Below are 57,671 nucleotides of genomic sequence, written 5' to 3'. Positions count from 1 at the left end.
CCGCGGCGTTCGGGTTCCAACTCGGCGATGATCTGGCAGGCGCGGACTTTTGGTGCGCCGCTGACCGTCCCGGCCGGGAAGCCGGCGAACAGCGCGTCGAGCGCGTCCTTGTCGGGGGACAGCGTGCCGACGACGTTCGAGACGATGTGCATGACGTGGCTGTAGAATTCCACGCCGTAGCTGGCGGTTACCTTCACCGACCCCGGCGCCGCGGCACGGCCGACGTCGTTACGTCCCAGATCGAGCAGCATCAGGTGTTCGGCGCGCTCCTTGGGGTCGGCGAGCAGGCTGACGCGGTTTGCCTCGTCCTCGGCGGCGGACTTGCCGCGGGGGCGCGTGCCGGCGATCGGGCGGATCGTTACTTCGTCGTCGCGGACGCGGACAAGAATCTCGGGGCTCGAGCCGATCAGCGCGAAGCCGGGCAGGTCGAGATGATAGAGGAACGGCGAAGGGTTGATGCGCCTTAGCGAACGGTAGAGCTCGAACGGAGGGAGCGCGAACGGCGTGCTGAAACGCTGCGCGAGCACGACCTGGAAGATGTCGCCGGCGAGGATATAGTCCTTTGCGGTGGCGACCATCTCGCCGTAGCGGCCTTCGGGTAGCGCAGGCGTGTAGACAGGCTCGGCGACGTCGGCGCGGATCGGGGCGGGGACGGGCGTGCTGGCCAGCTTCGCGGCAACCGCATCTAGTCGCTCTTCGGCCTCGGTCACGATCACTTCGGCATTGCGCGACGGATCGGGCCAGGCGGGTGCGACGAGGTACAGCGCGTCGGTCAGGCGATCGAATACGAGCACCACGGTCGGCCGCACGAAGATCATGTCGGGCAGGCCGAGCGGGTCGACCGGCGGTTGCGGTAGCGTCTCGACCAGGCCGATCGTCTCATAGCCGAAATAGCCGACGAGGCAGGCGAGCGCGCGGGGCAGTTCGGCGGGAACCTCTGCGCGGCATTCGGCGACCAGTGCGCGAAACGCATCGAGGGTCGGCACCGGGCACGGCTCGAACGTCTCGCGATCGGTCGCCCAATGACGGTTGATCTCGGCGCTGTGGCCATGCGCGCGGAACAGCAGGTCGGGCGCGAGGCCGATCAGGCTGTGACGGCCGCGGATCTCGCCGCCCTCGACCGATTCGAGCAGGAAGTCGCCACGCCCCGGCTCGATCAGCTTCAGCGCGGCTGCGACCGGGGTTTCGGTATCGGCGACCTGACGACGCCAGACGAGCGCGGGGCGCCCTTCGGCCAAGGCTTCCCGCGCGCTCATGGCGATCAGTTCCCGGTGGCGCCGTTGCCGAGCAGGTCGGCGCGGACGCGGGCGAGCGATGCCGCGTTGGTCTTCACGCCGACATCGGCGCGGACCGCCTTGGCGAACTGCTCGACATATTCGCGACCGACCGAGCGGCCGATATTGGCGCGCGCGGCCTTGATCGCGGCGTCGTTGCCCGCCGCATTGCCACTGGCGATGCTGTCGAGCTTGATGATGAACCAACCGCTGTCGTCGGGCGCGGCGAGCGTCTTGGCGGTGTTCGGCGCCATGCTGAACATCAGCGCGAGCGCGGGCGGCGCACCGCGCGGATCGGCGGCGATCTGCGCACGCGAGGCGGTCAGCGGACGCGCGGCGGGCAGCTTCAAACCGGTCTGCGAAAGCGACTGCTGGATCGGCATGCCCTTGTTGATCCGTGCGAGCACGTCGGCGGCGACTTTCCGCGCAGCCTGACGCGAACGATCGGCGGTCACGTCTTGCAGCACGGCGGCGCGAACCTGTGCCAGCGGGCGCGGCGTCGCGGGGACGACGCGGCCGAGCGCGACGACGGCGAACCCGCCATCGGTGCCGAGCTGGACGAGCTGCGGGCCATCGCCTTCAGTCGCCTGGAATGCGGCGGCCACGAGCGGCGCGATCGCGGGATCGGGCTTGCTGGCCGCGTCATCCGGATTGACGCCGCTCGCGATCAGCGCCGGCGTGGTGACGGCCGCGAGCTTCTGGTCGGCGATCACTTCGTCGAAGGTCGCGTTCTTCGAGAGCGAGTCGTCGATCTTGTCGTGGACGTCGGACAGTGCGGCCGCCGCCTTCTGGATGCCGAGTGCAGCGGCGATCTCACCGCGGACCTGGTCGAGCGAGCGACCGGCGACGTTCTCGATCTTGTCGACCTTGGCGACGGTCCAGCCGAGCTGCGTGCGGACCGGGCCGATCACGGCGCCATTCGCGGCGGCGAACACGGCATCAGCGACCTGTGCGGACGCGGTGTTGGCATAGGCGGCCTTCTCGACGCCCGTCTGCGTGGACGCTTCGAGACCGGCAGCGCGCGCGGCGTCGGCGAGGCTGGTACCGGCCTTCACCTTGGCGGCGAGCGCGGTCGCGCCGGCCTGATCGGCGACGACGACCTGCGTGATCGTGCGCTTCTCGGTCGCGGCGTAGCGTGCGCGGTCCTGCTGATAGGCCTTGGCGATCTCGGCGTCGGTCGGGACGGCCTGCGCCTTGACCCGATCGGGCGAGACGATCGCGTAGCGGACGATCCGGCGCTCAGCGACGGTGTAGCGTGCGATGTTGCGCTTGTAGAAAGTGTTAAGGTCGGCGTCGCTCGGCGCCGGGCCGGCGGGGACGATTGCGGCGGGGATAAAGCCGATCGTGCCTGTGCGCTTTTCGAGCAGCAGCGAAGCGTAGGGAAGCGCGAGCTGGCTCGACACCTGCGTCGCACCGGTGCTGGGGATCGTCAATTGCTGCGCGAACGTATCACGAACGATGTCGGTGCGGATCTGCGCGTCGGTCAGCTTCCGCTGGGCGAGCACCTGACGGTAGAGATTCTCGTCGAACTTGCCGGTCGGGCCCTGCAACGCCGGGATGCTGGCGATCTGGCCGTCGACGGCGCGCTTGCTGACGACCATGCCCTGCGCACGGCCGAACTGCTCGAGCGCCATGCTGGAGATGATCCGGTCGAGCGTGCCGTCGAGCCCGCCCTGGTTGACGAACGTCGCCATGTCGAGTGTCGGCTGTTCCTGGCGGAACCCCTCCAGCTGCGTCTGCGCCTGCGTCTTGACTTCGTTCGCGGTGACCTCGGCCTTGCCGACCTTGGCGACGTCGCCGCCGGTGATCCCGGCGCCGCCCGTCATCGAACTCAGGCCGGTCACGTCACCCGCGGCGAACGCGAGCGCGATCACGCCGAGCACGAGGAAGGTGATGATCACGCCGACCCTGGAGTGGGTAAGACGGCGGAAGAAAGCGAGCATGGACAGCCGATCGACAGGGATAGAACAGGGTTGCTTTACGGGCGCGCGGGCGGCTCTTCAAGTCGGGCGCGTCACGCGGTGATCAGGTCGTGCGGGGTTGTGTGGTGCGGGTGTGGCGCTATCGCTGGGCAAAATATCTGGGAGATGACGATGCGGCGTAAGCTTGTAGCCGGAAACTGGAAGATGAACGGGTCGCGGGCGATGCTCGTCGAACTCGACGCGATCGCTGCGGCAGCGAGTGCCGCGCCGGGGATCGACGTATCGATCGCGGTGCCATTCACGTTGATCGCCGCGGCTTCTGAGCGCGTGCCGAGCCTCGCGATCGGTGCGGAGGACGTCCACGAGGCGGATAGCGGCCCGCATACCGGGTGCGTGTCGGCGGGCATGGTCAAGGAGGTCGGCGCGTCGTTCACGATCGTCGGGCATTCGGAGCGGCGCGCAGATCAGCATGAGACCAGCCACGATGCATGGGCAAAGGCGGCGGCGGCGCGACGGCAGGGGCTGCACGTCATCCTGTGTTGCGGCGAGACCGAGGCGGAGCGCGACGCGGATCGCGCCGAGCGCGTGGTGCAGGCGCAGATCGAGAAATCGGTGCCCGACAATGCCGACGGCAGCTGGTTTACGCTGGCCTATGAGCCGCGCTGGGCGATCGGTACGGGGCGGACGCCTACGTTGGAAGAGATCGCGGCGATCCATGCGATTGCACGGGCGAAATTGCGGATGCTGATTGGCGATGCGGCGGCGGGGGTGCGGATCCTGTATGGCGGCTCGGTGACGGGGGCCAATGCGGCGTCGATTCTCGACACGCCGAACGTCGACGGGGCGCTGGTCGGCGGGGCGAGCCTGACGGCAGACAAGTTCGTGCCGATCATCGAGGCAGCGGCCTCCTTATAGTCGCGGGCGGCGATGGCTTGCGTTGAAAGTCGTTAAGTCCCGATAAACCCTAGCGTCTTATGATTAATTGGCGATTCGGAGGGCGGATCGCTGATCGGCGTGACGCTGCTTTGGTGCGAGGGTTGATATGGCCAGGTGGATTCCCGGGTGCATGAGCGCCTCGATTGCAGTCTGTGCGATTGTCACTGCGATCCCCGCTCGGGCGGAGACTCCGCGCGAACTGCTGACTCAGGCCGGGTTCGTCGATCGCGATCGGAATGTGGCGTTGGCGCGGATCGACAAGGCGGCGGCGGCGGCGGGGCAGGCGCTGAGCCGGTCGCCGAACGATCCGGAGGCGGCGATCATCCAGGCGATGGCGAACGGCTATCGCGCGAAACTGCTCGGCAATCGCGGGCAGGCGATCGCCGCACGGAAACAATATGAGGCGCTGGTGACGCGCTATCCGCGCAATGCCGAGGCGCAGGCGGCGCTGGGCGCGTGGCATGTCGGGGTGATCGCGAAGCTCGGGCGGTTCGTCGGGCGTGCGGTGGCGGGGGCGCAGAAGGCGACCGGATTGGAGGCGCTCGACAAGTCGGTGGCGTTGGGCGGCAACCGTGCGATGTTCGCCGGGCTGGCGGGGTTGTTGCGGCTGGAGCTGGATCCGAACGATGCTCGGGGACGGGCTTTGGTCGAGACCGCGAGCAAGGCGCCGACGCCGAGTGTGATCGACGGGTATGTGCGGAAAGCGGCGCTGGCGGTGTTGGTGCCGCTGCGGGCTGGCGATGCGAATGCGACGAAGGCTTTGGCGGACAAATTGCTGCCGTTCGGGCAGTTCGCGACGGGGTGACATCGCCTTCCGTCATGCAGGGCTCGTTCCGACATCCACGGTGCCGCACATCAGCGGATTGAGACCTTGCGGGACGGTGGCCCCCGGAACAAGTCCGGGGTGACTGGCTTAAAGACGGCCTTGTTGCTTTGCGGCCTCTTCGTTCCCCCGCGGAGGCGGGGGCCCAGGATCCTAAGGTAACTCTCGTAACCCTGGACCCCCGCCTCCGCCGGGGAACGGGTCAACTGTAACGCTTCGCCAACATCGCAAACGCGGCGCGTAGGGCGTAGGCCTCGCCACCCTTTGGTCGGCCCGGTTTCGCCGAGGGTCGCCATGCGAACACGTCCAGATGCGCCCAAGCAGTCCCGTTCGGGACGAACCGGCGGAGGAACAGCGCTGCGGTGACCGCGCCGGCAAAGCCGCCGTCGGGCGCGTTGACCATGTCCGCGACGTCGGACTTCAGCATCTCGTCATAGGCGTTCCAAAGCGGCAGGCGCCACATCTGATCATTTTCCGCTATTCCCGCCTCGAGCAGGTCCGAGGCGAGCGATTCGTCGTCGGTGAAGAGCGGCGGCAGATCCGGACCGAGCGCGACGCGCGCTGCGCCGGTCAGAGTGGCGAAGTCAAGGATCAGCTCCGGGTTGCTCTCGCCCGCCTTGGTCAGTGCGTCGCCGAGGACGAGGCGGCCTTCGGCGTCAGTGTTGGTGTTTTCGACGGTCAGGCCTTTCCGCGTCGCGAGCACGTCCCCGGGGCGGAAGGCGTTGCCGGCGATCGAGTTCTCGACCGCGGGGATCAGCAAATGGAGGCGGACCGGGAGTTTGGCGGCCATCACGAGGCTGGCGAGCGCCAGCGCGTGCGCTGCACCGCCCATGTCCTTCTTCATCAGCCGCATGCCGGCGGACGGCTTGATGTCGAGCCCGCCGGTATCGAAGGTGACGCCCTTGCCGACCAGCGCGACGCGGGAATGCGAGGGATCGCCCCATTCGAGTTCGATCAGGCGCGGCGCGCGGTCCTTGCTCGCCGCCTGCCCGACCGCGTGGATCATCGGGTAGCCGGTCGCGAGCGCATCGCCGCGCGTGGTCGTGACGGTCGCGCCGTGGCGTTTGGCGAGCGTCTCGGCGGCGGCTTCGAGATCGGCGGGGCCCATGTCGGACGCGCCGGTGTTGACGAGATCGCGGACGAGTGCGGTGGCTTCGGCGAGGCGGACCGTCTCGTCAATGTGCGCGGCGTCGGTGGTCAGGAGCACGCGAGGGCCGGTCGGGTCGGGCTTCACGTACCGCGTAAATTGGTGCTGGGCGAGCATCCAGCCGAGCCCGGCCGCGCCGACCGGCCCCTCTGCAAGGCGATACGTGCCCGCGGGCAGCGACGCGCCGAGCGAGGCGATCCGCCACGGCGAGGTCACCGCCTCGTTGCAGACCAGCAGCATCGACCAGTCGTCCGCGGTCTCGCCGGGCAGGACCGCGCGGTCGCCGGGCTTGCCGGTCAGACGGTGCGCGGCGACGGTCGTACGGATGCGCTGCGACTGCTTGGCGAGCCAGCCTTCATACGCATCGGGGTGAACGACGTGGATCGTCCGCGCGGGCTGGCCGCGGTCGGGTTGGAGCATCGAAGCGAAGTCGGTCATTGTGCGGGCGCCACCAGGAGTTGTTCGTATCGGCCGTTCGCGCCGGGCTCGGCATAGGTGCTGAGCGAGAGCGTGCGGTCGGGATAGGTGATGCGGTAGGTGCGGTTGACGAAGCCGCCGCGCAAGCGCGTCTTGCCGGTTTGTGCGAACGCGGTGGGCTCGCCGAGCGCGCTCAGACTCGTCTTGTAATCCGCGAGCGCGACCGGCTTGAAGTAGTAGTTCGCGTCTTCGGTCAGGCCTTTGCGGTCGAGCGTGCCGGTGCGGAGCTGGTCGTAGACGGTGTGAGCTCTGGAGAGGGCGGCGGTGTCTTCCGCATTGGCGGGGGCAGTGGGCAAGACGATCTTGGCGACGCCCGCGGCGATGCGGCTTGTTGCGTCGCTGAACCAGCTGTTGGTGAGGACGACGATCGCCGCCTTGTCATCGGGATAGACGGTGTTCTCGGACAGGAAGCCGACCGCTTCGCCGCTGTGCTCGACATAGCGGCGGCCGTTCGTGCTGCCGGTGAAGACGCCGAGGCCGTAGCCGTTGCTCGATCCGTCGGCGAGTTTCACCGGCGTTTCCTGCGCGGCCCAGTCGTCGGCGGGAAGCGTGGTGCGGTTGAGGCGCGCGACGTCCCATTTGGCGAGGTCTTCTGCGCTCATCGAGAGCTCACCGGCGGCGTAGAGCCAGCCGTCCGCGCTGGGTGTCTCGGGGCGGACCGGGCCAAGCGCGAAGCGGCCATAGCCTTGCGGGAAGGCCTTGCCGATCGCCTTGTCCTGGTCGAGCGCGCGGATGTCGAGTGGCTTGAAGATGCGCTGCTGGAGGAAGGCGAGCAGCGGTTGATGCGCGACCTTCTCCACAATGAGCCCGGCGACGACGTAGCCCGTGTTCGAATATTGCCACTGCGTGCCGGGCTGGAAATCGAGTGGCTTCTTGGCCCAGCGATCGACGATCTGCTGCGGCGTGACGGGCTTGGCCATCGCCGCGAAGCTGTAGTCCTGCGGCCAGTAATCCTGCAGGCCGGAGGTGTGGCTGAGCAGCTGGCGGATCGTGATGCGGTCGCCGCCGGTGATGCCGGGGATGTATTTGGCGACAGTGTCGTCGAGGCTGAGCTTGCCTTCGTCTTCGAGCAGCAAGATCGCGGCGGCGGTGAACTGCTTGGAGATCGAGGCGATCTGGTAGGGGAGCTTGGGGTCCGCGACGGCGATCGCCTCGGACGGTTTGCCGTACGCCTTCGCGAACACGATCCGGCCGCCGCGCACCACCGCGATCGAGGCTGAGGGCACGCCGGTATCGCCGAGCGCGCCGGTGACCAGCGTGTCGATCTGCGCGGTTTCGGCGGGGGTGAGCGATTGCGCGATGGCGGGGGCCGGGAGCAGCGCGGCGGCGGCGAGGAGGCGAAGGATCATGCGCGCAACGAAGCAGAACCGGCGTGCGCGCGCAACGCCGTGATTTTTATTCCGTGGCGGTTGAACGGGTTAGGATGTGACAGAAATGTTGACGGAACAGGGCGTGATAAACGCACGTTTCATCGCGGCGCCGGGAGCCTTTTACGCCTTAGGGGACACACTCATGCTGTACACCATCGCCGTCATCCTGCTGATCCTCTGGCTGGCAGGGTTCGCCTTTCATGTCGCAGGCGGGTTGATCCACATCCTGCTGGTGATCGCGGTCATCGTCGTTTTGGTGAAGCTGTTCACCGGGCGCAACGTGGTCTGACGGACTCGCGAACTTAGCCGTTCTCCCGCGGACGCGGGAGTCCAGGGTTACCAACGGTATCGTTCGAGATCCTGGACCCCCGCTTTCGCGGGGGAACAGCTAATTAGACGGGAACGCCGTAGAGGTCGTGATCGTCGGCATCCTCGATCGTGACCGGGACGATGTCGCCGACTGTCAGGTGTCCGGCATCGCGAAGGAAGACTTCGCCATCGATCTCCGGCGCGTCCGCCTGTGAGCGGCCGGTGGCGCCTTCTTCGTCGACCGCGTCGATGATCACGTCGAGCGTGCGACCGATCTTGGCCTGCAACTTGGCCGCGGAGATCGCCGCGGTCTTTTCCATGATGCGGGCGTAGCGCTCTTCCTTGAGCTCTTCGGGCACGTGGTCGGGGAGCAGGTTCGCCGCAGCACCCTCGACAGGCTCGAAGCGGAAGGCGCCGACGCGGTCAAGCTGGGCTTCGTCGAGCCAGTCGAGCAGATACTGAAAATCTTCCTCGGTCTCGCCGGGGAAGCCGACGACGAAGGTCGAGCGGATCGTGATGTCGGGCGCGATCGTTCGCCAGTTATGGATGCGCTGGAGCACTTTCGCGTCGTTGCCGGGACGCTTCATGCGGCGCAGCACCGACGGCGCGGCGTGCTGGAACGGGATGTCGAGATACGGCAGCACGAGGCCCTCCGCCATCAGCGGGATGACGTGGTCGACGTGCGGGTACGGGTAGACGTAGTGGAGGCGGACCCACGGCGCGATCTTGCCGAGTTCGCGCGAGAGGTCGGTCATGTGCGCGCGGACGTCTCGGGCTTCGTTCCGCGACATCGGGCCACCGGTCTTCACCGGCCAGCTGGCGTGGCGCAGGTCGACGCCGTACGCCGAGGTGTCCTGGCTGATGACCAGCAGTTCCTTGGTGCCGGCTTCGACCAGCTTCTCCGCCTCGCGCAGGATCGCGTCGGGGCGGCGGCTGACGAGGTCGCCGCGCAAGGACGGGATGATGCAGAACGAGCAGCGGTGGTTGCAGCCCTCCGAAATCTTCAGATAGCTGTAGTGACGCGGGGTCAGCTTGAGGCCGGCATCGGGGATCAGGTTGAGGAACGCGGACGGCGGCATCGGTGCGGCTTCATGAACCGCGCCGACGACCTGCTCGTATTCGTGCGCGCCGGTGATCGCGAGGACCTGCGGGAAGCGCGCGCGGATCGCGTCGGCTTCCTTGCCCATGCAGCCGGTGACGATCACGCGGCCGTTCTCGGCGATGGCCTCGCCGATCGCCTCGAGGCTTTCCTCCTTGGCGGAGTCGAGGAAGCCGCAGGTGTTGACCAAGACGATGTCGGCGCCGGCGTAGTCGGGCGACATCTGGTAGCCGTCGCCGCGGAGCTGGGTGAGAATCCGCTCGCTGTCGACGAGGTTTTTCGGACAGCCGAGCGAGACCATGCCGATCTTCGGCGGGGAGGGGAGTGTTGTTGCCATGAAGCCCGCGCACATAGGCGCAAAGTTCGGTTTTTTCTAGGCGGCGGAAAATGCATCATCCAAGAGGGGGCGCCATGGGTGGGCGGATTGCGCGGGAAGGAACCGATATGCTGGCGATTGGACTGATGTCGGGGACGTCGCTCGACGGGATCGACGCGGCGTTGATCGAGACCGACGGCGAGGCGTTCGTGCGGCCGATCGCGTTTCGCGGCGAGCCCTATTCGGATGCGGCGCGGGCGCAGCTGGCGGAAGCCACTCGCATGGCGCTGACGTTCGACAAGCCGCGAGCGAGTCCGCCGGTGGTCGCGGCGGGGGAGTTGATTACGCGGGCTCACGTGTTTGCGGTGCATAAGTTGCTGGCGGATGCGGGGGTTGCGGCGGCGGATGTCGATGTGATCGGCTTTCATGGGCAGACGATCGCGCATCGGCCGGATCGGCGCTGGACGTGGCAGATCGGCGACGGGGCGGCGGTCGCGCGGGCTACCGGGATCACGACGGTATCGGATTTTCGGTCTGCGGATGTGGCGGCTGGCGGGCAGGGGGCTCCGTTGCTGCCGGTGTATCATGCGGCGCTGGCGGCGGGGCTCGAGGGGCCGGTCGCGGTGCTGAACCTTGGTGGGGTGGGGAACATCACCTTCATTCCCGGCGGGCGGGAGATGCATGATTCGCGCGAGATGTCGCCGGAGCGGGCGCAGATGAGCGATCGCGATGGGCTGGTGGCGTTCGATACGGGACCGGCGAATGGGTTGATCGATAGTTGGGTCGAGGCGGAGACTGGTGCGCGGTATGATGCCGGGGGTGCGTTGGCGGCGTCCGGGCGCGTGGACGAGACGGTGTTGACGGCGATGCTCGATCATCCGTTTTTCGATGCACCTCCGCCAAAGTCTTTGGATCGGAATGATTTTACGATCCAGCCGGCTCGGGGGTTGTCGGCGGCTGATGGGGCGGCGACTTTGACGGCGTTTACCGCGGCGACGGTGGCAGAGGCTTTGCGGCACTTGCCGGCTCGGCCGGTTCGGTTGCTGGTGGCGGGGGGTGGTCGGCACAATCCGACGATGCTGGCGATGATTGCGGATCGGACCGGGTTGGTGGTGGAGCCTACCGATGTGCTCGGGTGGAACGGCGATGCGTTGGAGGCCGAGGGGTTCGCGTATATGGCGGTTCGGACGCTGAAGGGGCTGGCGATCAGTTTTCCGGGGACGACTGGGGTTCCGGTGGCGATGGCTGGTGGGGTTGTGGATCGGGTTTGAGTGCGTTTCGCCTGACGCTTGCCCCGTAAGAAGGAAGCTTGTTCTCCCACGAAGGCGGGACCCCAGTCTGGGCTCCCGCCTTCGCGGGAGAACAAGGGGGCGGGGGTGGCGCTCGCGTTACTCGCACCCACTCCACGGTAAACGCGCTTTATTGCTACCACCCCGGCGGAGGCCGGGGCCCAATTGGAAAGGTTGCGGTAACGGAGCGCGCGCTCAGTTAGCGACGTCCCCCAATTGGGCCCCGGCCTTCGTCGGGGTGGTGCACCGGACTAGGTGCACCAAGCTATCAGTGCGGCTTCTTCGCCTTTGCCGGCTTCTTCGGCTCGGGCTTTTTCGGCGGTGCCTTCTTCTCCGCCGCGTCCTTCGCACGCAACGCAGGCGCCGCGATCGCCGCTGCAATACCAGCAATAACCGTCGCGCCGACCGCGATCGCCGTCTTCGGGTGCGACTTCACCGCGTCCGTCGCGGTCGCGAGGCCAGCCTTGGCCGCATCGGTCGCGTCCTCGACCCAATCGCTAGCCGCCGACGTCTTCTTCGCGTCGGACTTCGGCTTGTGGTCGTCGTCGTGATGAACCTTGGCGTGCGGCATGGCGGAGTTGGGGATCGACGACATAGGGCTTGTCCTTCGGTAAGGGATGATGCCCGATAAACCGATCGCGTCCGTGACGGTTCCGTTACGGTCAGCGGCTCACCGCGCCGAAGTCACCGTTTGCGGGTCAGCTCGCGCATCGCGTCGTCGAGCCCGGCGAGGCTCAGCGGGTACATGCGGTCAGTCATCAGTTCGCGGATGATCCGCACCGACTGCGAATAGCCCCATTGCGCCTCGGGCACCGGGTTGAGCCACGCCGCCGCCGGATAGGTGTTGGTCAACCGCTGCATCCACACCGCGCCCGGTTCCTCGTTGAAATGCTCGACCGAGCCGCCGGGGTGGGTGATCTCGTACGGGCTCATCGACGCGTCGCCGACGAAGATCAGCTTGTAGTCGTGGCCGTATTTGTGGAGCAGGTCCCACATCGGCGTGCGCTCGGCGAAGCGCCGCGTGTTGTCCTTCCACACACCCTCGTACGGGCAATTGTGGAAGTAGAAGAATTCGAGGTTCTTGAACTCGGTCGTCGCGGCCGAGAACAGTTCCTCGCACAGCTTGACGAACGGGTCCATCGAGCCGCCGACGTCGAGGAACAGCAGCAGCTTCACCGCATTGCGGCGCTCGGCGCGCATGACGATGTCGAGATAACCCTGCCGCGCGGTGCCGGCGATCGTGCCGTCGATGTCGAGTTCGTCGGCGGCGCCGTCGCGGGCGAAGCGGCGCAGGCGGCGGAGTGCCACCTTGATGTTGCGGGTGCCGAGTTCCTTGGTGTTGTCGAGGTTGCGGAACTCGCGCTGGTCCCAGACTTTCAGCGCGCGCTTGTGCGTGCTTTCGCCGCCGATGCGGACGCCTTCGGGGTTGTAGCCGCCGTTGCCATACGGGCTCGTGCCGCCGGTGCCGACCCATTTGTTGCCGCCCTGGTGGCGTTCCTTCTGCTCCTCGAGGCGTTTTTTGAGCGTCTCCATGATCTCGTCCCACGAGCCGAGCGACTTGATCGCCGCCATCTCCTCGGGGGTGAGGAATTTCTCGGCGACCGCCTTCAGCCAGTCCTCGGGGACTTCGCCGGCGGGGGTGCCGTAGCTGGTGGCGAGGCCGCGGAAGACCTTGGCGAAGACCTGGTCGAACTTGTCGAGCAGCCCCTCGTCCTTCACGTACACCGCGCGGGAGAGGTAGTAGAAATCCTCGGGTGTCCGCTCGATCACCTCGGCGTCGAGCGCCTCCAGCAGGATGAGGTGCTCCTTGAGGCTGGCGGGAATGCCGGCGCTGCGGAGTTCGTCGAGGAAGTTCAGGAACATGAGGTCACTCCGTCACTTTGCCGCCGCAGCCGCGATCGGCAGTTCGATCGCGCTGGCCTGCGCGGCCGAGTGGAAGACGCTGATCGTGGCCTTGCGGTAGTCGGCGGGCTCCGCGTCGAAGATGTTGGGGACGTAGGTCTGCGGGTTGCGGTCGTAGAGCGGGAACCAGCTCGACTGGACCTGGACCATGATGCGGTGGCCGGGGAGGAAGACGTGGTTGGCGTTGGGTAGCACGACGCGAAAATGCGTCGGCTGGCCGGCGACGATCGGGGTCGGCTTCTCGAAGCTACCGCGATAGCGGCCGCGGAGAATGTCCATCGAGACGGCGAGCTGGTAGCCGCCCATCTCGGGCTTGTCGGAATATTCGGCGGGATAGACGTCAATCAGCTTCACCACGAAATCGCCGTCGGTGCCGGTGGTGCTGGCGATCAGGTCCGCGACGGGCGCGCCGGCGATCGCGACTGAGGTCGTCAGTGGGGGCGTCTGGTAGGTGAGGACGTCAGTGCGGTCGGAGAACGGGCGCTGATCGTCGACCAGCCATTGCCGCCAGGTCGAGCCGGTCGCGTAGGTCGGGCGGATCGGGCGGAGGCGGTAGGGGATCGGCTTGGTGGGGTCGGAGATGTAGTCGTCGTGGCCGTCCTGCGCGGGGGCGGTCGGGGCGAGGCCGCTGGCGGGCTGGAAATAGAGTTTCTGCGTGGCGGTCGAGTTCGGCCAGCCGGCGAGCGTCTGCCACTGGTTAGCGCCGGTCTGGAACGCGGTGACGGGGGCGAGTGGTGCGGGGCTACCGCCGGTCTTCAGCGCGCCGTTCAGGAATGGCAGCAGGACGTTCTTGCGGAACCAGAGCGCGGTGTCGGCATCGAAGCGGATCGCGCCGAGGGTCGAGCCGTCGCCGTTCGCGCCGCCATGCGCCCATGGGCCGAGCGCGAGGTGGTTGACGTGGTTGGGGTCGACTTTCGATACGGCTTCGTAGGCCGCGACCGCACCGTAGATGTCTTCCTGGTCCCATTGGCTGGCGACCCAGAGCGTCTGCACCGTCTGCGGTTGCTTCGGCAGGATCGTCTCGAGCGCCTGACCCTGCCAGAACGCGTCGTAGCTCGGGTGATCGTGGAGGCGATTGACGAAGGGGAGTTGTTCGAGACCGCGGCTTTTCACGAAATCGGTGGCGGATCCGGCGCGGAGGAACGTGTCGTAGTCGTCGTAGGCGTCGCGCCAGAGGTCGCCCGCTTCGCCCTTCGCGGCGTCCTGCGTGTAGTAGTAATCGTAGCCGATCTGGCGGAAGGCGCCGCCGTGGAAGTCGTCGTCGCCCTTCCAGGTGTTGATGACCGGGTTCATCGGCACCGCGGCTTTCAGCGCGGGATGCGGGTTCACGAGCGCCATCGCGGCCATCATGCCGTCATAGCTGCCGCCGATGATGCCGACGCGGCCGTTCGAGTTCTTGAGGTTCTTCACCAGCCATTCGATCGTATCGTAGGCATCGGTCGAGTGATCGACCTTCGTCCTGTTGAGCGGGCCGATCAGCGGGCGTTCGTTGATATAGGCGCCGTTCGAGCCGTTCTTGCCGCGAACGTCCTCGAACACGCGGATATAGCCCGCGTCGAAGAACATCGCGTCGGCAGCGCGCAGGTTCATCGCGCCGCTGGGGCTCGACGACCGGCTGGCGGCGCTTTCGGCGTTGTAGGGGGTGCGCTGGAGCAGGATCGGGGCGTCGGTGAGCCCCTTGCGCTGGACGATGGCCGCGTGGAGCGTGACGCCGTCGCGCATTTTGATGTCGACCTCGCGTCGGTCGAAGTCGAAGCTCGCATTGGCGGGGACGAACTTGGCGGGAATGTCACCACCGGGCGGCGGGGACTTTTCCTTTTGCGCGCCGACGATTGCGGGGGCCGACGTGGCGAGCAAGGCCAGCGTCATCGTCGTTAGGGTCTTGAGCCGCATCATCATCCTCACCGTCTTTTCCGCGACGGTGGTGGCACGGTTTCGAGGGTGGCGGCAATCCTCTACCCTCCGTCATCCTGACGAAAGGCAGGACCCAACGTTATAAAGGACGGCGGCCGGAACTCTGGGTCCTGACTTTCGTCAGGATGACGTGCGGAGCGTTAGCGGGCGATTGGTTCGCCGCTCACCGGGACATAGGCGTCGATCAGTGCGCCGACATAATCAGGGTTGCGGCTGGTCAGTTCGGGGGCGGCATGCGCGTGGCCGTAGATGAAGCCGTAGACCGGGTAGACGCCCCCACCGAGGCCGTCGACGTCCTTGTACCAGACCTTCACGTCGCTCCAGTCGTTGTTGCGCGACACGTCGAACAGCGTGACGTCCTGTTCGGCATGTCCGCGTTCGCCGTTCTGCCGCGACCAGTTTGCATGCGTCAGCATCACGACGCGCTTCTCGACGACGCGGCTGACAACCGCGACATGCCCCATCGGCAGGCGCGCGGTCTTGGCGAAGACGATCACCGCGCCTTCCTTGGGCTTGTGCGTGCGTTCGTATTTGCCGTCGGCCTGGCTCCACCAGGTCCAGGCATTGCCGTAGATCTGGATGCCCGACGCGGCGCGCGCGAACGGCACGCATTCGCCGACATAATTAAGCAACGAGCTGGCATTGGCGCTGGCAGCCGATGCGGTGAGGGCGATGGCGAGGAGCGTTCGAGGGAGTCGCTTCATGGGCCGACGGTATCAAGCGGCTGATGACTGGTCGGTTGCGGCCTATGGTTAACGAGGCGCTCTGCCGCGTTTTTCGGGCAGATCGCCGCGGGCATACAGCGCCCAGTCTAGCCCGGAGAGCGCGAGATGGCGGCCGGCCTGCACGAGCCGGTAACGATCGTTGCAGCGAGCGATCATGCTGGCCGGGGCCGTCGTCGGATCTAGATCGATGAACACGAAGGCGGCTTTGGAACAGGTCTGGCGGATCGCGAGCGGATATCCGATACTGCGCGCGGCGACGTCGAGTACTGGAATCGGGCGGATCGTATCGACCAGGACCGTCGTGCCGAGCGGAACGCGGGACTGCATCGTAGCGATCGCCCGTGCCGGGTCGCCGCGCGCTGCAGCGGCGAGCGCATAGTCGCGATGCAGGGACGCACATACCACAAGCAACGTAAGGACGATCGCGACGCCTTTGCGCCAACCGCCGTGACGGATCGCTGCGCGCGCGGAATCGGCCAGCAGCAGAAGCAACCCGACGACCGCGACCAGATAATAGCGTGCGAAGCCGGCGTTGCCGATCCGCCAAAGCGCTACGCCGAGGACCAGCGGGAAGGCGATCGTTGCGAAGAGGTAGAACGGACGACGATCGGATGCGGCGCGCCATAACAATGCGGCGATCGCAACCAGCGCCACGCCGATCGTCGCGGTCGCAACGGGCAGTGCGAACCCGGTGGTGTAGGCGATCGTCTCCGCCAGCACGTCGGCGAACGCGGCGAGCGTGAAGCTCGGATAGCCGCCCGCCTGAAAGCCGGTCGTGCTCGCAGAGGCAGCGGCGATGACGAACGCGACGACCAGTGCGAAGACGGCGGCTGAAGGACCGAGCGCGCGCGCGGTCGTGGCGACGGCGGAGTCGATCGAACCGCGGCGGCTGCGTGTCGTGACGATCCAGCCAGCGTACGCGGCGAGCGCGAAGAGGTAGGTGAGTTGCGCGAGCAGTCCCGCCAGCGTCAAGGCGGCGAGGGCCCAGGCGGGCGGGGCGTCGTTACGGTGGGGGTCGCTGTCGAGCCAGCGGTCGATCAGCAGGACCGACAACAGCATCGCGAGCAGCATCGGCCCGTAGCCGCGCGCTTCTGCACCATAGGCGACTAGGATCGGTGATACTGCGAACAGGAGTGCGGCAATCAGTCCGGTCGTGGCGTCGCGCCGCCAGCCGATCGCCCCGGCCACCGCGATCGAGAGCGTGCCGGTCAGAATCGAGAATGCGCGGATCAGCAGAGGTGGCGCGTAGGGGCCGACCAGCAGGATCCATAGGCTGTTGAGATAGTGATTATTGTCGTGGTTGATCCGCCAGAAGATCCCCCAGGCGGAGCCGGCTTGCGCGACGAACTGCGCGGACCATGCCTCGTCGACCCATAGGCCACCGCGGGCGCTCCACAGGCGTAATGCGAGGCCGAGCAAGATGATCGCTGCGAGCGCTGCCGTTGCGCGGCGCGGTTGGATCGACGGCTTTTGCTGGATCAGCATAGTGCTGTCGCTGGGAGACGTTCATGAATGTCGGAACGTGATGATCCTCCCCCGCCAGGGGGAGGTGGCAGGCGAAGCCTGACGGAGGGGGCGGCAAGGGGTAACATCGGTTTCGTGTCCTCCCCCTCCGTCGCCTTTGGCGCCACCTCCCCCTGGCGGGGGGCGGATCGGAATCACCGCGCCCCCTATGTCGCTAATAGATTAACGCCGTCCTTACCCCTGGTTCTTCTGGCGCTTCGCCATGAACGCGAGGCGTTCGAACAGCATGACGTCCTGTTCGTTCTTGAGCAGCGCGCCGTGCAAGGGCGGGATCGCCTTGGTCGGGTCGCGGTTTTGGAGGATGTCGAGGGGCATGTCCTCGTGGAGCAGCAGCTTGAGCCAGTCGAGCAACTCGCTGGTCGAGGGCTTCTTCTTCAGGCCCGGCACGTCGCGGACGTCGTAGAATAGGTCCATCGCCTTGCTGACGAGGATCTTCTGGATGCCGGGGAAGTGGACGTCGACGATCGCCTGCATGGTCTGGCGATCGGGAAACTTGATGTAGTGGAAGAAGCAACGGCGGAGGAACGCGTCGGGCAGTTCCTTCTCGTTGTTCGATGTGATGATGACGATCGGTCGCTCGACCGCGCGCACGGTTTCCTTTGTCTCGTAGACGTGGAACTCCATCCGATCGAGTTCCTGCAACAGGTCGTTCGGGAACTCGATATCGGCCTTGTCGATTTCGTCGATCAGCAAGACGGGCGGCGCGGGCTGCGTGAACGCCTCCCAGAGCTTGCCCTTGCGGATATAATTGCCGATGTCGTGGACGCGCGCATCGCCGAGCTGGCCGTCGCGCAGGCGGGCGACCGCGTCATATTCGTACAGGCCCTGCTGCGCCTTGGTGGTCGACTTGATGTTCCACTCGATCAGCGGCGCGCCGAGCGCCTTGGCAATCTCGTAGGCGAGCACGGTCTTGCCGGTGCCGGGCTCACCCTTGATCAGCAGCGGGCGACGCAGCGTGACGGCGGCGTTGACCGCAACCTTCAAATCGTCGGTCGCGACGTAGCTCTGGGTGCCCTCGAAGCGCTTCATGCGATGTCCCGTCCGGTTCTGAATACCGGGTATGGATAGAGGGTTTTCGCAGCCCCGTGCAAGCCGGTTACAGATCGCCGCGGGCGCTCGCACGGGCTTCGAGCAGCGACCACAGGCCGCGGTGCTGCGCGAACAGCTGTTGCGCGCCGAACAGGATAGCGCGCTGGGTGCCGGGGGACGTGCCGAGCTCCGCGATCACCGCCTCGGTGTCGGAGTCCGATGGAAATGTCGGTGCGGGGATCGCGAGACCGAAGCGTTCCGCGGCGATATCGAGCATGACGCGGATCGCCCCCCAATCGAGTAGCAGCGCCGCGACCGCGCCGGTCGCGCAGCCGCGCCGCTCGGACCGGGCGAGCATTTCGAGTGCGTGGCGTTCGCCGACCAGCGCCGACTCGGTTTCCGCCTGGCCGGGGGTCGAGGGCAGCGGGCCGACCGCGGCAGTCAGCTGCGCGAGATAGGTGCGCTCGTCGACGAATCCGGCGGCGGCGGCGGTCAGCCAGTCCTGTGCCTCGGGCTGGGCCGCGTATGTCAGGACATCGGCGATCATGCCGGGATGGTCGCCGTGCACCGAGCACAGCGCGTGGACCGCGTCGGTGAGGTTGCGAGCCGCCTGCCCGCCGGCAACGAGGCGGCGATAATGGGAGTGCGCGACGCTGCTATCGGCCTCGGCCAGCCGGACGAGCGCCTGCCATGTGCCGTGCTCGCCTACGGGCTCGATGCCCTGCGGTATTGTGGTCGAGACCATCATACTCCGGTCGTGCTGCGCCGTGGAACGATCGTCCACGGCGGGGTTCTCGTCGGTCCGTTTAAACGAAGCGCGTAAAGACGCGGTTTACGTGGTGGTAATTATCTCATGCTCATCGGTCGACAATCGGAATGGTCTAGATCGTCGTTGCGATGCGCCCTTTACGCCGCCTCATGCCGTCGCGATAACGCGCCACCGAACATCTTCGGGCCGTCGGGCGGTATCCGGCGGGATGATCCCACGGAGTCTACAGGATGCGAACATGGTTGCTCGGGCTTGCGCTTGCTTCGGTCGGAACCGCCGCGATGGCTGCTGATCAGGTGGCCCCGGCGGTAGCGCCCGCCGAGCCGGTCAAGCCTGTCGAGGCGGCTAAACCCGGTGATCTGACGATGGCACGCGTGTTCGGAAATCCGGACCTGTCTGGGTCGCAGCCCCGTGCGGTGCGGCTGTCGCCGGACGGCACGTTGCTGACGAGCTTGCGCAACCGCGACGACGAGAAGGAGCGCTTCGATCTCTGGGCGGTCGATACCGCAACCGGGCAGGCGCGCATGCTGGTCGATTCGAAGAAGGTCGGCAGCGGTGCCGAGCTGACCGAAGCCGAGAAGATGCAGCGCGAGCGTGCACGGATCGGCGGGCAGAAGGGCATCGTCGCGTATGACTGGGCGCCCGACGGCAAGTCGATCCTCGTGCCGCTCGATGGCGACCTGTATCTCGCAGGGCTCGACGGCAAGGTCACGCGGCTGACCAACACGCCCGGCGGCGAGCTGAACCCGGTGGTCAGCCCCAAGGGCGGCTTCGTCTCGTTCGTCCGCGACCAGAACGTCTTCGTCCAACCGCTCAGCGGTGGCGCCGCGCGGGCTGTCACCACCGGAGGGGGCGGCACGGTCCACTTCGGCGAGGCGGAATTCGTCGCGCAGGAGGAAATGGATCGCCGCACCGGATACTGGTGGTCGCCCGACGAGCGCTATGTCGCGGTCGAGCGGTTCGACGAGGCGCCGGTGCACACCGCAACGCGTGCGTCGATCGGCGCGACCGGGACCAAGGTGTATGAGCAGCGCTACCCGGCGGCCGGTACGCCCAACGTGCTGGTCGACCTGTATATCATGAAGCCCGATGGTTCGGGGCAGGTGAAGGTCGATCTGGGCACCAACCCGGATATCTATCTGGCGCGCGTAGACTGGACGCCGGACGGCCGGATGCTGCTGGTCCAGCGCCAGAGCCGCGACCAGAAGCTGCTCGAGATGCTGCGTGTCGATCCGGCGACCGGCAAGTCGACGGTGCTGTTCACCGAGAAGTCGGGCGTAAAGAGCTGGCTCAACCTGTCGGATGCGTATCATGTGCTCAAGGACGGCAGCCTGATCTGGCGGTCGGAGCGGAGCGGCTACGGGCATCTCTACCGGTTCGCATCGGGCAAATGGACGCAGCTGACCAAGGGCGACTGGGTCGTGACCGATCTGGTCGGCGTGGATGAAACCAAGGGGCGGCTGTTCTTCCTCGGCAACAAGGACGACGTGCTCGAGCAGCAGCTCTATTCGGTCGACGTCGCCAAGCCGAACGCGATCACCAGGCTGACCGAAGCCGGCTGGTGGAACAGCGCGACGATGGATGCCGCCGCAAGCCGCTTCATCATCTCGCGCTCGAACCCGAAGCAGCCGACGCAGGTCTATCTGGCGGATGCGACCGGCAAGCGGATTTCGTGGATCAACGAGAATGCGGTGGTCGAGGGGCACCCTTATTACCCGTATCTGTCGAGCCATCAGCAGACCAAGTTCGGGACGCTGAAGGCCAAGAACGGCATGACTCTCTATTACGAGATGATCACGCCGCCATTGGAGCCGGGCAAGAAATACCCGGTGTTCTTCGAACATTACGGCGGCCCCGGCACCGGCCAGCAGGTCACGCGCGGCTGGCAGGGGGCGCTGCCGCAGTATCTGGTCGATCGCGGCTGGATCTATTTCAAGATCGACAATCGCGGCTCGTATAATCGCGGCAAGGCGTTCGAGGACCAGATCTATCACGCAATGGGCACGGTAGAGGTCGAGGACCAGCTGTCGGGTGCGAATTACCTGAAGTCGCTGCCGTTCGTCGAGCCGAGCAAGATCGCGACCTATGGCTGGTCGTACGGCGGCTATATGTCGCTGAAGATGCTGGAGAAGACGCCGGGCGTGTATGCGGCCGCTGTTTCCGGCGCGCCGGTCACCGACTGGCAGCTGTACGACACGCATTATACCGAGCGCTATCTGGGCGATCCAGCGAAGGACCCGGCGAGCTATGCGACGTCGGCGGCGGTCGAGGAGGCGAACCGCATCGTCGATCCGTTGCTGCTGATCCATGGCATGGCGGACGATAACGTGTTCCTCGACAATTCCACCAAGGTCGCCGCGCGCATGCAGGCGACCGCGACACCGTTCGAGATGATGTTCTACCCCGGCTACACGCACCGCGTATCGGGGCCTGGGATCAGCGAGCATGTCTGGGGGACGATCCTCAACTTCCTCGACCGGACAGTGAAGGACAAGCCGGTGCCTGAGGTTGCGCCAGCGCCGGTGAAGTAGCCGGCGGTGCGGTTCGTCGAGACGTTTCACCTGTGGCCTTTCCTCGACACGGTGGTGAGTTACATCGCCGCGTTCGTGTTCGGGACGTTGATCGGGGCGGAGCGGCAGTATCGCCAGCGGACCGCGGGGTTGCGGACGAACACGCTGGTCGCACTCGGGTCGGCGGCGTTCGTCGATCTCGGGCAGCGGCTGGGTGGCGACGTCGAGTCGATCCGGATCATCGCCTATGTCGTGTCGGGGATCGGCTTCCTCGGCGCGGGCGTGATCATGAAGGAAGGGATGAACGTTCGCGGGCTGAACACTGCGGCGACGCTGTGGTGCTCGGCGGCGGTGGGGTCGTGCGCGGGCAGCGACATGATCGCGGAGGCGGGATTGCTGACGTTCGTCGTGCTGCTGGCGAACACCGCGTTGCGGCCGCTGGTCGACGGGATCAACCGCATCCCGACCGAGGGGCGGACGATCGAGGCTACCTATAGCGTGATGGTGACGGTCGCGGCGGGAGATGCTGGGCCGATCGGCGATCTGGTGGTCGAGCATCTGGAGGCTGCGCAGTTGCAGGTGGCGGAACTGGACGTGACCGAGCGGGGGGAGGACCGGGTCGAGATTGCGGCTACGCTGGTGGCGACGAACGTGCCGGCTGGGGAGCTGGATGCGATCACGGATCACCTGGCGAAGGTGCACGGGATCGAGCATGCGACATGGCAGGCGCGGACGCACGATTGAGGCGGGGGCGGATCTAGCTGTGCACCTTCCCCAGCCACCACCCCGGCGAAGGCCGGGGCCCAGTTGGAAAGGTCGCAGTAGTGGACCACAGCGCTCAGTTGGCAACGTCCCCCAACTGGGCCCCGGCCTCCGCCGGGGTGGTGCTACTGCTGGGGCAGGTGCTGATCCATATCGCTGAACACTAGCGTGTTCCCCCGCGAAGGCGGGGGCCCAGATTGGGCTCCCGCCTTCGCGGGAGAACACGGAAGGGAGGGGTGTCGTCTCCCAGGTCCGGGCAAACCTCGCGAGCCCCAAACTCCCCCTATCCGCGCAACAAGTCGAAAGCCGTTGGACCTCGTGGCGCAACGTCGGTACTGCCCGCCCCAAGTCCAATCGGAGTGACAACATGGGTTATCGGGTGGTGGTCGCGGGCGCGACCGGCAATGTCGGGCGTGAGATCCTCAACATCCTGGCGGAACGCGAGTTTCCGGCGGACGAGATCGCCTGCGTCGCGTCGTCGCGCAGCCAGGGGTTGATGGTCGACTATGGCGACACCGGCAAGCAGATCAAATGCACGAACATCGAGCATTTCGACTGGAACGGCTGGGACATGGCGCTGTTCGCGATCGGCTCCGAGGGCTCGGCGATCTATGCGCCGATAGCCGCCGCGGCCGGCTGCGTGGTGATCGACAATTCGTCGCTATACCGCATGGACCCCGACGTGCCGCTGATCGTGCCCGAGGTGAACCCCGAGGCGATCGACGGCTACAAGGTCCGCAACATCATCGCCAACCCGAACTGCTCGACCGCGCAGATGGTCGTCGCGCTAAAGCCGCTGCACGACGCCGCGAAGATCCTGCGCGTGGTCGTCTCGACCTACCAGTCGGTGTCGGGCGCGGGCAAGGCGGGCATGGACGAGCTGTTCGAGCAGAGCCGCAACATCTTCGTCGGCGATCCCGCAGAGCCCAAGCTGTTCACCAAGCAGATCGCCTTCAACGTGATCCCGCACATCGACAGCTTCCTCGACGACGGCTCGACCAAGGAAGAGTGGAAGATGGTCGTCGAGACCAAGAAGATCCTCGACAAGACGATCAAGGTCACCGCGACCTGCGTGCGCGTGCCGGTGTTCGTCGGCCATTCGGAAGCGATCAACATCGAGTTCGAGAACGAGATCTCGGCCGAGGAAGCGCAGAACATCCTCCGCGAGGCGCCCGGCATCATGCTCGTCGATAAGCGCGAGGACGGCGGCTACATCACGCCGATCGAGTGCGTCGGCGACTTCGCGACGTATATCAGCCGCGTGCGCGAGGATCCGACCGTCGAGAACGGCCTGAACCTGTGGTGCGTCAGCGACAACCTCCGCAAGGGCGCGGCGCTGAACGCGGTCCAGATCGCCGAACTGCTTGGACGCCGGCATTTGCAGAAGGCCTAAACTGCGCGGGGCGACTCGCCCCGATATCGACTGCTTCGATCCGCCTGACCGCGTCGCCATCCAGAATGGCGGCGCGGTTTCTGGTTTTCGGAGCGGGCCCAAAATTATTCTGCGTTGGTCGCGGAGCCATCAGACCCACTTCGACAATTGGTCCCAAAGCAAAACTTGTTATGTTTTGTTTGAAATGTTGACCTTTGGTCAGGAGATTGAGTATTAACATGTGTAGCAATGTGGAACTTTGATGTTTCGTAATGCTACGGTTTATAGCCAATGTAAGTATAAATCTTGAATTCGATCATAATGGATAGATATCAAACCCGTTTTAATAGGTAACTTACTGTTAGTAATCATGGGTCGAGGCTTCCCACGTTCCGGTCACTAGGTTGGAAGACAACCAGTGTCCGGTGACGGTTGGGCTGCATTTGCAGTCGCTTGTGGAGGTTATCGGCATGTCTATCGCATCGGCTTATGGGAATGCGTCGCAAGCTCGGAATTCGGGCGTCACCACATCCGGGATGGTCCAAACCGCCCGGCCGCGGCGCGACACGAGCATCATGCGGCAGATCCGCGGCGGTGTATCGCTGATTGGGCTGGCCGCTGCGACGACGCTCGCGTCACAACCAGCCGTTGCCCAGGTTGTCCCGCCCCCCAACGTCGTTGGCGTGTGCTCCGGCGTCAGCCTCCCGAAATCGGTCGTTACCGAGATCATGCGCCCCGTCATCGGCGGGGTCGTCACACCGATCGAGAACACGCTTAATCCTATCCTGACGACCGTGAACCGAATTCTTCTCGTGCCGTTGGTGGGCGGGCTGATCCCGGCGCTTCCCGCAACGACGCAGACCATCGACGTCGACGGGTTGCTGACCTCTGCGGCCGATGGCGACGACATCACGCTGAGCGTACTGGACATAAACGGAAATGCGATCGGGCCGAATTCCAACTGCGTTTCGCAGGCGGACGGTTTTGAGCTCCGGACCCCGGCCGGCATCGCGATCGGCGGCAACCGGATCACCGGGCTCGGCGCGACCGGGGCGGCGGCGTTTGCAGGCGAGGAGAACTCGATCGCGTTCGGCAACGGGTCGGTGACCGATGCGACCGCGCTGGGGTCGATTGCGCTCGGCACCAATGCTGGCGTCGGTGCGGGCGCGACGGGCGCGGTTGCGCTGGGTACGGGGGCGACCGCCACCGGCGTCAACGGCGTTGCGTTGGGGGCGAACAGCATTGCCGCGCGCGGGCCACAGGCGGATTACGCCGCGATCGGGCTTGCCGCGCTTCAGAACTCGGCGGGCGAAGTTTCCGTCGGCACCGTAGGTGGCGAACGCCAGATCACCAACGTCGCGGCAGGCTCGGCGGACACCGACGCGGTGAACGTCAGCCAGCTTGCCGGCGTCCGGGCGCAGATCGGCACGGTTGCCAGCGGTGCGGTCCAGTATGACGATGCGACCCGAGCAAGCGTTACGCTGGGCGGTGTCGGTGCGGCGGCACCGGTCGCGCTAACCAACGTTGCGGCGGGCACGCTCGACGCGACCTCGACCGACGCCGTCAACGGCAGCCAGCTGTTCGCGACCAACACCAACGTCACCAACCTGACGACCAACATCGCCAACGGCGCGATCGGCGCGGTGCAATATGCCGACGCGGCCACGCCGACGGTTCCAAACGGCGGTACCCCGACCAACGATGTTGCGCTGGTCGGTGCCACGGCAGCACCGGTCGGGCTGCACAATGTCGCGGCCGGCGTCGCCGCGGCAGGCTCCACCGATGCCGTGAATGGCGGCCAGCTGGCGACCGTGTCCGGCCAGGTCGGCGATCTCGCCACGCTGGCGGTGCAGTATGACGATGCGGCGCGCGCGCGGGCGACGCTCGGCGGTGTCGGTGCGGCGGCACCGGTCGCGCTGACCAACGTTGCGGCAGGTACGCTCGATGCGGCCTCGACCGACGCCGTCAACGGCAGCCAGCTGTTCGCGACCAACACCAACGTCACCAACACCAACACCGCGCTGACCAACCTGACCACCAACATCAGCAATGGCGGCATCGGCGCGGTCCAGTATTCGAACGCCGCGACGCCGACCGTGCCCAATGGCGGTACCCCGAGCAACGACGTCGCGCTGGTCGGTGCGGCGGCAGGGCCGGTCGGGCTGCACAATGTCGCCGCGGGTGTCGTCGCGACGGGATCGACCGATGCGGTCAACGGCGGTCAGCTTTCCACGGTCGTCGACCAGGTCGGCACCCTCAACACGCTGGCGGTGCAGTATGACGATGCGACGCGCGTGCGGGCGACGCTCGGCGGCGTCGGTGCGGCGGCACCGGTTGGCCTCGGCAACGTCGCGGCTGGCGCACTGGGTGCCACCTCGACCGACGCGGTCAACGGCAGCCAGCTGTTCGCAACCAACACCAACGTCACCAACCTCACCACCAACATCGCCAATGGCGCGATCGGTGCCCTGCAATATTCCAATGTGGGTACGCCGACCACGCCGAACGGTGGCGTGCCGTCGAACGACGCCACGCTGGTCGGCGGCGCAGCCGGTGCGGTCGCGCTGCACAATGTCGCCAACGGGGTGGTTGCAACCGGGTCGACCGACGCGGTCAACGGCGGTCAGCTGGCGCTGGTCTCCGGCCAGGTCGGCACGCTCAACGGGCTGGCGGTGCAATATGACGACCTGAGCCGGTCGCGCGTCACGTTCGGCGGGGCAGGGGCTGCGCCGGTCGTGCTTGGCAACGTCGCGGCAGGCACGCTCGGCGCGGGTAGCACCGATGCGGTGAACGGCGCACAGCTCGGCGCCACCAACGATGCGGTCGGCGTCAACACGACCAACATCGCGAACATCAATACCAGCGTTACCGCGCTTCAAACCGACGCCTTGCTGTACGACAGCACGCTTCAGGCGTTCAGCGCGAACCGTGGTGGCGCAGCGCAGCGCATCACCAACGTGGCTGCGGGTGTGCTGGGCGCCGGCAGCCTGGATGCGGTCAATGGCGGGCAGCTGTTCGGGCTAGGCAGCAGCGTTGCCTCCGCGCTCGGCGGGAGCTCGACCTACGATCCGGGTACCGGCGCGGTGGCTGCTGGCATCCTCTATGGCGGCACCACCTATGGTAGCGTGCAGGGTGCCGTGTCCGCGATCGAGACATCGCTCGGCGGCATGCCGACGAGCGCCGATCTGCGCTATTTCAACACGACCTCGGTTATGGCGGACTCGCGGGCGATGGGTACCGATTCCACGGCGATCGGCCCGAACGCCGTCGCCAGTGCCGATGGCGCCATCGCCGCCGGGCGCAACACGGTCGCCGCGAGCGCGGGATCGGTGGCGATCGGCGACGGTTCCAGCGCGATCACCGGCAGGGCGGTGGCGATCGGTTTCGCCAATATCGCGTCCGGTAACGGTGCGGTGGCGATCGGCGATCCCAATATCGCAACCGGCGACGGTGCGGTCGCACTCGGCCGCGACAACCAGGCAACGGGGATCGGCGCAGTGGCGCTGGGCGACACTAACTTCGCCACCGGCAACGGATCGGTATCGATCGGCCAGACCAACCAGGCGACCGGCAATGGGACGATCACGATCGGCACGAGCAACGTCGTCAACGGTCTTGGCGCGCTGGCGCTCGGCAACCGCAACCAGGTGAATGGCGATGGCTCGCTCGCCTTTGGGTCGGACATCGTGACCGGCGGCGTCAACACGCTGGTAGTCGGCAACGCCAGCACCGCCACGGGAGACTTCGCCGCCGCTTTCGGTAACAACTCGGCTGCGAGCGGCCTGAACGCGACGGCGCTCGGCACTGCGGCATCGGCGTCGGCGGACTATACGCTGGCCGTCGGCGAACGCTCAGTCGCCTCCGGCTTCGGTTCGTCCGCGCTCGGTACGCTCTCGTCGGCCACCGCTTTCGCCTCCACTGCGCTCGGCGCAGGGGCGATCGCCAATCTGGAAAACAGCGTCGCGCTGGGCAGCGCCTCCTCGACGTTGCGGGGTGGGGTCGCCAACTACACCGCGTTCGGGCTCACCGGCGCGCAATCCTCGATCGGCGAGATCGCGGTTGCCCGCACCGCCGACTATGTCGATCCCGCCACCGGGACGTTCGCGCCGCTCGGCTCACGCCAGATCACCGGCGTCGGCGCCGGCAGCGAGGATACCGACGCGGTCAACGTCGCGCAGTTGCGCGGTGTCTCGAGCACGCTGGGCAACGCGTTTGTCGCAAGCCTTGGCGGCGGTGCTGCGTACAACGTCACGACCGGCGCGATCACCGGCCCGAGCTACGTCATCAATGGCACGACCTACACCAATGTCGGCGATGCGCTTGCCGGCGTGGGCGGGCAGATCGGCCAGGTGGCGACGAACAGCGTGAGCTACGACAATGCCGCACAGACCTCGGTGACGCTCGGCGGAGCGGGAGGCACCACGATCAGCAATGTCGCGGCGGGCGCGATCAACGCCACATCGACCGACGCGGTGAACGGCGCGCAGCTTAACGCCACCAACCAGGCGGTCGCCTCGAACACCACGGCGATCACCAATCTCGGCAATACGGTGAGCGACCTGTCGACCACGGTCACCAATCTCGGGGGGACCGTTGCCAATCTTGGCGCCTCGGTGACCAACGTCAGCACTGCGGTCACCAATCTCGGCAACGATATCAACAACGGCGCGATCGGGACGGTGCAATATTCCAACCCCGGCAGCCCCACGACACCCAATGGCGGCACGCCCACCAACGACCTGACGCTGGTCGGTGCGGCGGCCGGTCCGGTCGGGCTGCACAATGTCGCTGGTGGTTCGATCGCCGCGGGATCGACCGATGCGGTCAATGGCGGGCAGGTGTACGCCCTGGCGCTGACCGCCGTGAACGCGGTGTCGTACGGCACCGATGCGAACGGCGCCCGCACCAACACCGTGACGCTGGCGGGTGGCAACGCGGCGGCACCGGTAACGGTCACCAATGTTGCCGCCGCAGCAGTAGCAACGGGATCGACCGATGCGGTGAATGGCGGTCAGCTCTACACCACCAACCAGGCGGTCGCGACGGCGCAGGGTACCGCGGACAGCGCCTTGGCGCTCGGCAGCAACTCGGTCCAATACGGTGCCGGACGGACCAACGTGACGTTCAACGCAGGCGGCGCGGCAACCGTGCTCAGCAACGTCGCGGCGGGCGTGTCGACCACCGACGCGGTCAATGTCGGGCAGCTGAATTCGAGCATGAATTCGGCGGTGACGCAGGCCAATGCGTATACCGACGGACGGATCGCGGCGCTCGACTTCGACCTCCGCTCGGTGCGACGCGACGGCTATGCGGGCACGTCGGGCGCGCTCGCGGCAGCCGGACTTCCCCAGGCGTATGAAGCAGGCAAGGGCATGGTCGCGATCGGTGGCGGCACCTATGCCGGACAATCGGCAGTCGCGGTCGGCATGTCGAAGGCCTTCAACGACGGCCACACTGTGGTCAAGCTGAGCGGCACCTACGACTCGCAGGGTCGGGCCGGTGGCTCGGGCGGGATCGGATATCAGTTCTGATCTGCCCAAGACGACGACGGGAACGGGCGGCCTTCGGGTCGCCCGTTTTCGTTTGGCGGCGTTGACAGACGGGTTCGGGTCTCCGAACTGACGCCGACACCATTGCAGGATGAGACCGTGGCGAGCACCCCGAGCGAGACCCAATATTTCGACAGCTTCGACGGCACGCGCCTCGCGTGGCACGAAGTCGGTGAGGGACGCGCGGTGGTGCTGATCCACGGCTATTTTTCCGACGCGAAGACCAACTGGATCCGCTACGGCCATGCCGCGAAGATCGCCGCCAAGGGCTTCCGCGTGATCATGCCGGACCTGCGCGCGCACGGCGCCAGCGACAAGCCGCATGGGCTGGAGGCGTATCCGGCGGATGCGCTGACGCAGGACGGCCATGCGCTGATCGCGCATCTCGGGCTGACCGAGTATGATCTGGGTGGTTATTCGCTGGGCGCGCGGACGACGTCGCGGATGCTGGCGACGGGCGCGACGCCGCGGCGAGTGATCTTTTCGGGGATGGGGCTGGAGGGGCTGACGCAGACGTCGCGACGCGCCGGGCATTTCCGCAATATCCTGACGAAGCTGGGCCAGCATGTGCAGGGTACGCCGGAGTGGCTGGCCGAGGCATTCCTGAAGACTACCGGCGGCGATCCGGTGGCGCTGCTGGGCATCCTCGAGACGTTCGTCGACACGCCGCTGGAGAGTGTGAAGACGATCCAGCAGCCGACGCTCGTGGTGTGCGGCGGGGAGGACCAGGACAACGGCTCGGCGCCGGATCTGGCTGCGGCGCTGCCCCACGGAACGTATGTCGAGACGCCCGGCGGACATATGAGCGCGGTGGTGAAGCCCGAACTTGGTCAGGCGATCGCCGACTTCCTGGCGGGCTGACTTGGCTCCTCATTGATCCTCCCCTGCAAGGGGGAGGTGGCTGGCCCTTGCCAGACGGAGGGGGAGGTAAGCGATGACCGATGTTCCGTGTCGTCCCCCTCCGTCACCTTCGGCGCCACCTCCCCCTGGCGGGGGAGGATCACAGGGTTGGCCGGTAGGCGGTTGACCGGGCGGCGGCGGACCATCACTCTGGGCGCATAATCCAGGGGAAGATCATGATCCGTACCGTCTCTCTTATCGCGCTCGCGTGCGCGATTGCCGTGCCCGTGACGGCACAGGCCCAGACTGCAGCTCCCGCCGCCACTGGCAAGCCGACCGTCGCGCAAGCCGACGCGTTCGTCGCCGAAGCCGAGCGCGTGATGGCCGCTGCGTCGATCGACGCGAACCGCGTCGCCTGGGTCAACGCGACCTACATCACCGACGACACCGATGCGCTGGCGGCGAAATCGGGCGCGGAGATGACCGATCTTGGCGTGAAATACGCGCTTGGCGCTGCACGATACGCGTCGCTGCCGGGGCTGTCGTTCGATACCAAGCGCAAGCTCGACCTGCTGCGCGGCGGGCTGACACTGCCGGCCCCGACGCGGGTCGGCGCGTCCGAGGAACTGTCGACGCTCACCACCAAGATGTCGTCGTCCTACGGCAAGGGCATGGGCACGCTCGACGGCAAGCCGATCAACGGCTCGGATATCGAGGCGGCGATGGGCTCGACGCGCGATCCGGCCAAGCTGACCGAGATGTGGACGAGCTGGAACGACAAGGTCGGTGCGCCGATGCGTGGCGACTATGCGAAGATGACCGCAATCTCGAACGAAGGCGCGCGCGAGCTCGGCTACAAGGACGTCGGCGCGTTGTGGCGCTCGGGCTACGACATGACGCCCGAGCAGTTCGCCGCGCTCACCGACACGATCTGGAAGCAGGTCGAGCCGCTCTACATGGCGCTGCACACCTACACGCGGTGGAAGCTCAACGAGAAATATGGCGACGCGGTGCAGGCGAAGACCGGGCCGATCCGCAGTGACCTGCTCGGCAACATGTGGGCGCAGGAATGGGGCAACATCTACGACATCGTCGCTCCCAAGGGCGCGGGCGATCTGGGTTTCGACACCGGCGATCTGCTCAAGGCGAAGGGCTATGATCCGCTGAAGATGGTGAAGCAGGGCGAGGGCTTCTATTCGTCGCTGGGCTTCGCACCGCTGCCGGAGACGTTCTGGAAGCGGTCGCAGATCACCAAGCCTGCCGACCGCGACGTGATCTGTCACGCGTCGGCGTGGGATCTCGACAACCAAGACGATATCCGGATCAAGATGTGCACGAAGGTGAATGCGGACGACTTCGTCACGATCCACCACGAGCTCGGCCACAATTACTACCAGCGCGCGTACAAGGCGCAGCCGATGCTCTACAAGAACGGCGCCAACGACGGCTTCCACGAGGCGATCGGCGATACCGTCGCGCTGTCGATTACGCCGGATTACCTCGTGAAGATCGGCCTGCTCGACCGGGCGAAGGTGCCGAGCGCGGACAAGGACATCGGGCTGCTGCTGCGCCAGGCGATGGACAAGGTCGCGTTCCTGCCGTTCGGGCTGCTGATCGACAAATGGCGCTGGGGCGTGTTCTCGGGCCAGATTCCGGCGACCGGGTATCAGGCTGCGTGGGATCAGCTGCGGCTGCAATATCAGGGCATCAAGCCCCCGGTCGCGCGCGACGAGACCAAGTTCGATGCGGGCGCGAAATACCATATCCCGGCGGCGGTGCCGTATACGCGGTACTTCCTAGCGCGGGTGTTGCAGTTCCAGTTCTACAAGGCGGCGTGCGACCAGTCGGGCTGGAAGGGACCGCTGCATCGCTGCTCGTTCTATGGCGACAAGACGGTGGGGACGAAGCTGAACGCGATGCTGAGCATGGGGCAGTCGAAGCCGTGGCCGGATGCGCTGCAGGTGTTCACCGGGAGCCGCGAGATGTCGGGGGCCGCGCTGGTCGAGTATTTCGCGCCGTTGAAGGCTTGGCTGGACGTGCAGAACAAGGGGAAGCCGACAGGGTGGTGATGGGGGCGTTGACTTATCGCCAGCTGATTTTCGCCCGCTAGCTCCTAGTTCCCCCGCGGAGGCGAGGGCCAAGGGTTACGAAGGCTATCGCAGTTTTAGATGGGCCCCCGCCTCCGCGGGGGAACGAGAGGAGTAGGCCGGGTTATCCAACCCAATCCACCCCGGCGAAGGCCGGGGCCCAGTTGGAACGTCCCGAGTAATGAAGCGCATCGCTCCGTTAGCAGTGCCCCCCAACTGGGCCCCGGCCTCCGCCGGGGTGGCGTGCTATCAGGGGTGGTGTGCTTCTCGGCGTGAGCAGCTTACTCCGGAACCGTCCCCGGATCGGCGATCCCAGCCTCGAACGATTTCGACGAATCCGCTCCGTCTGCTTGATGCGCGTGCTCGCCTTTGGGCTTTGGCGCCGACGGAGCCTTGGGCGTACTCCCGCGCAGAGTCAGTAGCGCGCCAACGGCGGCGCCAGCGACCGCGACACCGCTGAAGATCGCAGCGGCGCCCCATTTGCCACGCGTCTTTTCGGGTGGCTTGGCAACCACGACCGGCGTGGCGGTTTTTCGCGCGGGGGCCGGGCGGGGGGTGCTGCGCTTGGTCGAGCGCGGCTTTGGCGTTGGTTTCGCGACGGGTTTGGGCGGCGCGACCGGTACCGGCTTGTCCGCGGCCGGCTTTGCGATCGGTACCGGCTTGGGCGCTACCGGCTTGGCGGACGACGTCGCAGCCGGAGCCGCCTTCGGCGCACTGGCCTTGCGCGGCGCGCGCCGGCGGGCGGCGGGCTTCTTTGCTTCCGTATCGGGCGTGTCGGTGTCGGCCACGGTTATTTTCCCTCAACAATGATTCCGGAAGCGTAACGCATTCCCGCGCGATACGCTCCGATTTTTACCCGCCAGGCTTACCGGAACGGTGGCTCGTCGAATGCGCGGAGTTTGCGGCTGTGGAGCTTGGCGCCCTCCAGGCGGAGCTGTTCGCAGGTTTCGATGCCGATCCGTAGATGCTCGCTGATCGCGCGCTCGTAGAAGCGGTTGGCTTGGCCCGGCAACTTTAGCTCGCCGTGGAGCGGCTTGTCCGAAACGCACAGCAACGTGCCGTAGGGGACACGGAACCGATAGCCCTGCGCGGCGATCGTCGCCGACTCCATATCGATGCCGACCGCGCGGCTGAGCGAGAAGCGCAGCGCCGACTTCGAGTAGCGCAGTTCCCAGTTGCGGTCGTCGGTGGTGACGATCGTGCCGGTGCGCAGGCGGCGCTTGAGTTCCTCGCCCGACTGGCCCGATACGATCTCGGCCGCCTTCGCCATCGCCAGCTGGACTTCGGCGATCGCGGGAATGGGGATTTCGGGCGGCAGGACGTCGTCGAGGACGTGATCATCGCGCAGATACGCATGTGCGAGCACATAATCCCCGATCCGCTGGCTCGGCCGCAATCCGCCGCAATGCCCGATCATCAGCCATGCTTCCGGACGCAGAACCGCGAGATGGTCGCAGATCGTTTTCGCGTTCGACGGGCCGACGCCGATGTTGACCAGCGTGATGCCGGTGCGGTCGTCCGCCATCAGGTGATAGGCGGGCATCTGGTGCCGCCGCCACGCGCTGTCGGAGATGATCTTGTCGATGTCGTCGCCCGACGAGATCGTGATCCCGCCGGCGCCTGACAGGCTGGTGAAGCGCGAGCCTTCCCCCAACTGCGTGCCGGCCCAGCGGACGAACTCGTCGACGTAGCGGTGATAATTGGTGAACAGCACGAAGCGCTGCGCGTGTTCGGCGGGCGTGCCCATGTAATGGCGCAGGCGGGCAAGGCTGAAATCGGTGCGCAGGCCGTCGAACAGCGCGAGCGGACGCGTCTCGTCCTGCGCGATCCAGAGGCCATCGGCGATCTCGTCGCCGATATGCGCGAGCTCAGTCGCGGGGAAGTGGCGCGACAATTCGGTGGCGGAGACCTCGTCGAGGCTCAGCGCGTGACCGGGTTCGATGACGTAGGGAAACGGGATTTCCTGGCGCCCTTCGACCGCCTCGACGGTGACGTCGTAATCCTCGATCAGCAGGGTGAGCTGTTCGGTTAGATATTCGGCGAAGAGCGCGGGCTTGGTGACGCTGATCTTGTATTCGCCGGGCGTGACCATGCGGCCGAACGAGCGCAGCGGGGTGGGGCGGTCGACGCCGCCCTTATAGATGAGGCGGATCTCGGGATAGGCGAACGAGCCGTCGGTGCGGCTGACCGGATCGGGCGTCGTGCCGTCGGCGATATAGGCGCTCATGGCGGCTTGGAGGCGCTCGACAGAGGCGCGATAGAGGCGGTCGAGGTCGGCGACGAGGTCGGATGCAATTGTCATCGGGCAGTGTTAGGTGGCGGAGGTTACGGTGGCAAGACCACCTCAATCCTCCCCGTGTCGGGGAGGTGGCAGCCCGCTTGGGCTGACGGAGGGGGCGCCCCACGAGCGTAACACTCGCGGTGAGCCCCCTCCACCATTCGCTAAGCGAACGGTCCCCCTCCCCGTGTCGGGGAGGATTAGATCTCGCTGAGGAGATGCTCGGCCGAGCTCACCTTGAACTCGCCCGGAGCCTCAACGTTCAGCTGCTCCACCACGCCGTCGTTGACCAGCATCGAGTAACGCTGGCTGCGCGTGCCCATTCCGAAGCCCGAGCCGTCCATCGTCAGCCCGATCGCCTTGGCGAAATCCCCATTGCCGTCGGCCAGCATGGTGACGTCGCCGGCACCCGCCGACTTGCCCCACGCGCCCATCACAAACGCGTCGTTGACCGAGACGCAGGCGATCTCGTCGACGCCCTTGGCCTTCAGTTCGGCTTCCTTTTCGACGAAGCCGGGCAGGTGTTTGGCGGAGCAGGTCGGCGTGAATGCGCCGGGCACGGCGAAGAGGGCAACCTTGCGGCCCTTGAAGAAGCTGTCGGTGTCGACCTGATCGGGGCCATCCGCGGTGGCCTTGACGAGAGTGGTGGTGGGAAGGCGGTCGCCGACGCTGATCGTCATCTAAAATCTCCTGTCGCCGCGAGTTGGTCTCGCGCGAGCCGTACCTTGGACGCGGGCGCCGGTATTTCAAGCGTGGCGGGCGATCGTCTGCGCCGCTATGTTCCAACGCATGGACAAGACGGCCTTTCTTTCGGGACAATTCCTGCTCGCGATGCCGGGGATGAGCGACCCGCGCTTCGCCCGCGCGGTCATCGCGATGTGCAGCCATGACGAGAATGGTGCGATCGGGATAGGGATCGGCGCGACGATCGACGGGCTGGGCTTCCACGATCTGCTCGAACAGTTCGGGATCGAACCGGGCGACTCGCCGAACGCGGCGGTGCATTTCGGCGGGCCGGTCGAGCCGCGGCGGGGGTTCGTGGTGCACTCGTCTGACTGGGGCGGACAGGATTCGGTCGATGTCGCCGGGCGGTGGAAGCTGTCGAGCACGGTCGACGTGCTGCGCGCGATCGCCGAGGGGAAGGGGCCGTCGCAGTGGGTCGTGGCGCTTGGCTATGCCGGTTGGGATGGCGGGCAGCTCGAGAGCGAGCTGTCGCGGCCGGGCTGGTTCAACGTGGCTGGGGATACGGACCTGCTGTTCGACACGGCGGCGGAGGATCGCTGGACCTCTGCGTTCGCGAAGGCCGGCGTGGATCCGCGGTTGCTCGTTGCGGAGACGGGTAGGGCTTAGCCGTTCTCCTGCGAACGCAGGAGTCCAGGATCACACAGGACGCCGTTCGTTACCTTGGGCTCCTGCGTTCGCAGGAGAACGGCGAGGTTCGGCAGGATCGTCCGGTTGCCCGACACGTCATATAAAGATATCTTTATATTTGATTTGAGCCCCCCGATCCCCTAAGTGGCACCGCATCCGGCACGGGCATGAGGCTCGCCGATCAAAGATTATTCCCAGGAGATATCCTCGTGGCCACCACCCTCGCCCCCGCGAAGACCGACTACGTCGTCGCCGACATCAGCCTCGCCGATTTCGGCCGCGCCGAGATCAACATTGCCGAGACCGAGATGCCCGGCCTGATGTCGCTGCGTACCGAGTTCGGCGCAGCGCAGCCGCTAAAGGGCGCGCGCATCACCGGTTCGCTGCACATGACGATCCAGACCGCGGTGCTGATCGAGACGCTGACCGCGCTCGGCGCCGACGTCCGCTGGGCGACCTGCAACATTTTCTCGACGCAGGACCATGCCGCCGCCGCGATCGCCGCGACCGGCGTGCCGGTGTTCGCGATCAAGGGCGAGAGCCTCGCGGACTATTGGAACTATGTCGGCGACATCTTCTCGTGGGATCGCGACGTAGAGGGCCAGACCGCCAACATCATCCTCGATGACGGTGGCGACGCGACGATGTTCGCACTCTGGGGCGCCAAGCTCGAGGCCGGCCACACGATGCCCGAGCCCGAGAACGAGGAAGAGGTCGAGATGCAGCGTGCGCTCAAGGCGTACGTCGCGAAGAACCCCGGCTACCTCACCGAGACGGTCAAGAACCTGAAGGGCGTCTCGGAAGAGACCACCACTGGCGTTCATCGTCTTTACGAGATCGCCAAGAAGGGCGAGCTGCCGTTCCCCGCGATCAACGTCAACGACTCGGTCACCAAGTCGAAGTTCGACAACCTCTACGGCTGCAAGGAATCGCTGGTCGACGCGATCCGTCGCGCGACCGACGTCATGCTCGCCGGCAAGGTCGCCTGCGTCGCCGGCTTCGGTGACGTCGGCAAGGGCTCGGCCCAGTCGCTCCGCAACGGCGGCGCACGCGTGATGGTCACCGAAGTCGATCCGATCTGCGCACTGCAGGCGGCGATGGAGGGCTTCGAGGTCGTGACGATGGAAGAGGCCGTCACCCGCGCCGACATCTTCTGCACCGCGACCGGCAACGCCGACGTCATCACCGCCGATCACATGAAGGCGATGAAGCCGATGTCGATCGTCTGCAACATCGGTCACTTCGACTCGGAGATCCAGATCGCCGCGCTGTCGAACTACGACTGGACCGAAGTGAAGCCGGGCACCGACCTGGTGAAGTTCCCGGACGGCAAGCAGATCATCATCCTGGCGAAGGGTCGCCTGGTGAACCTGGGTTGCGCCACCGGCCACCCGTCGTTCGTGATGTCGGCCTCGTTCACCAACCAGACGCTCGCGCAGATCGAGCTCTGGACCAAGGGCGAGAACTACAAGAACGAAGTCTACGTCCTGCCGAAGCACCTCGACGAGAAGGTCGCGATGCTCCACCTCGAGAAGCTCGGCGTGAAGCTGTCGAAGCTTTCGGACAAGCAGGCCGGCTACATCGGCGTGCCGGTCGAAGGCCCGTTCAAGCCTGACCATTACCGCTACTGATCTTCAGGATTCCGTAGGGTTTTCGAAAGCCGCGTCCGCCACCAGGCGGGCGCGGCTATTTCGTTACGCAACCGTGTTGCGGTGATGTCACACTTTCGTAATGTTTCGTCGCACGGATTGAAAAATAGACAGGAAAGGTGTCCTTCTGACTGCAGTAAACGCTTAGGTTCAGAGGGTTGTTAGTATGATTGGCATATCGGTCCGGAAGTCCGGATTGTTCGTAACCGCGTCGACAGTCGCGTTCGTATTGGCCTCGGCGATCCCGGCAGCAGCGCAGACAGCGACGCCGGTAGATGCCCCGACCCAGGCTCCCGGTTCCGATCCGGCCGCTCCCGTCGGTTCTGATACCACGACCGGCGCAGTTGCGCAGACGGCGGCGCCCGAAGCCAACGTCGGCAGCGATATCGTCGTGACGGGTTCGCGTATCGCGCGCCCGACGCTCGATTCGCCTGCGCCTGTTACCACGCTGACGATTGCCGACCTGACGCGCACCGGTGCGATCACCGTCGGCGACGTGTTGAACGACCTTCCGTCGCTGCGTTCGACCTACAGCCAGGCGAGTTCGACGCAGTTCATCGGCACCTCGGGCCTGAACTTCCTCGATATGCGCGGGCTCGGCGTTACCCGTACGCTAGTGCTGGTCAACGGCCGCCGGCATATCACCTCGTCCGAGGGTGATTTCCTGGTCGACACCAACACCATCCCGACCGATCTGATCGAACGCGTCGACGCCGTAACCGGCGGCCAGTCCGCGGTCTATGGCTCGGACGCGATGGCCGGCGTCGTCAACTTCGTGCTGAAGCGCAATTTCGAGGGCCTGACGCTCAACGCGCAGAGCGGCTTGAGCGACAAGGGCGATCACGGCACGTATCGTCTCAGCGGCACCTACGGTCAGAACTTCGCCGACGGCCGCGGCAACATCGCGCTGAACCTCGAATATAACCAGTCCGACCTCGTTACCTATGCCGATCGGCCGGGCCTTACGGGTGCGTACACCGGACGTCGCCAGTTCCAGCAGGTAGATAGTCCCGCGCTCGACAACACGGTTCCGAACCGCACGTTCCTCACGGATGTTCACAGCTTCGGCTATGACAATGGCGGCAACTTCATTGCCTATAACGGCGCCGGTATCGGTGCGTGCAGCAATGGGACCGTGGCGGCAGGCTGCCTTGCCAACGGCTATCCCCGTGTGTTCGGTTTCAACCCCGGCGGTTCGCTGTACGAGTATAATTACGGCACCGATTTCCGTCCGGCCGGTTCGAACAACAACAATGGCGGCGACGGCGGCATCCTCAACGATCGCGGTACGTTGCAGCCATCGTTGAAGCGCTACGTCGCCAACCTGCTGGGTCACTTCGACGTATCCGACGCCTTCAAGCCGTTCATCGAGGCGAAGTTCGTCCGCGTCGAGAGCTTCAACCAGGGTACGCCGACCTTTGCCCAGGGTGGCGAGCAGGGCACCGTCGCGGACGAGGACGCCAACGGCAATCCCTTCACGCGTGCGGCCGTTGGCGGGTTCAGCCGGCAGACGATCGGGATCCCGATCTCGCTGGACAATCCGTATCTCCAGCCCGGCGATGCCGCGACGATCCGTTCGCTGCTGCCGGCGGGCGCACAGTTCTTCCGCCTGAATCGCAACAACAACGATTTCGGCACGCGCGACGAATTCGACCGTCGTGATACCTACCGCATCGTCGGCGGTGCGGAGGGCACGTTCAACACCGACTGGAAGTATGATTTCTCGGTCAACTACGGCGAGTTCCGGACCCGTTCGTCGTTCTTCAACAACCGCATCAATCAGAATTTCTACAATGCGGTAGATACCGTGCGGAACGGCGCGGGCACTATCGTGTGCCGGATCAACCAGACCAGTGTCACCGATCCGAACTGCGTGCCGTTGAACGTGCTCGGGAATGGCGCTCCCAGCCAGGCAGCACTCAACTACATCAACACGACTTCGCACCGGACCGGAAAGGCGACCGAGTTCGACGTGACGGCCAACATCGTCGGCGACAGCTCGCAGCTGTTCGAGCTGCCTGGTGGCCCGGTGCAGTTCGCGCTCGGCGGCGAATATCGTCGTGAGACCGCGTCCTACGCGTATGACGACCAGGTGAAATCCGGCGCAACGTTCCTCAACGCGATCCCCGATTTCACGCCGCCGTCGTTCGCGGTGAAGGAAGCGTATGGTGAGCTCAACCTGCCGCTGCTCAAGGGCATGCGTTTCGCCGAGGAACTCTCGGCGAACGCGGCTGTGCGCGTTGCCGACTACAAGGGTTCGGCGGGTACCGTGTGGACGTGGAATGCCGGCGCACTGTACGCGCCGGTTCGCGACATCAAGTTCCGCGTCAGCTATGCCAAGGCTGTCCGTGCGCCGACACTGAGCGACCTCTACTCGTCGCCTTCGCAGAACTTCGACATTCTGAACGATCCCTGCGACGTCAACTTCATCAAGACTGGCCGCTCGACGCGTGCCGCCAACTGCGCCGCAGCTGGTGTCCCCGCCAACTTCATCAACAACGCAGCCCGTGCGGGCAGCACCGAATTCTTGTCGGGCGGCAACCCCAACCTCGAGGCCGAGACGTCGCGGAGCTGGACGTACGGCGTGATTCTCCAGCCGTCGTTCATTCCTGGCCTCGCGATCACGGCTGATTATTACGATATCAAGATCAGCAACGTCATCGCCGCGGTCGGCGCGCAGACCATCCTCGATGCCTGCTATGACGCAGCATCGCTGGACAACCAGTTCTGCGGTCTGATCAACCCGCGCCAGGCGAGTGGTGAGTTCGCCCAGACCGCGCTGCTCCAGAGCACGGTCAACTTTGCTGCGCTGCGGGCGAAGGGCATCGACGTCGATGTGTCGTACAACCGCCGCGTCTTCGCCGACGACAAGATCGCATTGCGGTTCGTCGGTACCTGGGTTCGCGATCGCACGGATTATCCGTATCTCGACAATCCCGGCCAGAAGGAGCGCATCAAGGGCGAGCTGGGTGATCCGGTCTACAACTTTAACGTCTCGGCGGACTACACGCATGGACCCGTCACGGTCGGGTATCAGCTTCGCTACGTCGGTCGCCAGTCGATCACTGATTGGGAAGCCCAGCACGACACCAACGGCGTCGCTGCGCTGGATCCCTATTATGCCGACCGGGTCTACTATCCGTCGGTCGTCTATCACGCGCTGCGGGCGTCGGTGGACGTCGACAAGCGGTTCACGTTCTACGGGGGCGTCGATAACCTGACCGACAAGAAGCCGCCTTATGGCTTGCTGGGTAACGGGAACGACGCGATCTTCGATAACGTCGGCCGGTTTATGTACGTTGGCGCTCGCGTGAAGCTTTAAGCCTCGCGGTCGTCTGCGAGGATGATGACTAGATCACGAAGGGCGGGTCCGCATGTCGGGCCCGCCCTTTTGATTGTCTGGTGGCTTTCCCCCAAGGGACGGTTTGGCCTACATGGACGGATGATGTCGCTACGGGCTCACCGATAATGGTCCTCGGGACCGGTACTGCCGTGACGGTGGGGGCGATTCTGCTTCTGGCGATCCTCGGCGGTTTGGCGCTGCTCTATCTCGGTATGCGTGCGCGAGCGGATGCAACGGAAACGGTGGAGGCGAACGCGCAGTTGCGGACGATCCTCGACGGATCGCCGGCGATCGTTACGGTGATACGCTCGGGTGGGCGGATCGAGATGACGCAGCGGATGGCGGACTGGCTTGGGCTGGACGTACCGCCGCGGTCGCTGGCGGAGTTGGCCACTGGGGGCACGAGCCTGTCCCCGGACGATGCCGCACGGTTGATCGCGGATGTCACTGCGGCGCAGCGGTCGGGGCGGGCCTTCGTTCGCTCGGTCCGGCTGCAGGGTTCGACGCGCGCGATCACGTTTCGCGGGGGCCGAGCCCCCGGCGAGATGGGCGCCACGGGTGCGGTGCTGCTCTGGGCATTCGATGCGACCGACAGCGAGGCGGAGATCGCCCGGCTTGGGGCGGAAACCGCGCGGCTGGGTGAAGCATATGAGTCGTTGACCGGGCTGATCGAGGCCGCGCCGATGCCGATGTGGTACCGCGCGACCGATCTGCGGCTGGCGATGGTCAACACGGCCTATGTCGATGCGGTCGAGGGGCGTGACGCTGCCGATGTCGTCGCGCGCGGGCTGGAACTGGTCGAGGGATCGGGGCGCGGCGGGCCACTCGCTGGCGCGGCGGTTGCGCGCGAGCAGGGGCGGCCGCATCAGCAGGTCCTGCCCGCGACGATCGACGGCGCGCGCCGGTCGTTGCAGATCTACGACGTGCCGCTGCCGAGCGGCGGCGTGGCCGGGTTCGCGATCGATATCGAGGAACTGGAGCAGGCGCGGTCGGGAGCGAAGCGCTTCGCCGAAGCCCAGCGCGCGATGCTCGATCGGTTGTCGGCAGGCGTGGCGCAGTTCGGCGGCGATCGTTCGCTCGTGTTCTGCAACCAGCCATTCCGGCGGATGTTCGCGATGCGCAGCGAATGGCTCGCCGATCGCCCCGAATTCGACCGCGTGCTCGAGCGAATGCGCGAAGCCAACCGGCTGCCCGAGGTCCGCGACTTCCCGAGATGGAAGGCGGAACGGCGCGACTGGTTCATGCAGACGGGCGCGGCGCAGGGTGGCTCGGTCGGCGGGGGGGCGATGGAGGAGAATTGGCACCTCCGGGGCGGCACGCATCTTCGTGTCGTCGCGCAGCCTCTGCCGGATGGCGGCCTGTTGCTGATCTTCGAGGATCGCACCGAGCAGGTCCAGCTCGCCAGCGCGCGCGATACGTTGCTGCGGGTGCGGACCGCGACGTTCGACAATCTGTTCGAGGCGCTCGGCGTGTTTGCGGCGGATGGCCGGTTGCAGCTGTGGAACAACCGGTTCCGCGCATTGTGGGGGCTGGAGGAGGAGTTCCTCGCCTCGCATCCGCGTGTCGATGCGTTTGCCGAGGCGGCCGGCGCCAAGCTCGCGACGCCGGGGCGGTCCGCGTTGATCCCCGACCTCGTCCGGTCGGCGACGGTCGGGCGCCAGCAGCGCGGCGGGCGCGTGGCGTTCGCGGATGGGCGGCATTTCGAGTTTGCCGGCGTGCCACTGCCCGACGGGAATGCGCTGTTCACGATGCTCGACATCACCGACAGCCGGCGCGCGGAGCAGGCGCTGCGGGATCGTGCGGATGCGCTGGAGGCGACCGACAAGGTCAAGACCGCGTTCGTCGCGAATATGAGCTATGAACTGCGCACGCCGCTGACGTCGATCAGTGGGTTCGCGGAGATGCTGCACGGCGGCTATGCCGGCGCGATGACGCCACAGGCTGAGGGTTATGTCGGGGCGATCCTCGAGTCGGTCGAGCGGCTCGGGTTGCTGGTCGACGACGTGCTCGATCTGACGCGGGCGGAGAGCGATCGAGCGGAGACCGACCGGACAGATGTCGACCTCGCTACCACTGTCCGTGCGGCGGCGGAGACGATCCTGCCGTCGGCCAAGCGGCGGAAGCTCGACTTCGCGGTCGAGGTGGCGCGTTCTACCGGGCGCGTGAACGGCAATCCGAAGCGGTTGAAGGAGGTCGTCGAGCATCTCCTGCGCCACGCGGTCGCGGCAACGCCCGATGGCGGGCGGGTGTTGCTGCACACCGACGGCAATGCGACGTCGGCGCGGATTATTGTTTCGGACGACGGGGTCGGGATGGACGCCGAGGCGGTCGCGCACGCGTTCGACCGGTTCGCGGAATCGAAGCCGATGGGGGATCGCGCGTTGGGACTGGGGTTACCGTTGGCCAAGCAGTTTGTCGAAGCGCATGGCGGGACGATCGAGCTGGTCTCGGAGCCAGGCGCGGGCACACTGATCACCGTAGAATTGCCGCGGCGATGATTACTGCCACTCCGTCATGCCGGGCTTGTTCCGGCATCCACCGTTCCGCGTGCTCGCCGGCCGTAGAGAGTGCTGACGGGTGGACCCCGGAACAGGTCCGGGGTGACGGAGGGTGGTGAGACTCCTCGATCCGCAAGCGACCGAGGCATTCGGAGCGATGCTCGCAGGACGTGTCCGCCCCGGCGATGTGATCACCCTCGAAGGCACACTCGGCGCCGGCAAGACCAGCGTTGCGCGAGGACTGCTCGCAGCACTCGGCCTCGCTGGCGAGGCGCCATCGCCCAGCTTCGCGATCGTCCAGCCCTACGAGCCGCCCGAAGTCCGCTTCCCCGTCCTCCATGTCGACCTCTACCGGATCGACGACCCCGCCGAGATCGAGGAACTCGCGCTCGACGACGCGCGCTATGATTCGCTGTTGCTGGTCGAATGGCCCGAGCGTGCCGGTCCTGATTATTGGCCGGATGCGCTTCGCTTGAGCCTGACGATCGAGCCGGACGGCACGCGCGGCTTGACAGTAGGAGTGCCGGAAGCTTGGAGGTCGCGATGGCCGACATGACCCCGCCGCCCGGCGCCGCCGCTTTTCTCGACGCTCATGGCTGGGGTGAGGCGCAGATCCTCCCGGTCGCCGGCGACGCGTCGTTCCGGCGCTATTTCCGTGCCGTAGATGGCGCGCGCAAGGCGATCCTGATGGACGCGCCGCCGCCGCACGAGGACCCGCGGCCGTTCATCGCCATCGCGGAATGGCTGGTCGAGCGCGACTTCGCGGCACCGGCGATCCTGGCGTGCGACCTCGACCAGGGCCTCGTGTTGATCGAGGATTTTGGCGATATCCGTTTGCGCGAGACCGTCGATGCCGCGCCGGACGAGGAACTGTCGCTCTATGCGCCGGCAATCGATCTGCTGGTGCGGTTGCGCGCCGAGCCGGCGGGACCGGTACCTCCCTATGATCGCGCGGTGCTGAAGCGTGAGGCAGGGCTGTTCGTCGAATGGTATTGCCCGGCGGTCGGGATCGAGCCCGATCTGGCGGGCTGGGACGCGGCCTGGGAGTCGGTGTTCGATCATGCAATCGCCGAGACGCCGGTCACGGTACTCCGCGACTATCACGCCGAGAATTTGATGCTGGTTGGGCCCGAGCGATCGCTCGGGTTGCTCGATTTTCAGGACGCGCTGGCGGGGCATCCGGCCTATGACCTGGTATCGCTGTTGCAGGATGCGCGGCGGACGGTCGATCCGGCAATCGAGGCGGCAATGCTAGGGCGATATCGCGCGGCGGCGGACGCGGGGGAAGACTTCATGAACGCGTATCATGTGCTCGGCGCGCAGCGGAACGCCAAGATCCTCGGCATCTTCACCCGATTGTGGAAGCGCGACGGCAAGCCGCATTATGCGACGATGTGCCCGCGCGTCTGGGCGTATCTGGAGCGCGATCTGGCGCAACCGGTGATGGCGCCGGTCGCGGCATGGTTCGAGGCCAATGTACCGGCGGCGTTGCGTGGCGATCCGCTGGTCCTGAGCGCGTGAGCCGCCAGCAGACGATCCGCCCTGTCCCGCGCGGGATCGTGCCTGAGACGGCGATGGTGATGGCCGCGGGCTTGGGCAAGCGGATGCGCCCGCTGACCGCGACGCGCCCCAAGCCGCTGGTGCAGGTCGCCGGCAAGCCGTTGATCGACCACGTCTTCGAGCGGTTGCAGGCCGCCGGGATCAAGCGCGCGGTGGTCAACGTGCATTACCTGGCCGATACGCTGGAGGCGCACGTCACCGACCGGTTCGCGGGGATCGACGTCGTCATCTCCGATGAACGGAAAATGCTGATGGAGACGGGTGGTGGCCTCGTCCAGGCGCGTGGCTTGCTTGGTGATGCGCCGGTGCTGGTTGTGAACAGCGACAATCTGTGGATCGACGGACCAGTCGACGCGATCAAGCTGCTCGCGTCACGCTGGGATGATGCGAAGATGGACGCGCTGCTGCTGATGGTACCGCTCGCGCGTGCGCATAATCACCGCGGACCGGGCGATTTCTACCTCGCCGCCGATGGACGGATCAGCGGGCGGCGCAAGTCCGGCCGGCTCGCGCCGTTCGCCTATACCGGTATCCAGATTCTCCACCCGCGGCTGATCGCGGACTGGCCGGAGGGGCCGTTCTCGACCAACATCTTCTGGGATCGCGCGATCGAGGCGGGCCGCGCTTACGGTCAGGTCCACCAGGGGCTGTGGTTCGACGTCGGGACCCCCGCCGCGATCCCCAGGACCGAGGCGATCCTCGCGGATGGCTGATGTCGCCACGGCGGGTCGTCCGACACTGTACACGATCCCCGCGCACCGGGCGTTTGCGGATGCGCTGGTCGCCGGGCTGATGCGGCAGGCGGGACGCGATCCGCTGGCGCTAGCGCGCGCGCTGGTCGTGTTGCCGAACAACCGAGCGGTGAAGGCGGTGACCGAAGCGTTTGTGCGCGCGAGCGGCGGCGGGCTCGTGTTGCCGCGGCTGGTGGCGCTGGGCGATCCGGAGATGGGCGAGTCGGTCGGCGCCGCGCTCGATCCCGCGGACGATGTCGATCCACCGCTGCCTGCGGTGCCGCCATATCAGCGGCGCATGATCTTGGCGCGACTGGTGTCGGAAGAGCGGGCGCGGGAAGGCCATCCCGTCGACGCGGCCGAGGCGGTACGGCTTGCCGGCGAACTTGCGCGGACGCTCGATCAGCTGCTGGTCGAGGAGGTGCCGCCAACCAAGTTGCGCGATATCGAGCTCGGCCCCGAACTCACCGAGCATTGGCGGCGCGCGCTGGCGACGTTCGAGATCGTCCTGCAACGCTGGCCGGGCGAACTCGCGCGGCTAGAGCGGATCGACGCAGCGACGCGGCGCTCGGCGTTGCTCGACCGGCTCGCCCAGCGCTGGCGGAATGTGCCGCCGGCCGGGATCGTCTGCGCGGCAGGCGTGACCGATTCCGCGCCCGCAGTCGCGCGCCTGCTCCGCTGTATCGCCGACATGCCGCAGGGCATGGTGGTGTTCGCAGGGCTCGACCTAGCCCTGCCCGACGAGGAATGGGACGCGCTCGGCCCGCACGATCCGAACCCGGTGACCGGGCTCGCGCGTCGTTCGATCGAAACCCATCCGCAGTTCGATGCCAAGCTGATGCTCCTGCGCATGGGCGTTGCCCGAGGCGAAGTGCAGACGTGGCGCGAGGGCGGCGGGCACGATGCCGACCCCGCGCGTGGCCGAGCGATCGCCAACGCCCTCGCACCCGCGGACTTCACCGGCAAATGGACGCAGATCGCGGCGGAGGATCGTCGTTTGAAGGGCGTGACCGCCGCCGAACTCGCAACGCCCGCAGAGGAAGCGCAAGCGATCGCGCTCGTCCTGCGCGAGGCGTTGGAAGTGCCGGAGCGGACCGCGGCGCTGGTCACGCCGGATCGCGCGCTCGCACGGCGCGTGGCAGCGCATCTCGGACGCTGGGGCATCGGCATTGACGACAGCGCGGGGCGGCCCCTATCGATCCTGCCGCCCGGCACGTTGCTACTCGCGTTGGCCGAAGCAGCAGCGCAGCGCTTCTCGCCGCTCGCGTTGCTGGCGTTGCTGAAGCACCCGCTGGTGCGCGCGGGCGAGGATCGCTTGCTATGGCTCGACGGCGCACGTGCGCTCGACCGACGGTTGCGCGGGCCAAGGCCGGCGGCGGGGCTCGACGGGATCGCCGGACATCTGGAGGAGCGTAAAGGCACGGCGGCGACATGGTGGACCGATGTCCAGCCTCTGCTGACGCCGCTTGCGAACGCGTTCGACCAGGGGCCGCAGCCCTTGGCGTCTGTGCTCGCATGCCTGCGCGAGACGGCGCAGACCTTGTGTGGGGACAATCTCTGGTCGGGGCTCGCAGGGCGCGCGGCGGCGGAGTTCCTCGCCGATCTGGAAGCGGAAGCACCGGCCGGACCGCCGCGGATAGATCCACGCGAGTTGCCGCAATTGTTGCGGACGTTGCTCGACGAAGTCGCGGTGCGGCCGGCGCCGGGTGGGCATCCACGGCTGGCGATCTATGGCCTGATCGAGGCGCGGTTGCAGACCGCCGACGTCATGGTGCTCGGCGGTCTGAACGAAGGCGTGTGGCCGGGGCGACCTGCGCCCGATCCCTGGCTGGCGCCGCGCATCCGGATGGAGCTCGGCCTACCGGGTCTGGAGCGGCGTGTCGGCACGGCGGCGCATGATTTTGCGCAGGCGTTAGGCGCACCTCGTGCGGTCGTCACGCGGGCACGCAGGGATGCGAAGTCACCCGCTCTGGCCTCGCGCCTCTGGCTCCGGTTGCAGGCGCTCGCAGGCGATCGGTTCGAGCGGGCATCGGCACTGGAGGGCTGGACGCGCGCGCTCGACGATCCGGGCGAGCATCTCCCCGCCGACCGTCCCGCGCCGTCGCCGCCCGCGCTGCTGCGTCCGAAGGCCATCTCCGTCACCGAGGTTGATCGCCTCAAGGCCGACCCCTACGCCTTCTACGCGCGCCGCGTGCTCGGCCTGATGCCGCTCGATCCGGTCGATGCCGACCCCAGCGCAGCCTGGCGCGGCACCGCGGTACACGACATCCTCGAGCAATGGTGGAAGCAGGACAACTGCACCGTCGACACGCTTCGGCAGCGCGCGAAGGCGATGCTCGACGACGAGCGCACGCATCCGATGATGCGCGCGCTGTGGCAGCCGCGCCTGCTCGAAGCGATCGACTGGATCGCCAGCGCCATAGTCGCGCAAGGCGAAGACGGCCGGACGGTCGCCAGCGCCGAGGGCAAGGGCAAGATCGAGATCGCCGGCGTCACCCTGTCGGGCCGCTATGACCGCATCGACAGGCTCCCCGACGGGCGCCTCGCGGTGATCGACTACAAGACCGGCAAGCCGCCTTCGCCGACTGCGGTGCGCGCAGGCTACAGCCTCCAACTGGGCCTGCTCGGCCTTATCGCCGAACGCGGCGGGTTCGAGGATGTGCGCGGCACTGCGGGCGCGTTCGAATATTGGTCGCTCGGCAAAAAGCGCGACGCGTTCGGCTATATCGAGAGCCCGGTCGACCCCGAGGGCAAACGCGACAAGATCCCGACCGCCGAATTCACGGCAATCGCCGCGCACAACTTCACCGAAGTCGTCGGCGAATGGCTGACCGGCAGCGCCGCCTTCACCGCGAAACTCGTCCCCGAATACGCCCCCTATGCCGAGTATGACCAGTTGATGCGACGCGACGAATGGTATGGCCGTGAGCGGTGATGCGCTCGCCACGCTGCCCCGGCTGAGGGGCGCGCAGGCCGATGCGAGCAACCCGGCGTCGCACGTCTGGCTGTCCGCGTCGGCCGGCACGGGCAAGACGCAGGTGCTCGCGGCGCGCGTGTTCCGCCTCCTGTTGCGCGGCGTAGATCCCGGCGCGATCCTGTGCCTGACCTTCACCAAGGCAGGCGCGGCGGAGATGGCGCAGCGGATCAACGGGCGCCTCGCCGCCTGGGTGCGGATGTCCGCGCCAGCGCTGGCGGCGGACCTGATCGCGCTCGGCGAGAGCCCGGTCCAGACGTTGCAGGACCGCGCCCGCACCCTGTTCGCGAAGGTGCTCGATGCGCCTGGGGGGGGGCTGCGTATCCAGACGATCCACGGATTCTGCCAGGGGTTGTTGGCGGCATTCCCGGTCGAGGCAGGCCTCACCCCCGGCTTTCGCCCGCTCGAAGCCCGCGAGGAAGCCGGTCTCGCCCGCGAAGCACTCGCGACGATGCTATCGGACGCGGAGCGCGAAGGCCGCGAGCGTCCGGTCGAGATCGTCGGGCGCCTGTCGCTCCGGATGGGCGAGGGCGGGGCGGAGGCGTTCTTGCTTGCCTGCGCCCGCGCGCTGCCTGCGTTGGAGGCCCTCCCGGTCGGTATCCAGCCATGGCTGCGACGTGAACTCGGCCTGCCCTCCGGCGATATCGACGAGGCAATCGCGGAATGGTGCGACGCGCTCGACCTCGATTCAATTGCGCGGATCGCCGCGGCGAACCGCGCGTGGGGGACTGCTACGGGTCAAGCCGCAGCGGCGACCGTGCAGCGCTGGCTCGACTCCGAGGATCGCGCGGCGACGTTGGACGAACTCGCCAGCGTCGTGCTCACCGGCACGGGCACGCAGCGCAAAGCCTCGAAGAAACTGATCGATGCCGAGCCCGACTACGAAGTCCTCGCGCGCGATCTGGGCGAGGCGTGCACCGACGTGCTGTCGATGGTCCAGCGCGCAACCTATTGCGACCTGCTCGCCGACGGGCTCGAGGTCGGGCGCGATTATGCGCGCGGCTATGCGCTGGCCAAGCGACGCGCGGGGGCGGTCGATTTCGACGACCTGATCGCGACGACGGTGGCGTTGCTCGACCAGCCCGGGATCGGTGAGTGGGTGCGCTACAAGCTCGACCAGGCGACCGAGCACCTGCTGATCGACGAGGCGCAGGACACCAACGGCCACCAATGGCGGATCGTGCGCGCGCTGGCGGACGAGTTCTTCGTCGGCCGCGGCATCTATGCGCCGTCGACGCGGACACTGTTCACGGTCGGCGATTACAAGCAGGCGATCTTCGGGTTCCAGGGCACCGATCCGCTCAATTTCCAGGCCGCCGAGCAGTATTTCGGCGGCCGTGCGAGCGAGGCCGAGGGCGATGACGACTGGCCCGAGGAAGAGCGGGGGCTCCCCTTGGCACGACTGTCGCTGCGGCACTCGTTCCGGTCGACGCGGACCGTGCTTGAGTTCGTCGATGCGGCGATCGATGCAATCGGCGAGCCGGGGCTCGGGATCACGGGCGAAGTCGAACAGCACGCCAGCGAGGTCGCCGGCCCCGGCACCGTGACCTTGTGGCCGCCGGTCTTCGCTGGCGGCAGCGAGGACGACGAGGAGGGCTGGGTCGACGACGCGGTCCGCAAACTCGCCAGCGATATCGCCCGCGCGGTGAAGGGCTGGCTGGCGCCCGAGACCAGGCTGATGCTGGAGAGCAAGGGGCGGCGGTTGCGGCCCGAGGATGTGATGATCCTCGTCAAGCGACGCGGCGATCTCGCCTCGCTGATCGTTGCGCGGCTCTATGCCGAGGGCGTGCCGGTGGCGGGCGTCGATCGCTTGCGACTGAACGCGCCGCTCGCAGTGCAGGATCTGCTCGCGACTATCCGCTTCGTGTTGCAGCCCGAGGACGATCTAAGCGTCGCGGCGCTGCTTGTGTCGCCGCTGATCGGCTGGACGCAGGACGAGTTGATGGCCGCGGCACCGCGCGAGGCCGGGCCGTTGTGGCGGCATCTGCAACGCACGCAACCGGCGACGCGGCTCGCGCCCTTGCTGGCGATGCTGGCGCGCGCGGATATCGCCACGCCGTACCAGTTTCTGGAGGAGCTGCTGTCGGGCCCGCTCGACGGTCGCCGCAAACTGATCCGCCGACTGGGAACTGAGGCACGCGATCCGATCGAGGAACTGCTCAACGCCGCGCTGACGTTCGAGAGTACGACGACGCCGTCGTTGCAGCGCTTCCTCGACTGGTTCGATCGCGGCGATGTCGAGATCGTCCGCGATCCTTCGGCGCCGCTAGACGCCGTACGGGTGATGACGGCGCACGGCGCGAAGGGGTTGCAGGCGCCTCTGGTAATCTTGGCGGATGCGACGGCGGACCCGTCGGCGGCGCCGCGCTCGATCCTGAAATGGGCGCCCGAGCCTGGGGCGGCGCCGATCCCGGTGTTCCGGCCACGGTCGAGCGAGCGTGGCGGCCCGCTGGATGCGGTCGTGTCGGCCGCCGAGCAGCGCGAATTGGAGGAGCATTGGCGGCTCTTCTACGTGGCCGCCACGCGCGCCGAAGAGCGGCTGGTGATCGCCGGTGCGCTCGGACCGCGCGCGAAGGGCGTGCCGCCGGAGAACAGCTGGTACGCTGCGTCCGATCGTGCCCTGACGGCACTCGAGGTGCCGATGGGCGAGGGGGCGCGGACGTTTGCCGGGGTCGAACCTCAGCCTGCGGTGATCGCCAAGGCTTCGGCTTCGGTCGAGATTGCGGCCAACGCACAGCTACCGGCCTGGGCGCATGAACCCGCACCGCAAGAAGCGCGTCCGCCTCGTCCCCTGTCGCCTTCGGCGTTGGGCGATGACGCGGTGTCCGATCCACCGCCGACGCCAGCGATGCGCGTCGCAGCGGAGCGGGGGCGGCTGATCCATGCGCTGTTCGAGCGTCTGCCGGCGGTTGCTGTCGCCGACCGCGCGACGGCAGCCGATCGCTGGCTGGCAAAAGCAGGCGGCGTCGACGATGCCGCAGCACGGTCCGAAATCGTGCTGAGCGTGGTCGCAGTGCTCGACGATCCGCGCTTTGCCGAGCTTTTCAGCGCGGATACGCTCGCCGAAGCACCGATTGCCGCGACCCTCGCGAACGGCATGGTCGTGTCGGGAACGGTCGATCGCCTGCTGATCGAGCCAGACCGCATCCGCGTCGTCGACTTCAAGACCGGGCGGCGTGCACCGCGCGGTCTCGACGACGTGCCGGAATACCATATGAAGCAGATGGCGGCCTATGCCGAAGCCCTGAGCGTGATCTTCCCGGGGCGGTCGGTCGAGGCAGCCTTGCTGTACACGGCCGGCCCGCGGTTGATCGTGCTGGACGACGAGACGCTGGCCGCGAACAAGCCGCACTATCGGTCCACGGAGCAAAGCTAGCGCCCCGGTGGTTGAGCGCACACGCTGGCGACCTTAGATACGACTCAACCAAGGAGAATTCACGATGGCGACCAAGCAGATCACCGATGCCAGCTTCGATGCGGACGTACTGAACGCCGACGGCCCCGTGCTCGTCGATTTCTGGGCGGAATGGTGCGGCCCGTGCAAGATGATCGGGCCGTCGCTTGAGGAAATCTCGGAAGAACTCGGCGAGAAGGTGACAATCGCCAAGCTCAACATCGACGAGAACCCCGACGCGCCGGGCAAGTACGGCGTCCGCGGCATCCCGACGATGATCCTGTTCAAGGGCGGTGCACCGGCGGCGACCAAGGTCGGCGCGGAGCCCAAGGGCCGGTTGAAGGCGTGGCTCGAAGGCGAACTGGCCTGATGCTGCTGACGGCGCTGTTGCTTCTGGCGGCGGCGCCGTCATCGTCTGACATAAATAAGTCAGACGGATGCGAGACAGCGCGCCGACGCCAAGACCATGCTGCCATGACCCGAGCTTGTATTCCGATGAAGTCGACTCGGACATACGAAGGCGTTTGGTACGACACGTTCGAAGGGCAGGAATTTTTTGACCTTGCGGCGACGTTGGCGGTCAATCCCGCTTCGCATTCAAGTGTTTGGCGAAGATAAACCGGAGGGATGCGCTCGTCCGCGCCAATCTGCCGGGGCGCATTGCCGAGGTTATGACACCGCATGCCTATCGGGTGCGGTTCGTCGGGGCCGAAACGCTGAACATGTCTTGCAATGAGCGCGACGCGTTCGGACTGCCGTCATGCTTTGGGCACGAAGGCGCTTTTCCCGGCATGGTAGTGGTCGAAAAGATTCTTGCGATCGAGGCACTTTAGCCTGTTGTCGTGATCATGACCGATAGTCGGCGTTGATCGAGATATAGCTATGCGTGAGGTCGCAGGTCCACACCGTGGCACGACCTTCGCCTAGCGCGAGATCGACGCCGATCTCGATCTCGTGACCCTTCAGGTGGGAGGCGACCGGCGCCTCGTCGTAGCCGCTCAGTGCCAACCCGCCTTCCGCAACCTGCGTATTACCGAACCGGATCGAGAGCGTATCCCGATCGGCGGGTTCGCCGGCCTTTCCGACCGCCATCACGACGCGGCCCCAGTTTGCATCCTCACCGGCAATCGCGGTCTTCACCAGCGGCGAGTTGGCGATGCTCATCGCGATGCGGTGTGCGCTGCGGTCATCGTCGGCGCCGGTCACCTGGATCTCGATCAGCTTCTGCGCGCCCTCGCCGTCGCGAACCACAAGCATGGCGAGTTGATGGCACAAATCCGCCAGCGCAGCGCGGAAGGCGTCCGCCCCCACGCTGTCATCGTCCGCCAGCGCGACGTTACCGGCCTTGCCCGTCGCGAACGCCAGCACCGTGTCGCTGGTCGAGGTATCGCTGTCGACCGTGATGCACGAGAAGCTCGGCGCATTCGCCTTGGATAGCGCGGCTTGCAGGAACTCCGGCTCGACCGCGGCGTCGGTGAAGATGAAGCCGAGCATCGTCGCCATGTCCGGCGCGATCATCCCAGAACCCTTGATGATCCCCACCAGCGAGACCGTGCGATCCCCGATCACCGCCGTCGTAACCGCACCCTTGGTAAAGGTGTCGGTCGTCATGATCGTCGCGGCGGCATCCTCCCACCCGCACGGCGCGGCGGCGAACGCGGCGTCCAACCCGGCTTCCGCCTTGTCGATCGGCAACGGCACCCCGATCACGCCCGTCGACGACACGAACACGTCCGAAGGCTGACACCCGAGATGCGCCGCGGTGCGCGCCGCGATCACCTCGACTGCGGCCCGACCACGCGATCCGGTGAACGCGTTCGAATTGCCTGCATTCACGACAAGCGCCCGCGCCTGGCCAAGCGTCAGCGCCGCACGGCACCACTCCACCTCGGGCGACGGGCATTTGCTCGTCGTGAGCACGCCCGCAACCACCGTCCCCGGATCGAGCGTCACGAACGTCAGATCGCACCGGTCCCACGCCTTGTACTGCGCGCGCGCGACATGCAGCGCGACTCCGTCGATCGAAGGGGCGTCGGGGAAGGGCAAGGCGAGGGGGGAGGTCTGCATGACGCCTTCATAGTCTCTGCGGTCCGGCGGGCAAGATCGGCGGTTGCGCTTGACCCGCTGACATTCGTCGGTGTCCAAGGCCGTGGGGAGAAGGACGCAACATGATCGACGAGGACGTGAGCGCAGGGCCTGCAAGTCGGTTCGACGGCAGCACCACCCGCGTGATGCTTGTCGTCGTCGCATCGATCGTCGCGCTCGGCTTCGCCTTAGCTGCATGCCTCCTGATGATCGCGAGCAACGGCTATCGCTGGTGGCGCGCACCGTTCCCAACGACGATCCCGCGGAACCTCCCTTTGGCTACCACGCCAGCCAAGCCGATCGGACCCTATGCCGACTGGTTCGATGCCGACGATTATCCCGAGTCCGCGCGGCAGGCCAGCAAGGAAGGTGCCGTCAAAGCTGCCCTGCTCGTCGCTGCCGATGGATCGGTCGAGGCGTGCGAAGTCCTCGTAGGGAGTGGGACCAGCGCACTCGATGAAGGAACGTGCCGCGCCGCGGTTCGCCACGGCCAGTTCACCCCCGCGCGCGACGCGAAGGGGCGTGCAATCTCCTCGCGCATCGAATTGCCGCGCGTTCGATGGGCGCTGCCCTGAGACGAACGGTAGATTTTCCGCGCGGGCTCGAATAAAGCCGGTCCCGCATGAACCTGCTGCTACTCCTCTCTGCCCTGCTCTCCGCGCTGACCGGTGCGGTGCCGGGTATGCGTGGGCAGTCCGCCCAAGCAGTGGTGCAAGGCAACGTCTGCTCGCAGTCGATAGCAGCAACGCCGGCCAAGGTCTTGATAAGGCCAGTATCTGGCCTTCCCACGCTGCTCCGGGTTGCGGTCGCTACCACGCTGCGCACCATCGCCATTGTCTCGCTTCCGCTATGGGCAGAGCGCCGCCGCGAATAGCGTCTAGGTGTGACCTTATCGTAACCTTTGGATCCAAGCGATCCGCTTCCGCGTGCGCCCACCGTGTGCCGCCGCGTCATAAATTCAGGAAATCAGCCCATGTTCGGTAGCCTCGCCAAATCCTTGTTCGGTTCGTCCAACGACCGGTACGTCAAGTCGCTCAACCCGATCCTCGCGAAGATCGCCTCGTTCGAGCCGTCACTCCAGGCGATGTCGGACGAGGAGCTCTCGGCGCAGACCGTCAAGTTCCGTGCGCGCCTCGCCGAGGGCGAGAAGCTCGACGATCTGCTGCCCGAGGCGTTCGCGACCGTCCGTGAAGCCGCGCACCGCGTGCTCGGCCAGCGCCATTACGACGTCCAGATGGTCGGCGGCATCGTCCTCCACCGCGGCGAGATCGCCGAGATGCGGACCGGCGAGGGCAAGACGCTCGTCGCCACGCTCGCGACCTATCTCAACGCGCTCCCTGGTGACGGCGTCCATGTCGTCACCGTCAACGACTACCTCGCGGCGCGCGACGCGGAGTGGATGGGACAGGTGTATACCTTCCTCGGCATGACGATCGGCGTCATCATCCCCAACCTGTCCGACGAGGAACGCCGCGCCGCTTATGCCGCCGACATCACCTACGGCACCAACAACGAGTTCGGGTTCGACTATCTGCGCGACAATATGAAGTACGAGCGCAGCGCGATGACGCAGCGCGCGTTCAACTTCGCGGTGGTCGACGAGGTCGATTCGGTCCTGATCGACGAAGCGCGCACGCCGTTGATCATCTCCGGCCCGACCGACGACAAGTCCGAGCTGTACATGCAGGTCGACGCGGTCGTGAAGCAGCTCGATCCCGCCGACTACGACAAGGACGAGAAGCAGAAGACGATCATCCTCACCGAGGATGGCACCGAGAAGGTCGAGCGGATGCTCGAGGCGGCCGGGCTGCTCGAGGGGCAGAACCTGTACGACTTCGAGAACACGCAGGTAGTGCATCACCTGAACCAGGCGCTGCGTGCGATCGTGATGTTCAAGTCGGACATCGACTACATCGTCAAGGACGGCAAGGTCATAATCATCGACGAGTTCACCGGTCGCATGATGGACGGCCGGCGCTGGTCGGACGGCCTGCACCAGGCGGTCGAGGCGAAGGAGGGCGTCCAGATCGAGCCCGAGAACCAGACGATGGCCTCGATCACGTTCCAGAACTATTTCCGCATGTACCCCAAGATCGGCGGCATGACCGGCACCGCGGCGACCGAGGCGGCCGAGTTCTACGACATCTACAAGATCAACGTCGTCAGCATTCCGACCAATGTCGAGGTCAAGCGCGTCGACGAGGAAGACGAGTTCTACAAGGACACCAAGGACAAGTTCGCGGCGATCGCCAAGAAGATCAAGCATCACGCGGACCTGGGCCAGCCGGTGCTGGTCGGCACGGTGTCGATCGAGAAGTCCGAGATGCTGAGCGAGTTCCTGGTCGGCGAGAACGTCGATCACAAGGTCCTCAACGCGCGCTTCCACGAGATGGAGGCGCACATCGTCGCGCAGGCCGGGCGCAAGTCCGCGGTGACGATCGCGACCAACATGGCGGGCCGCGGCACCGACATCAAACTCGGCGGCAACCTCGAATTCCGCATGCTCGACGAGCATCCCGAACTGGTCGAGGGCACGCCCGAGTATGACGAGGCGGCGAAGCGGATCACGATCGAGATCGAGGCGGAGAAGCAGGCAGTGCTCGCCGCGGGCGGCCTGTTCGTGCTCGGCACCGAGCGGCACGAGAGCCGACGCATCGACAACCAGCTGCGCGGGCGCTCGGGCCGTCAGGGCGATCCGGGCCTTTCGCGCTTCTATCTCAGCCTCGACGACGATCTGCTACGTATCTTCGGGCCGGACACGCTGTTCGCCAAGATGATGCGCAACAACATCGAGGATGGCGAGGCGATCGGCAGCAAGTGGTTGAGCAAGGCGATCGAGACCGCGCAGAAGAAGGTCGAGGCGCGCAACTACGACATCCGCAAGCAGGTCGTCGAGTACGACGACGTGATGAACGAGCAGCGCAAGGTCATCTACGAGCAGCGCGCGGACATCATGGATGCTGATACGGTTGGCGACGTGGTGACCGATATGCGCGCGGAGACGGTCAACGTGATCGTCGGCGATGCGTGCCCGCCGAACTCGTATCCCGAGCAGTGGGATGTCGCGGGGATGAAGACGCGGCTTGCCGAGGTGATGAACCTCGAGCCGCCGATCGACGCATGGCTGCTGGAGGAGTCGGTCGACCCCGAGGTGATCGAGGAGCGTGTCCGCGCGATGGCCGACGAGGCGATCGCACAGAAGTCAGCCGATCTCGATGCGGAGACGTGGACGTCGGTCGAGAAGTCGATCCTGTTGCAGAATCTCGACCATCACTGGAAGGAGCATCTGGCGACGCTCGACGCATTGCGCCAGGTCGTCCACCTGCGCGCGTACGCCCAGAAGACGCCGATCAACGAGTATAAGCAGGAGGCGTTCTCGCTGTTCCAGCGGATGCTCGAAACGATCCGCGAGGACGTGACCAAGACGATCGCGCATGCGCAGTTCCAGATGCAGGCACCGGTCGGATTGCCCGAACTGCCGGACTTCATCACGACGCATTTCGACCCGTTCACGGGCGAGGACAATTCGAACGACTTCGATGCGGGCACGCGCGGCCACATCACCTCGACGATGCCGCCTTTGCAGATCCCTCAGCCGCAGGAAGCCGATATCGGCGAGGATCCGGCGAATTGGGAAGGCGTCGTCAGCCGCAACGCACCATGCCCGTGCGGGTCGGGGCGCAAGTACAAGCAGTGCCACGGCGCCGTTTGATCGATTGATTACGGCTTGCGCGGAAGTTTGGCTGCTCCGCGCAAGCTGTGATCACTCGTTGCGAGGTTAACGAAGATGGTCGGCCGCCGACCGCAATCGGCGTTTGGCGACGATGGGAACATGAACGAAAT

40 protein-coding genes (1 of these 40 only partly in view) are annotated in these 57,671 nt (G+C 66.2%); 24 read left to right on the top strand and 16 right to left on the bottom strand.

Annotation, left to right across the window (positions count from 1 at the left end; genetic code table 11):
* Positions 1-1,256: the 5' portion of an anthranilate synthase component I gene (trpE, locus tag C8J46_RS12960; protein WP_132739887.1), read on the bottom strand. The gene continues 235 nt to the left of window position 1, outside the view; only the first 1,256 of its 1,491 coding nucleotides appear in the window; its start codon is at positions 1,254-1,256; its stop codon lies off the left edge, out of view.
* A 5-nt stretch (positions 1,257-1,261) separates the two neighbouring features.
* Positions 1,262-3,217, bottom strand: coding sequence for a SurA N-terminal domain-containing protein (locus C8J46_RS12955; protein WP_132739884.1), 1,956 nt, complete (start codon positions 3,215-3,217; stop codon positions 1,262-1,264).
* A gap of 144 nt (positions 3,218-3,361) precedes the next feature.
* Between C8J46_RS12955 and tpiA the strand changes: the two genes are divergently transcribed.
* On the top strand, positions 3,362-4,111 hold the full coding sequence (gene tpiA / locus C8J46_RS12950; protein ID WP_207894176.1) for a triose-phosphate isomerase: 750 nt from the start codon (positions 3,362-3,364) through the stop codon (positions 4,109-4,111).
* Between the two features lie 151 nt (positions 4,112-4,262).
* Positions 4,263-4,937: a hypothetical protein gene (locus C8J46_RS12945; protein WP_243643373.1), complete on the top strand. Its 675-nt coding sequence runs from the start codon at positions 4,263-4,265 to the stop codon at positions 4,935-4,937.
* Between the two features lie 220 nt (positions 4,938-5,157).
* Here C8J46_RS12945 and C8J46_RS12940 read toward each other — a convergent pair whose 3' ends face one another.
* The gene (locus tag C8J46_RS12940) at positions 5,158-6,540 is read right to left on the bottom strand and encodes a leucyl aminopeptidase family protein (protein ID WP_132739876.1); all 1,383 of its coding nucleotides are present in this window, start codon (positions 6,538-6,540) and stop codon (positions 5,158-5,160) included.
* Positions 6,537-7,928, bottom strand: coding sequence for a serine hydrolase domain-containing protein (locus C8J46_RS12935; protein WP_132739873.1), 1,392 nt, complete (start codon positions 7,926-7,928; stop codon positions 6,537-6,539). Before C8J46_RS12935 ends, C8J46_RS12940 begins: the two co-directional genes overlap by 4 nt.
* A gap of 163 nt (positions 7,929-8,091) precedes the next feature.
* Between C8J46_RS12935 and C8J46_RS12930 the strand changes: the two genes are divergently transcribed.
* Positions 8,092-8,238, top strand: a complete 147-nt coding sequence (locus tag C8J46_RS12930) for a lmo0937 family membrane protein (protein ID WP_107954842.1) — start codon at positions 8,092-8,094, stop codon at positions 8,236-8,238.
* A gap of 103 nt (positions 8,239-8,341) precedes the next feature.
* Here C8J46_RS12930 and rimO read toward each other — a convergent pair whose 3' ends face one another.
* Positions 8,342-9,694 carry a 30S ribosomal protein S12 methylthiotransferase RimO gene (rimO, locus tag C8J46_RS12925; RefSeq protein ID WP_132739871.1) on the bottom strand — a complete coding sequence of 451 codons (1,353 nt, stop codon included), beginning with the start codon at positions 9,692-9,694 and terminating at the stop codon, positions 8,342-8,344.
* Positions 9,695-9,801: 107 nt separating this feature from the next.
* Here rimO and C8J46_RS12920 point away from each other — a divergent pair, with 107 nt between their 5' ends.
* Positions 9,802-10,944, top strand: a complete 1,143-nt coding sequence (locus C8J46_RS12920; RefSeq protein WP_132739868.1) for an anhydro-N-acetylmuramic acid kinase — start codon at positions 9,802-9,804, stop codon at positions 10,942-10,944.
* Between the two features lie 286 nt (positions 10,945-11,230).
* Here C8J46_RS12920 and C8J46_RS12915 read toward each other — a convergent pair whose 3' ends face one another.
* The 7 genes from C8J46_RS12915 to C8J46_RS12885 all read right to left on the bottom strand — a co-directional run bounded on the left by C8J46_RS12915 (position 11,231) and on the right by C8J46_RS12885 (position 18,840).
* Complete coding sequence (locus C8J46_RS12915; RefSeq protein WP_132739865.1) at positions 11,231-11,557, bottom strand: hypothetical protein; 327 nt, start codon at positions 11,555-11,557, stop codon at positions 11,231-11,233.
* 89 nt (positions 11,558-11,646) lie between these two features.
* A complete protein-coding gene (locus tag C8J46_RS12910; protein WP_060525609.1) occupies positions 11,647-12,825 on the bottom strand; it encodes a VWA domain-containing protein in 1,179 nt (392 codons plus the stop codon).
* Between the two features lie 12 nt (positions 12,826-12,837).
* Positions 12,838-14,757: a CocE/NonD family hydrolase gene (locus tag C8J46_RS12905; RefSeq protein WP_132739863.1), complete on the bottom strand. Its 1,920-nt coding sequence runs from the start codon at positions 14,755-14,757 to the stop codon at positions 12,838-12,840.
* 161 nt (positions 14,758-14,918) lie between these two features.
* On the bottom strand, positions 14,919-15,482 hold the full coding sequence (locus C8J46_RS12900; protein WP_132739861.1) for a CHAP domain-containing protein: 564 nt from the start codon (positions 15,480-15,482) through the stop codon (positions 14,919-14,921).
* Positions 15,483-15,530: 48 nt separating this feature from the next.
* The gene (locus C8J46_RS12895) at positions 15,531-16,988 is read right to left on the bottom strand and encodes a hypothetical protein (RefSeq protein ID WP_132739858.1); all 1,458 of its coding nucleotides are present in this window, start codon (positions 16,986-16,988) and stop codon (positions 15,531-15,533) included.
* A gap of 213 nt (positions 16,989-17,201) precedes the next feature.
* Positions 17,202-18,056 (bottom strand): MoxR family ATPase, encoded by an 855-nt coding sequence (locus C8J46_RS12890; RefSeq protein ID WP_060525606.1) that lies wholly within the window; start codon positions 18,054-18,056, stop codon positions 17,202-17,204.
* A 67-nt stretch (positions 18,057-18,123) separates the two neighbouring features.
* Positions 18,124-18,840 (bottom strand): hypothetical protein, encoded by a 717-nt coding sequence (locus C8J46_RS12885; RefSeq protein WP_243643372.1) that lies wholly within the window; start codon positions 18,838-18,840, stop codon positions 18,124-18,126.
* A gap of 215 nt (positions 18,841-19,055) precedes the next feature.
* On the opposite strand from C8J46_RS12885, the gene C8J46_RS12880 reads away from it, so the two are divergent.
* The 6 genes from C8J46_RS12880 (at position 19,056) to C8J46_RS12855 (ending at position 31,927) form a co-directional block, all read left to right on the top strand.
* Positions 19,056-21,356: a S9 family peptidase gene (locus tag C8J46_RS12880; protein WP_132739855.1), complete on the top strand. Its 2,301-nt coding sequence runs from the start codon at positions 19,056-19,058 to the stop codon at positions 21,354-21,356.
* Between the two features lie 6 nt (positions 21,357-21,362).
* Positions 21,363-22,079, top strand: coding sequence for an MgtC/SapB family protein (locus C8J46_RS12875; RefSeq protein ID WP_056482156.1), 717 nt, complete (start codon positions 21,363-21,365; stop codon positions 22,077-22,079).
* Positions 22,080-22,464: 385 nt separating this feature from the next.
* Positions 22,465-23,490, top strand: a complete 1,026-nt coding sequence (locus C8J46_RS12870) for an aspartate-semialdehyde dehydrogenase (protein WP_132739852.1) — start codon at positions 22,465-22,467, stop codon at positions 23,488-23,490.
* 515 nt (positions 23,491-24,005) lie between these two features.
* Positions 24,006-29,000 carry a YadA-like family protein gene (locus C8J46_RS12865; RefSeq protein WP_165886548.1) on the top strand — a complete coding sequence of 1,665 codons (4,995 nt, stop codon included), beginning with the start codon at positions 24,006-24,008 and terminating at the stop codon, positions 28,998-29,000.
* Between the two features lie 117 nt (positions 29,001-29,117).
* The gene (locus C8J46_RS12860; protein ID WP_132739846.1) at positions 29,118-29,879 is read left to right on the top strand and encodes an alpha/beta fold hydrolase; all 762 of its coding nucleotides are present in this window, start codon (positions 29,118-29,120) and stop codon (positions 29,877-29,879) included.
* Between the two features lie 215 nt (positions 29,880-30,094).
* Positions 30,095-31,927 carry a M2 family metallopeptidase gene (locus tag C8J46_RS12855; RefSeq protein ID WP_132739843.1) on the top strand — a complete coding sequence of 611 codons (1,833 nt, stop codon included), beginning with the start codon at positions 30,095-30,097 and terminating at the stop codon, positions 31,925-31,927.
* A 299-nt stretch (positions 31,928-32,226) separates the two neighbouring features.
* On the opposite strand, the gene C8J46_RS12850 is transcribed toward C8J46_RS12855, so the two are convergent.
* From C8J46_RS12850 to C8J46_RS12840, 3 genes are all read right to left on the bottom strand, one after another.
* Positions 32,227-32,733: a hypothetical protein gene (locus tag C8J46_RS12850; RefSeq protein ID WP_132739841.1), complete on the bottom strand. Its 507-nt coding sequence runs from the start codon at positions 32,731-32,733 to the stop codon at positions 32,227-32,229.
* Positions 32,734-32,810: 77 nt separating this feature from the next.
* Positions 32,811-34,247, bottom strand: a complete 1,437-nt coding sequence (locus C8J46_RS12845) for an AMP nucleosidase (RefSeq protein WP_132739838.1) — start codon at positions 34,245-34,247, stop codon at positions 32,811-32,813.
* A 176-nt stretch (positions 34,248-34,423) separates the two neighbouring features.
* Positions 34,424-34,903, bottom strand: a complete 480-nt coding sequence (locus tag C8J46_RS12840; RefSeq protein WP_132739835.1) for a peroxiredoxin — start codon at positions 34,901-34,903, stop codon at positions 34,424-34,426.
* Positions 34,904-35,012: 109 nt separating this feature from the next.
* On the opposite strand from C8J46_RS12840, the gene C8J46_RS12835 reads away from it, so the two are divergent.
* The 11 genes from C8J46_RS12835 to C8J46_RS12785 all read left to right on the top strand — a co-directional run bounded on the left by C8J46_RS12835 (position 35,013) and on the right by C8J46_RS12785 (position 52,576).
* Positions 35,013-35,573: a YqgE/AlgH family protein gene (locus C8J46_RS12835; RefSeq protein ID WP_132739832.1), complete on the top strand. Its 561-nt coding sequence runs from the start codon at positions 35,013-35,015 to the stop codon at positions 35,571-35,573.
* A 230-nt stretch (positions 35,574-35,803) separates the two neighbouring features.
* Entirely contained in the window at positions 35,804-37,225 is a 1,422-nt protein-coding gene (ahcY, locus tag C8J46_RS12830) for an adenosylhomocysteinase (RefSeq protein ID WP_132739829.1), read from the top strand.
* Positions 37,226-37,439: 214 nt separating this feature from the next.
* On the top strand, positions 37,440-40,565 hold the full coding sequence (locus C8J46_RS12825) for a TonB-dependent receptor (RefSeq protein ID WP_243643371.1): 3,126 nt from the start codon (positions 37,440-37,442) through the stop codon (positions 40,563-40,565).
* Positions 40,566-40,711: 146 nt separating this feature from the next.
* Positions 40,712-43,084 carry a PAS domain-containing sensor histidine kinase gene (locus C8J46_RS12820; RefSeq protein ID WP_132739824.1) on the top strand — a complete coding sequence of 791 codons (2,373 nt, stop codon included), beginning with the start codon at positions 40,712-40,714 and terminating at the stop codon, positions 43,082-43,084.
* Between the two features lie 115 nt (positions 43,085-43,199).
* Complete coding sequence (gene tsaE / locus C8J46_RS12815) at positions 43,200-43,640, top strand: tRNA (adenosine(37)-N6)-threonylcarbamoyltransferase complex ATPase subunit type 1 TsaE (protein WP_132739821.1); 441 nt, start codon at positions 43,200-43,202, stop codon at positions 43,638-43,640.
* Positions 43,637-44,605 carry a phosphotransferase gene (locus C8J46_RS12810; RefSeq protein ID WP_132740754.1) on the top strand — a complete coding sequence of 323 codons (969 nt, stop codon included), beginning with the start codon at positions 43,637-43,639 and terminating at the stop codon, positions 44,603-44,605. The genes tsaE and C8J46_RS12810 overlap by 4 nt, the downstream gene beginning before the upstream one ends.
* Positions 44,602-45,357, top strand: a complete 756-nt coding sequence (locus C8J46_RS12805; protein ID WP_243643370.1) for a nucleotidyltransferase family protein — start codon at positions 44,602-44,604, stop codon at positions 45,355-45,357. The genes C8J46_RS12810 and C8J46_RS12805 overlap by 4 nt, the downstream gene beginning before the upstream one ends.
* A complete protein-coding gene (addB, locus tag C8J46_RS12800; RefSeq protein ID WP_132739815.1) occupies positions 45,350-48,310 on the top strand; it encodes a double-strand break repair protein AddB in 2,961 nt (986 codons plus the stop codon). Before C8J46_RS12805 ends, addB begins: the two co-directional genes overlap by 8 nt.
* On the top strand, positions 48,300-51,725 hold the full coding sequence (gene addA / locus C8J46_RS12795) for a double-strand break repair helicase AddA (RefSeq protein WP_132739813.1): 3,426 nt from the start codon (positions 48,300-48,302) through the stop codon (positions 51,723-51,725). The genes addB and addA overlap by 11 nt, the downstream gene beginning before the upstream one ends.
* Before the next feature lie 64 nt (positions 51,726-51,789).
* A complete protein-coding gene (gene trxA / locus C8J46_RS12790; RefSeq protein WP_055877560.1) occupies positions 51,790-52,113 on the top strand; it encodes a thioredoxin TrxA in 324 nt (107 codons plus the stop codon).
* Between the two features lie 235 nt (positions 52,114-52,348).
* Positions 52,349-52,576 carry a hypothetical protein gene (locus C8J46_RS12785; RefSeq protein WP_132739810.1) on the top strand — a complete coding sequence of 76 codons (228 nt, stop codon included), beginning with the start codon at positions 52,349-52,351 and terminating at the stop codon, positions 52,574-52,576.
* A gap of 13 nt (positions 52,577-52,589) precedes the next feature.
* Here C8J46_RS12785 and argJ read toward each other — a convergent pair whose 3' ends face one another.
* Complete coding sequence (argJ, locus tag C8J46_RS12780) at positions 52,590-53,810, bottom strand: bifunctional glutamate N-acetyltransferase/amino-acid acetyltransferase ArgJ (RefSeq protein ID WP_132739808.1); 1,221 nt, start codon at positions 53,808-53,810, stop codon at positions 52,590-52,592.
* 101 nt (positions 53,811-53,911) lie between these two features.
* Here argJ and C8J46_RS12775 point away from each other — a divergent pair, with 101 nt between their 5' ends.
* The 3 genes from C8J46_RS12775 to secA all read left to right on the top strand — a co-directional run bounded on the left by C8J46_RS12775 (position 53,912) and on the right by secA (position 57,540).
* Positions 53,912-54,403 (top strand): TonB family protein, encoded by a 492-nt coding sequence (locus tag C8J46_RS12775; RefSeq protein WP_132739805.1) that lies wholly within the window; start codon positions 53,912-53,914, stop codon positions 54,401-54,403.
* A gap of 47 nt (positions 54,404-54,450) precedes the next feature.
* Complete coding sequence (locus tag C8J46_RS12770) at positions 54,451-54,702, top strand: hypothetical protein (protein ID WP_132739803.1); 252 nt, start codon at positions 54,451-54,453, stop codon at positions 54,700-54,702.
* Between the two features lie 99 nt (positions 54,703-54,801).
* Entirely contained in the window at positions 54,802-57,540 is a 2,739-nt protein-coding gene (gene secA, locus C8J46_RS12765) for a preprotein translocase subunit SecA (RefSeq protein WP_132739800.1), read from the top strand.
* The last annotated feature ends 131 nt before the right edge of the window (positions 57,541-57,671 follow it).

This window comes from Sphingomonas sp. PP-F2F-A104-K0414 (assembly GCF_004340945.1).
Classification (GTDB): domain Bacteria; phylum Pseudomonadota; class Alphaproteobacteria; order Sphingomonadales; family Sphingomonadaceae; genus Sphingomonas.
The sequence above is the reverse complement of the archived record's forward strand: the minus strand, read 5'-3'. Positions and strand labels throughout refer to the sequence as shown.

Coding starts and splice junctions, on each gene's coding strand:
- C8J46_RS12865 (WP_165886548.1), top strand. CDS start 24,006: ATGGTCCAAACCGCCCGGCCGCGGCGCGACACGAGCATCATGCGGCAG.
- C8J46_RS12940 (WP_132739876.1), bottom strand. CDS start 6,540: ATGACCGACTTCGCTTCGATGCTCCAACCCGACCGCGGCCAGCCCGCG.
- C8J46_RS12810 (WP_132740754.1), top strand. CDS start 43,637: ATGACCCCGCCGCCCGGCGCCGCCGCTTTTCTCGACGCTCATGGCTGG.
- C8J46_RS12855 (WP_132739843.1), top strand. CDS start 30,095: ATGATCCGTACCGTCTCTCTTATCGCGCTCGCGTGCGCGATTGCCGTG.
- addB (WP_132739815.1), top strand. CDS start 45,350: ATGGCTGATGTCGCCACGGCGGGTCGTCCGACACTGTACACGATCCCC.
- C8J46_RS12845 (WP_132739838.1), bottom strand. CDS start 34,247: ATGACAATTGCATCCGACCTCGTCGCCGACCTCGACCGCCTCTATCGC.
- C8J46_RS12880 (WP_132739855.1), top strand. CDS start 19,056: ATGCGAACATGGTTGCTCGGGCTTGCGCTTGCTTCGGTCGGAACCGCC.
- secA (WP_132739800.1), top strand. CDS start 54,802: ATGTTCGGTAGCCTCGCCAAATCCTTGTTCGGTTCGTCCAACGACCGG.
- C8J46_RS12835 (WP_132739832.1), top strand. CDS start 35,013: ATGGACAAGACGGCCTTTCTTTCGGGACAATTCCTGCTCGCGATGCCG.
- argJ (WP_132739808.1), bottom strand. CDS start 53,810: ATGCAGACCTCCCCCCTCGCCTTGCCCTTCCCCGACGCCCCTTCGATC.
- C8J46_RS12870 (WP_132739852.1), top strand. CDS start 22,465: ATGGGTTATCGGGTGGTGGTCGCGGGCGCGACCGGCAATGTCGGGCGT.
- rimO (WP_132739871.1), bottom strand. CDS start 9,694: ATGGCAACAACACTCCCCTCCCCGCCGAAGATCGGCATGGTCTCGCTC.
- C8J46_RS12770 (WP_132739803.1), top strand. CDS start 54,451: ATGAACCTGCTGCTACTCCTCTCTGCCCTGCTCTCCGCGCTGACCGGT.
- C8J46_RS12910 (WP_060525609.1), bottom strand. CDS start 12,825: ATGTTCCTGAACTTCCTCGACGAACTCCGCAGCGCCGGCATTCCCGCC.
- C8J46_RS12955 (WP_132739884.1), bottom strand. CDS start 3,217: ATGCTCGCTTTCTTCCGCCGTCTTACCCACTCCAGGGTCGGCGTGATC.
- trxA (WP_055877560.1), top strand. CDS start 51,790: ATGGCGACCAAGCAGATCACCGATGCCAGCTTCGATGCGGACGTACTG.
- C8J46_RS12820 (WP_132739824.1), top strand. CDS start 40,712: ATGGTCCTCGGGACCGGTACTGCCGTGACGGTGGGGGCGATTCTGCTT.
- C8J46_RS12935 (WP_132739873.1), bottom strand. CDS start 7,928: ATGATCCTTCGCCTCCTCGCCGCCGCCGCGCTGCTCCCGGCCCCCGCC.
- C8J46_RS12920 (WP_132739868.1), top strand. CDS start 9,802: ATGCTGGCGATTGGACTGATGTCGGGGACGTCGCTCGACGGGATCGAC.
- C8J46_RS12945 (WP_243643373.1), top strand. CDS start 4,263: ATGAGCGCCTCGATTGCAGTCTGTGCGATTGTCACTGCGATCCCCGCT.
- C8J46_RS12895 (WP_132739858.1), bottom strand. CDS start 16,988: ATGCTGATCCAGCAAAAGCCGTCGATCCAACCGCGCCGCGCAACGGCA.
- C8J46_RS12890 (WP_060525606.1), bottom strand. CDS start 18,056: ATGAAGCGCTTCGAGGGCACCCAGAGCTACGTCGCGACCGACGATTTG.
- C8J46_RS12775 (WP_132739805.1), top strand. CDS start 53,912: ATGATCGACGAGGACGTGAGCGCAGGGCCTGCAAGTCGGTTCGACGGC.
- C8J46_RS12900 (WP_132739861.1), bottom strand. CDS start 15,482: ATGAAGCGACTCCCTCGAACGCTCCTCGCCATCGCCCTCACCGCATCG.
- C8J46_RS12915 (WP_132739865.1), bottom strand. CDS start 11,557: ATGTCGTCGATCCCCAACTCCGCCATGCCGCACGCCAAGGTTCATCAC.
- C8J46_RS12840 (WP_132739835.1), bottom strand. CDS start 34,903: ATGACGATCAGCGTCGGCGACCGCCTTCCCACCACCACTCTCGTCAAG.
- C8J46_RS12905 (WP_132739863.1), bottom strand. CDS start 14,757: ATGCGGCTCAAGACCCTAACGACGATGACGCTGGCCTTGCTCGCCACG.
- tpiA (WP_207894176.1), top strand. CDS start 3,362: ATGACGATGCGGCGTAAGCTTGTAGCCGGAAACTGGAAGATGAACGGG.
- C8J46_RS12930 (WP_107954842.1), top strand. CDS start 8,092: ATGCTGTACACCATCGCCGTCATCCTGCTGATCCTCTGGCTGGCAGGG.